Below are 57,671 nucleotides of genomic sequence, written 5' to 3'. Positions count from 1 at the left end.
CACCAGCGCGGTGACGTCGAACAGCCGCTTGTCGAGGATTCCGGCGGCGACATAGGGGAGGACGCTGTCCGGGTAGACGTAGGTGTCGTCGCCGACGGTCAGGGTGTGCACCACACCGGTGCTGTCCCGGGCCGGTGTCACCGAGGTGATGACCTGCCCGGTCGCCAGGGTGGTCAGGGTGACCCTGTCACCCGTGAGCAGGGTGATGGTGCGTGAACTCGTGCCGGGGGCGACGGCGGGGCCGTTCGCGGGTGCGGGGGCCGCGACCGCGCTGAAGGGGCCGGCGGGCGTCGCGGCGAGAGCGGCGAGAGCGGCGCCGACGGCTATCAGGCGCCGGAGCCGTGGAGTGGGGGATCGCACAGGTCTCCTCTGGGGAACTTCCGGGGGTGGCAGGGCTGGTGAGATTCTGGTGCGCTCCGTGCCCGGACATCCCTCTCGGCGGTGGCGGTTGCCCGTCAACGGCGTGCCCCCGACAGCCCGGATCCCCCTGGGCGGTACGGATGCTCACTTCGGGCCGCCCGTACGGTACTTCGCCACGCAATCTTCATGAGTGCCCATTGACTGCCGTAGGGCTTCTCTTTACGGTGATCATGGCCACGTCATTCGGAGGCCGATCCGACCCGGCCCGTACCGGCCGGCGAGCCGATGGGGTACGAGCCGATCGTCACGAAGGGGCGAAGTCGGTTGCTGGAGGCGCTGGAAGAACAAGAGCGGCTGCTCGACGGTTTCGGCCTGGGAGCCGAGGCGGAGCACGTCTACCTGGCACTGGTCACCCGCCCCGCCGCCCAGCTCGCGGAACTGGCCGCCGCGACCGGCCGTCCGCAGCACCAGGTGCGGGTGGGGCTGGCGGCCCTGGCGGAGCAGGGGCTCGTCCAGCCGGTGGGCGGCCGCTACCGCGCGCGCGAGCCGGAGCTGGCCTTCCGCAATCTCCTGGCCAGGCGCCAGCGGGAACTGGAGGAGGCCCGGACCAGCGTCCAGCGGCTGGCCGACGTCTATCGCCGGTCCGCGCCGGCCCGCGACACCACGGAGATCGTCCAGGTGGTCGCCGGACACCAGGCCCTGGCGGCCGCCGTCCAGGACGTCCAGGAGAGTGCCCGCAAGGAGGTGCGCGCCCTGGTCAAGCCGCCGGTCTTCGCGCTGTCCGCGGCGGACAACCTGCCCACCCAGCTCGCCCGGATGGCCGAGGGGCTGAGCTACCGGGTGGTGTACGAGCAGTCGGCCCTGTCCCAGGCACCGGACGAGAACCTGATCGAGTCGTCCCTGTGCAGTGGCGAGTTGATGCGGACGGCGCCGGCCGTGCCGGTCAAGCTCTTGCTGTCCGACGCCGGCCGGGCCCTGATCCCCCTGGACCCGGGCGGCGGGGAGGAGCGCTTCGGCCTCCTGATCCGACACCCCAGCCTGATCGCCGTGGTGGAGGCGCTGTTCGAGAGCGTCTGGGAGTCCGCGACACCGGTGCTCCCCCGGCCGGACGGAACCCCGGAGAGCGTGGGCGCCGGGACGGTGTCGGCCAGACCTTCGCCGAGTGATCTGCGGCTGCTGTCGCTGCTGGTGGCCGGTCTCCCCGACCGCGCGGTGGCCACCCACCTCGGGGTCAGCAAGCGGACGGTGGAGCGGCGGGTGCGACGGCTCCTGGACCGGGCGGGGGTGAGCACCCGGATCCAGCTGGGCCTCCACGCGGCCCGCGAGGGGTGGATCTGAGACGGAGTCCGGGCCGGCGGAGTCCCGTACCCCGGCCCCGAGAGCCCCGTACCCGTTGGTCTGTAGCATGACGAACCGTCGATCCGTTCGTCGAAGCGCAGGAGGAACGCGCTGGAGCTCCACTTCACCACCCTCGGACCGCTGAAGGCCTGGCGGGCCGGCCGCGAGCTGCGGATCAACCGGGCCCAGGACCGGGCCGTCCTCGCCGTCCTGCTCGCCCAGGCCGGCCGCCCCGTCCCGGTCGGCGAGATCATCGACGGGGTCTGGGGCGAGGAGGGCGACGAGGCACCGGACCGCGCCGGCGCCCTGCCCGGCAACGTGTACCGGCTCCGCAGCGCGCTGGACGCGGGCGGCCCGAGCATCCTGCGGCACGAGGCCAAGGGCTACCGGCTGGACGCCGACCCGGCGGGCATCGACCGCACGGCCTTCCTGACCGCGCTCGCCGACGCCGCCACCGCCCGCCGCAACTGGCAGCCGGAACGCGCCCGCACCCTGCTGTCCGACGCCCTGGACCTCTGGACGGGCCGGGCCCTGGACGACGTGCCGGGGCCCTTCGCCGCACACGAACGCCGCCTGCTGGCCGCCCGGCGGGACGAGGCGCGGCGCTCCCGCCTCGAACTCGACCTGGAACTGCGGGCGGACACCTGGACGCCCGCGCCGGCCCGCACCCCCGTCCGCCCGGTGCTGCGACCCTTCCAACTGCCGCCCGACCTGGGTGACTTCACTGGGCGCGGGGAGGAACTGGCCGCGGTCGCGAAGACCCTGACCGCACCGGACCGGACCGGCCCACCGCTCGTCACGGTGACCGGCCCCCGGGGAGCCGGCAAGAGCGCGTTCGCCGTCCACGCCGCCCACCTGGCCGGCGCCGCCTACCCGGACGGCCAGCTGTACGCGGATCTCCACGGCCGGGACGCCCCGACGGTGCCCGCCGTCCTGGCGGCGTTCGTCCGCGCGCTGGGCGTCGAGGAGCGGGCCGTGCCGCCGGACCCGGCCGACCGCCGCACGCTGTACCACCGGCTGCTGGCCGACCGGAGGGTCCTGGTCGTCCTCGACGGGGCCGCCACCGCCGACCGCGCCGGCCCGCTGCTGCCCGTGGCGCCCGGCTGCGCCGCCCTCGTCACCGCCGACGGCCCCGGCCCGCTGCCGCTCGGCGCCCCGGGCGAGCGCGTCGCATGTCACGCCGTCAGCCTCGGCCGGATGACCCCCGGTGAGGCACAGGCGCTGCTCGGCCGGGTGCTCGGCACCGACCGGCTGGCCCGCGAACCGACGGCCGCCCGGACGCTGGCCGCCGCCTGCGACCATCTGCCGGGTCCGCTGCGGGCCGCGGCGGACCGGCTGGTGCGCCGCCCCGCCTGGCCGGTCGCCGCGCTGGTCCCGCGGACCGGCGGGCCCGGCGGGACGTAAACGAACGCGTTGATCATCCGTCAATCGGCGGGTCACACAATCCCCTCAGCGGCCGCCGTCACCCGCCCGACCAGGCCGGCCGCCGTACCAGCACCGGGCGAGGGAAGAGGGACAAGCAGTTGAGCAGCACCGTCGCACGAATCACCCGCAGGCTCGCCGGCGTCGCCGCCGCCACGGCCCTGGCCGCGGCGAGCGTCCTGGCCGCCCAGGGCACCGCCCACGCCGCCTACGACGCGCCGACCGCCAGTATCTGGGACGACGAACAGCTCCCGAACGACGGCCGGCACATCGACAACCGGGGCCAGTACGGCACCGCGCGCCTCATCATGCAGTCCGACGGGAACCTCGTCACCTACTACGCGCCCGGCCACGACTGGTCACGCCAGTCCGCGACCTGGGCGTCCGGCACCGTCGGCTGCGGCGCCAAGGCGGTCATGCGCGCCGACGGCAACCTGGTCGTCCTCAACGCGTCCGGCGGCCTCTGCTGGGAGAGCGGCACCGGCGGGCACCCGCACGCCCGGCTGACCCTCTGGCGCAACGGCGACCTCCTGATCACCGACACCTGCAACCGCACCCTCTGGGAACGGCAGCCCGGGATCACCTATGTGCCGGGCCAGACCCGGGGCCCGCTCGCCGGCCCCGCCTCCACCGAGAGCCCCTACGTGGTCTTGCCCCCGCCCACCGGCTGCTCGGCGGCCTGACCGGCCGACGCCTTTCGGTCAGGGCTTGTCCGGCAATCCCCGCCGCGCGCGAACTGCCGGGCAAACCCTGACCGGTCCTCGGGCCGGCCGGGCCGAAGACGTGCGCCCGCCGTCTCCCCGCGCCGGCCCGGGAGCTCCGAGTCCACAGGGAGACCCGACATGGAGACCACCGCAGTCGAGCGAGCGGCCGGAGCCGGCCTTCGCTTCCGCCTCCTGGGCCCGCTGGCCGCCTGGCACGGCGACCGGCGCCTGGCGCTCGGGCGCCGGCAGCAACAGGCCTTTCTGGCCATGCTGCTCGGCCAACCGGGCCGGGTGCTCACGTCCGCCCGGCTCGGCGACGGCATCTTCGACGAGGACAGCCCGCCGAACCGGCCCAGGTCCGTCCTGGCCACCCACGCCTACCGGCTGCGCAGGGAGCTCAGGAACCACGGCGCCGAGCACCTGCTGGTGACGGTCGACGGCGGCTACCGCCTCGACGTGCCAGCCGAGGCACTCGACACCGGCACGTTCGACCTCCTCGTCGCCGGCGCCGACGACGCCCTCGCCGCCGGTGAGCGCCCGCGCGCCCGCGAACTGCTCACCCGCGCGCTCGCCCTGCACGAGGGGGAGCCGCTCGCCGGGCTGCCCGGCCGGCACGCCGCCGAGCTGCGCCGCCATCTGGCCGAGCGCCGGGTGGACGCGCTGGAGTCGAAGCTCGGCCTCGACGTCGACCTCGGGGACAGCCCGTCCTGCCTCGTCGACCTCGACCAGGCCGTCTTCGCCCACCCCTTCCGGGAACGGTTCCGGGCCCTGCTGATGCGGGAGTACCACCTGTCGGGCCGGCCGGCCGAGGCCCACGCCGTGTACGCCGACGCCCGGCGCTTCTACCGCGCCGAAGGGCTGGGCTGTCCGGAACTGGACGCGCTGCACGCCCGCGTCCTCCGCGCCGACCCCGCCCTCGGCACCCCGGGCCGGCCCGGAGTCCACGCGAGGCCCGACTCCCCTGACCAGCCGGCCGGTTCGGCGCGGCCGCCGGTACCCGACCAACTGCCCGCTGCCGTATCGGACTTCACCGGCCGACAGGCCGCCGTCGCGGAACTGACCGAGGTGCTCGCCGGCCCGGACCCGGGCGCCGTCGTCATCTCGGCGGTCAACGGGATAGGCGGGGTCGGCAAGACCAGCCTGGCCGTGCACGTCGCGCAGGCCCTGGGCGACCGCTTCCCCGACGGCCGGCTCCACATCGACCTGCGCGGCGCCCAGGCCGATCCGCTCGACCCCGCCGAGGCGCTCGGCGCCTTCCTGACCGCCCTGGGCGTGGAGGACCGCGAGATCCCCGCCGACCCGGTCGAGCGCGCCGCGCTCTACCGCACGACGGTCACCGGCCGCCGGCTGCTGCTCCTGCTCGACAACGCGGCCACCGCCGAGCAGATCGCGCCGCTGCTCCCGGGCTCGCGGACCTGCGCGGTGCTGGTCACCAGCCGCGCCTGGCTGACCGCGCTGCCGGGCGCCCGCCACCTCCACCTCGACGCGATGGAGCCGGCCGAGGCGCTCGACCTGCTCGCCGGCATCGCCGGCCGGGCCAGGACCGAGGCCGAGCCGGAGGCGGCACTGGCGATCGTCACCGCCTGCGGCCTGTTGCCCCTGGCCGTCCGGGTGGCCGGCTCCCGGCTGGCGGCCGACCCCGCGCAGACCCTGGGCGTGCTGGCCGCGAGCCTCGCCGACGAGCAGACCCGGCTCGCCCGACTCGCCTGCCACCAAACCGCCGTGGAGTCCGTTCTCGCGCTCTCCTACGCCCGGCTCAGCGCACCGCAGGCGCGCGCCATGCGGCTGCTCGCGCTGCCGGACGCCCCCGAGCTCTGCGTCGCCGCCGCCGGGGCGCTGCTCGGCAGCGGCCCCGAGGAGACCCGCGACCTCCTGGAGACGCTGGTCGACCTCAACCTGCTGCAGTCGCCCGCCGCCGACCGGTACGGCTTCCACGACCTGCTGAGGGTGTTCGCCCGGCAGCGGAGCGGCCATGAGGACACTCCCGCCTCGGTGACGGCGGCGTTCGCCCGGCTGCTGGACTTCGCCCTGGCCAGCGCCCGCAACGCCGAGGAGACCGCGCACCGGGTCGACCGCGCCCGGCGCAGCCTCATCGAGGCCACGACCACCGTGCCGGGGCAGGAGTTCGGCACGGTGGAGTCCGCCACCGCCTGGATGCGGTCCAGGACCGCCCTCCACCGCGCGGTGATCGACCGTGCCTGCCAGGACCCCGGCCTGCCGCTGGCCGAGACCGCCGACCTGCTGGACAAGATGGGCTCCGTCCTCTTCGGCCGCGGCTACATCGCGACGGTCGCCGACCTCGCCGGCCAGGTCGCCGCCGCCGCCCTGGCCCGCGGCGACCGCGCGGCCGAGGCACTGGCCCGCTCGGTCCGGGGCAGCATGCTCTGGCACGCCAACTCCTATGCGCGGGCGGGCGCGGAACTCCGCCGCTGCCTGGAGCTGTGCGACGGGCCGGACCGGCTGCGGCTGCGGGCCAACGTCCTCCAGCTGCTCGGCGCGAACGCCCGCGCCCTGCGGGAGTTCGGCGCGGCCATCGGCCCGCTGGAGGAGGCCGCGGCGGTCTTCCAGCGGCTGGACGACGGCACCGCCGAGGGGCTCGCGCTCGGCGAACTCGCCTTCAACCGGGCCCAGTGCGGGCACCTGGCCGAGGCGAGGGCCGCCGCCGAACGCTGTGCCGAACTGACGGGCGCGCAGGTCTCCATCTCCGAAGCGGTCGGCCGGTACTACCTCGCCCGGGTGCTGCACCTGTGCGGCGACCTGGCGCCCGCCCTCGACGCGGCGGAGCACGGGCTGGAGCGGTTCCGCTCCTTCGGCATGATCGGCTTCCAGGCCGCCACCGGCAGCCTGATCGCCCACATCCACCTCGCGGCCGGCCGGGAACGGGCCACCGTCCGGGCCGCGGAGGAGGCGCTCCCGCAGGCCCGCCAGGTCGGCGGCATGCTGGAGGGCACCCTGCTGCGGGTCCTCGGGCGGGCGCTGGCCGGGCTGCACCACACCGACCGGGCCAGGGCCTGCCTCACCCAGGCCCTGGGCCACTTCGAGCGGCTGGGCCTCGCCTCGGACGCGGCCGAGGTCCGGGAGATCCTGCGCGGCCTGGGGTGAAGGGCCTCCGCCGGCGTGCTCATCGAATGTCCATCACCGTCGTCGAGTCTTCTCGCGGTTGCCCGGTCACCCGGACGGGGCAGGCACAGGAAGGGACCGATCATGGTCGTTCAGGGAATCAGGAAGGCCGCCATGGTGCTGGCCGGCACGGCGCTGTTCGGCGGCATCGCCCTCGCGGGCGCGGGCACCGCCGCGGCGTCATCGGGCGGCGGCTGCGGCGGCCCCGCCTGGGAGCAGGCGTGCATCAGCGCGGGCGGCGGCCAGGTCACCGCGACGGCGGTCACCAACCTCGGCAGCAACAGCTGCACCGAGCAGATCATCCTCTGGGACTACACCACCCAGAGCCAGGCTCTCTCCACCTCGTTCCCCTGCCGCTCCGGCCAGTACAGCTACAGCTACACCCTCTCCAACCCGACCCCGGGCCACGACTACAAGGCCGAGGTTCGCCTCTACTGGCAGGGCGGCTCGGGCTACGACTACCAGCTCAGCCCCGACCTCTGGTACTGACCGTTTTCCACGGATGGCCGGTGACGCCGGCCTGAGGGGACGCCCCTGAGGGGCGGGTGGCCGCCGCCACCCGCCCCTTTCGTGATGTCGTCGCGCGGAGAGGTCAGCACTCCGAACGGTTTTCGAACGGCCTTCGGGGCACCCCGAAATGCGCCCTCAATGGAACAGGAAATCGATCTGGGGGAATGTTTCCGCCCATTCCTGCTGAATTTCCCCGCCACCTCCCATGAGCGGCCGTTGACGGAAGCGTGAACGCCACGGTGCGCGCGCCGGTGTGACCCGGCGTCAGGGGTTTCGTCGACGGTGGCTTCGCGCACCGCGCCGGTCGCCGCTTCCGTCCAGGTCAATGGCGGTTCCCGGCCGGCGCTCCGCACCCTCGCCGGACGGCCGCCCGCCCGCGTCGCCCCCCTCGGAGCGGGCCCTTGCGGCCGGGGCGGCGCACACGTCCGCTCCCCGGCGTACTCATGGGCGCACGGCTGAGCGGGGGGCGTGCGGGCCGTTGGAATGGCCGGGTCCGCGCCGTTGCGCGTAAACTCCAGCACCCCCATATTCGGATAGTCACATTGCAGTCGGGTTTCTCCGGCTCACTGTCACTGATCCGCCGACGACCCCTGCCATCCCGGGCCGTGACGGATGTCGGCTCCGCTGCCGACCCACTCGCGCACCCCGCTCCGAGGAGGGTTTCCGTTGGACAACCGGTACGAGGCCTACGCCTTTGCCGACCCGCTCTTCTACGACTCGCCCCGGCGCTGGGGCGCGCACGAGGAGTTCGCCGCCGTCGGACGGCCGCTGCCCACCGGGTGGGAACGCGGCGATCTGGAGCTCTGGACCGTGGTGCGGCCGGTGGACGTCCAACTGCCCTTCCAGGGCTGGAAGATCCATGTGTCGTCGTGCCTCGAAACCGCCGAGGAGGTGCTGGAGGAGGTCCACGCGTACTGCCTGCGGGAGCGCATCACGTTCAAGTTCCTGCGCGGCCTGCCCATCCTCCAGGTGCAGAACTCCAAATACGCGGCGCGCGGCGCCAGCGGGAAGTTCTGCACGCTCTACCCGGTGGACGACGCCGAGCTGGAGCGATGTCTCGACGGCCTCGGCCGGCTGCTGGCCGGACGCCGGGGGCCGTACATCCTCAGCGACCTCCGCTGGGGTGAGGGGCCGCTCTACCTGAGGTACGGCGGGTTCGCGGAGCGCTACTGCCGCAACGACACCGGGGAACGGGTGCTCGCCCTCGCCGGCCCGGACGGACGGCTGGTGCCCGACGTCCGCGGCGCCGGGTTCGCCGTCCCCGCCTGGGCTCCGGTGCCCGCCTGCATCGCACCGGCCGTGGCGGAACGGGCGGCGCAGCAGGACACCGGGCTCCCGTACACCGTGGAGCGCGTCCTGCACTTCTCCAACGCGGGGGGCGTCTACCTGGCCCGGGACGGGGCCGACGGGCCGCAGGTGGTGCTGAAGGAGGCCCGGCCGTACGCCGGCCTGGACCAGCGCGGGGTCGACGCCGTGACCAGGCTGCGCAACGAGCACGACATCCTGCTCCGGCTGGCGGGCGTCCCCGGTGTCCCCGCGCAGCACGGGCTGCTGACGGCCTGGGAACACGAGTTCCTGGTCCAGGAGTTCGTCGAGGGCCGGTCCCTCAGCGAGTGGCTGACCGCCCGCTACCCGCTGATCCACCCGGACGCCGACAAGGCCTCGGTCGCCGAGTACACCCGCGAGGCGCTCGGGATCGTGGACCGGATCGAAGAGGCCCTGGCGGCGATCCACGCCCGCGGGGTGGTCTTCGGCGACCTCCACCCGCGCAACCTGATCATCCGGCCGGACGGCGACCTCTGCTTCATCGACTTCGAACTCGCCAGCACCGTCGAGGACTTCGTCCGCCCGGCGCTGGGCGCGGCCGGCTTCACCGCGCCGCCGGGACACACCGGGACGCAGATCGACCGGTACGGGCTGGCCGCGATCCGGCTCTGGCTCTTCCTGCCGCTGGCGCAGCTGCTCGCCCTCGACCCGGGCAAGGCCGGCGAACTCGCCGACGCCATCGAGCGCCGCTTCCCGGTGCCCCCCGGCTACACCGACGAGATCCGCCGGCTGCTCGGCTCCGCCCCGTCCGACGGCCGCACCGGCCGGCCCGAGCTGGGCGGGCACCGGGCCGAGGCCAGGGCGCTGCTCGCCGCGCCGGAGGCCGACTGGCCGGGGATCAGGGACTCGCTGGCCGCCGGTATCGTGGCGATGGCCACCCCCGAGCGCGCGGACCGGCTGTTCCCCGGCGACGTCGCCCAGTTCACCCACGGCGGCCTGGGCCTCGCCCACGGCGCGGCCGGTGTCCTCTACGCCCTGCACGCCACCGGTGCCGGGGTCGACCCCGAGCACGTCCGGTGGCTGGCCCGCGCCGCCCGGACCCGCCCGGCCACGGCCGGCCTGTACTCCGGCACCCACGGTGTGGCCTACGTCCTGGACCTGCTCGGCGAGCGGGAAGCGGCCCTCGGGCTGCTGCGGCGCCTCACCGAGGCCTCGGCGGACGAACCCGGCCCCGGCCTGGCCGGCGGGGCGCCCGGCATCGCCCTGACGCTCCTGCACTTCGCCGGTGCCACCGGTGAACCGCGGCTGCTGGACGAGGCGCTGGCCCTCGCCAGGGCCTCGGCCGACGCCCTTGAGAAGACCGGCCGCGGCGACCCCCGCCGCCGGGCGGGCCTGCTGGCCGGCGCCTCCGGCACCGCGCTCGCCCTGGTCCGCCTGTACGAGCGGACCGGTGAGACCGCCCTGCTCGACCAGGCCGAGACCCTGCTGGAGCTCGACCTCGACCGGTGCGCGAGCATCGCCGACGGCACCCTCCAGGTCGTCGACGGCCGCCGGGTGCTGCCGTACCTCGAGACCGGCAGCGCCGGCATCGGCCTCGCGCTGGACGCCCTGCTGGCCCACCGCCCCGACAGCCCCTCGGCCGACCGGGAACGGCCGATCCGCCGGGCCGCCGAACCCGAATTCGTCATCCAGCCGGGCCTGTTCAACGGGCGGGCGGGGCTGCTCGGCTACCTGGCCGTCACCCGGCAGCGCGCCGACGAAGCGGAGGCGACAGCCCTGCTGGGCCGCCAGCGGGCGCTGCTGACCCTGCATCAGGTCCCCTATCGGGGCCGGCTCGCCTTCCCCGGCGACCAGCTGCTGCGGCTCTCGGCGGACCTCGCCACCGGCTCCGCCGGGGTGCTGCTGGCCCTGGGCACGGCGCTGGCCGGGACGCCCTTCCTCCCCTGGACCGGCGGGCCGGGCGCCACCCCGCCGACCACCACCACCCCCGGCTGACGGGCCCCTCGCGGCCTGTCCGCCCCGGGCGCGGGCCCCGCGCCCCCCACCGACTCCCGGCCGCCGGCCGGGCGATCAACCCCGAAGTGAAGGAGACCAGTCATGGCGATCCTCGACCTCCAGACCATGGAACTGCCCGAGACCGAGGCGGCCCCGATCGACGACGCCCTCGCGAACACCAGCTCGCTGAGCGTGCTCAACTGCGGTGCCAGCACCGTCAGCACCCTGCTCTGTCTCTGAGTCGTACCGCCGCCCGGTAGGGCGGGCAGCACGGCGGAGCCGGCCGGGCCGTCACCACGGGCCCGGCCGGCCACCGGGCCGGAGCGGCACCCAGCCGTTCCGGCCCGGTCCGCGCGGTCGTCGGTGCCGCCGCTTGTCTGTTCGTGCGCAGCCGGTGCCGGTACCGCCGCCCGTCCGCCCGCGCGACACCGCCGAACCAGCAGAGAGGTTGCCCGTGGCCGACCGGACCCCCCGCACCGACCGCCGCGCGCCGGGCCGGGTACGGCTGCGCCGCGAACTCACCGCCGAGCCCGGCCGACTCGTCTGCGCACTCCTGCTCGCCCTGGCCGCCACCGCCGCCGCCCTGGCCCTCCCGCTGCTGGTCCGGAAGATCATCACCGACTTCTCCGGCCACCGGCCGCTCGGCGCCGACGTGCTGATGATGTGCGTGGCCGCCGTCGCCGGAGCCCTCACCCAGGCGCTGTCGGGCTTCCTGCTGGCCCGGATCGGCGAGCGGATGACGTACCGCCTGCGGATCCGCCTCATGGAGCACACGCTGCGGCTGCCGCTGGCCGTGGTCCGGGCCCAGGGCACCGGGGAGCTCGCCGCCCGGATCACCTCGGACGCGCTGCTGCTGCGCCAGGTGGTCGAGGTGGCCACCCAGCTTCCGCTGGCCGCACTGACCGTCGCCTCGACGCTGCTCGTGATGGTCTGGATCGACTGGGTCCTCACCCTGGCCACGGTCGTCGCCCTCGCCGTGCTGACCGTCCTGGTCCTGCTGATCCTGCGCCGGATGAAGGCCAACGTGACCGGTCAGCAGGACGCGGTCGGCCGGATCGCCCAGCGCTTCACGGCCGACCTGGAGGCGCTCACCACCATCAAGGCGTACCGGGCCGAACCGGTGGCAGCCAGGGCCCTGGCGGCGGACGCCGAGCGGCTGCGGGCCGTCTCCCTGGAGGGCGCCCGCCTCGGCGCCCTGATCCCGGCGGTGCTGACGCTCGGCAACCAGCTGGCGATGATCGCCGTGATCCTCACCGGCGGCGCCCGGCTGGCGGCCGGGGACCTCCAGGTGGCGGCGTTCGCCGCGTTCCTGCTCTACCTCCTCCAGACCGTCCCCTCGGTGAGCACCCTGGCCACCGGCTTCGGCCGGCTCCAGGCCGGGCTGGCCGCCCGGGACCGCTGCAACGAACTGCTGTGCCTCGCCCCGGAGACCGATCCCCGGGACCCCGGACCGGCCGCCCCCACCCCGCTGCCGGACGCGCCGTCCGTGGTCTTCCGTGCCGTCTCCTACACCCACACCGGGTCGGGTGACGCCGCGCTGCGCGGGATCTCCTTCACCACCGCCCGGACCGGACTGACCGCCGTCGTGGGCCCCTCGGGAGCCGGCAAGAGCACCACGCTCTCACTCATCGACCGTTTCATCCGGCCCTCCGCGGGCTCGATCACCGTCCTGGGCCACGACGCCCGGCACTGGCCGCTGGACGCGCTGCGCGCCCGCATCGCCTACGTCGACCAGGCGTTCACCCTGCTGGAGGCCACCGTCCGGGAGAACCTGCAACTCGGCCGGGCCCGGCCCGTCGACGAGGGCGACCTGGTGGCCGCACTGGACGCCGTCGGGCTCACCGAGGACATCGCCCGCCTCCCGCAGGGCCTCGACACCCTGCTGGGCCGCGAGTCGGATCTGTCGGGGGGTCAGCGCCAGCGGATGGCGCTGGCCCGCGCGCTGCTCTCCGAGGCCGACATCGTCCTGCTGGACGAGCCCACCAGCCAGCTGGACGGGCTCAACGAGCAGCGCTTCCGCGCCATCGTGGCGGAACTGGCGAAGACCCGCGCGGTGATCGTGGTCGCCCACCGCCTCTCCACCGTCCAGCACGCCCACCACGTGATCATGATGAGCCGCGGCACCGTGATCGACGCCGGCGGCCACGCCACCCTCCTGGCCCGCTGCACCCCGTATCGGGACCTGGTCGCCAGCCAGTCCGCCCCGGAGGCTACTGCTGGTGCCGGCCCCGCGCTCGCATAGCTACGGCAAAGACAAGTAGCTCTCCGGAGTCTCCGTGACGTTACGCAACACAGCGCGGGCGTGCCGTTCCGGCTTGGTGGGCCGCTCCATCAGCAGGGCGGTGGCCTCGGTGAGGCTGACCTCGCCCCGGAGGAACTGGACGACGGCCTCGGTGATGGGCATCTCCACGCCGTGGCGGCGGGCGAGGCGGAGGATCGCCTCGGACGTTTTGACGCCCTCGGAGGTCTGGCTGATCGCGGCAGCCGCCCCGGTGACGGACTGTCCGCGGCCGAGGTGTTCGCCGAAGGAGCGGTTGCGCGACAGCGGGGAGGAGCAGGTGGCGACCAGATCGCCCATGCCGGCCAGACCGGAGAAGGTGCGCGGGTCGGCGCCGAGCGTGGCGCCGAGCCGGGAGGTCTCCGCCAGGCCCCGGGTGATGAGCAGGGACTGCGCGTTGTCACCGAGCCCCATGCCGACCGCGATGCCGACCGCGAGGGCGATGACGTTCTTCGCCGCGCCGCCGAACTCGCAGCCGATGACGTCGGGGTTGGTGTAGGGGCGGAAGTACGGGGTGCGGCAGGCCGCCTGGAGGCGCTTGGCGACCTGTTCGTCGGCGCAGGCGACCACGCTCGCGGCGGGCTGCCGGTTGGCGATCTCCCGGGCCAGGTTGGGCCCGCTGACCACCGCGACGCGCTCCGGGCCGACGCCGGCGACCTCGGCGATGACCTCGCTCATCCGCATCCCGGAGTCGAGCTCGATGCCCTTCATGAGGCTGACCAGCACGGTGCCCGGGCCGAGCAGCGGCACCCAGGTGGCGAGGTTGGCGCGCATGGCCTGCGCCGGCACCGACACGACCACGTAGTCGGCGCCGGCCAGGGCGTGCTCGACGTCGGTGGTGGCCCTCAACTGTTTGGGCAGGTCGATGCCCGGCAGGTAGACGGGGTTCTGGTGGCGCTCGTTGATCGCGTCGGCGATCTCGGCGCGCCGGGCGTGGAGGGTCACGTCGGTGCCGGCGTCGGCGAGCACGGACGCGAACACGGTGCCCCAGGAGCCCGCCGAGAGCACTGCCGCCGTCGTCACCATCCTTTCCGCGTGGTGAAGGCGACGAAGTCGGCCCAGGCGGTGGGGGAGAAGGCGAGTTGTGGGCCGGTCTGGTCCTTGGAGTCCCGGACGTGGACGGTGGCGGGGGTGACGGCGACCTCGATGCACTCGCCACCGCCGGTGCTGCTGTGGCTGGACTTGAACCAGGTCAGTTCGGTGCTCATTGATCCTCCACCTACGTGTTGATGAACCGTGCCAGTTCCTCGGAGGGGGCGTGAGTTTGTGTGGGCCTGGAGGTTACTGCTGGTGCTGGGCGGTGAAGGCGATGAAGTCGGCCCAGGCGGTGGGGGAGAAGGTGAGCTGTGGGCCGGTCTGGTCCTTGGAGTCCCGGACGTGGATGATCACGGGAGTGACGGCGACCTCGACGCAGGCACCGCCCTCGCTTCCGCTGTGGCTGGACTTGAACCAGGTCGGTTCGGTGCTCATTGATCCTCCACCAACGTGTTGATGAACCGTGCCGACTCCTCCGGGGTGAGGGCCTGCCGAAGGATCATTTCATGTCGCTGGCTGAGCAGGTGGACCTTGTCGCGGTCAGAGTGAAGCAGCCCCATCGCCTGGCCCTCCTCGTACGCGAGCCGCTCGTGCTCGGGGGAATCCAGAAGGATGAACGGTCCCTCCAACCCGGGGTGTACGCCCTTCGAGGGAATGACCTGGACGGTCACGTTGCGTGGTTCCCCGGCGCTCAGGAGATGTCTCAGCTGTCGGATGTGTGCCTCCTCCGTGCTGAGAGGGCGACGCAGGACAGTCTCCTCGATCAGGAAGTTGAAGGCCTTGGTCTGCGTCTTCAGCACCAGTTGACGTTCCAACCGGGCGGCCACGCGAGCCTCGACCGTCTCGTCGTCCAGCGGAGGCCAGCGTGCGTTGATGATGGTCCTGGCGGTCTCCTCGGTTTGGAGCAGACCAGGAATCAGCTGGTTCTCGTACCAGTTGACGACCACCGCCTCGGCCTCGTACCGCATGTAGTCCTCGGCGAACGACGGGTACTTTTCCGGCTTCAGGTACTCCTCTCCCGCCGCCAGGATGCCCTTCGCTCCGCACATCTGGTCGGCGATGTCGAGCAGATGTCTCGACGGGCGTCTGCGGCCGGCCTCCATCGAGCGGAGGCTCTCGACGACGTACCCGGCCTCCTTGGCCAAGTCCTCGCGGCTGACTCCGGCGTGGGTGCGCCAGAGCTTGATCTGGTTGCCGCAGTACCGCCACGACATGGGAGGCGGCGTGGTGGAAGATTCGCTCATCGCTGACCCCCCGGGTCCTCGTACTGGCCTGGCACCCGAGGCTACTTCGGCGTCGGCCTGGAAGGGGTGCGGATTTGGCCGAAACCCCCTGTGCGGGTGATTTCCGAGCTCGTGCTGACACGATCCGACGGTGTGGCAGAGGCTGAGGCAGGCGGGCTGGGGCGCGCCCGGCCTGTCCGAAGGCCGTTGCCCCTGGCTTGAGGTGACCTTCTGTGGGGCGGATGGCGACGGCCATCCGCCCCACAGAGGGGGCGAGTCCGTGCGGCCCCGGAGATTACTGCTGGTGCCGGGCGGTGAAGGCGACGAAGTCGGCCCAGGCGGCGGGGGAGAAGGCGAGTTGGGTGCCGGTCCGGTCCTTGGAGTCCCGGATGTGGATGGTCGCGGGGGTGACGGCGACCTCGACGCAGTCGCCGCCCTCGGTCCCGCTGTGGCTGGACTTGAACCAGGTCAGTTCGGTGGTCATTGTTCCTCCATCAACGTGTCGATGTGAACAGTCTTCCGCTTCAGGCGTTGTCGAACCCGGCGGCAGTATCGGCCGCCCTCCCCTCCCTGCGGCTATCAGGAGGGCGCTCCGGTGGGGGACACGCCCGCCGCACCGTCCGGGCCCAGCAGGTGTGCCAGTCCGTCGGCCAGGCCGCCGCGCCAGCAGGCGTAGTCGTGGCCGCCGTTGAACTCGCGGTACTCCAGTGCGTAGCCGCGGGCGGTCAGCACGTCCCGCAGGTGGCGGTTCTGGGGGAGCAGCATCCACTCCTGGAGGCCGACCTCGACGTAGAACCGGGCCGGGCGGCGATCACCCGCCGCGAACTGGCGGGTCAGCCACTCGCTGCCCTCGTCGAACTCGGTGCCGTCCGGCCACCAGAAGGAGCCGGACTGGGAGAGCGCGTTGCCGAACCGTTCGGGGCGGCGGAAGGCGGCGAAGGCGGCGGTGAGGCCGCCCGCGCTCTGGCCGGCGATCACGGTGGCGTCCGGGGACGAGGTGGTTCCGTACAACTCGGTGGCCCACGGCAGCACCTGGTCGGCGAGGAGGTCCACGAAGTCCGGGTTGCAGCTCAGGTCGGCGGGGCGGCCGGGGCCCATGGTGTGGACCAGCAGGGCGACGGTCGGCGGGATGCGGCCGTCGGCGGTGAGGTTGTCGAAGGTGTCGCCGACGGACAGCATCTCGCCCCACATCTCGCCGTCCAGCAGCACGGTGACGGGGTAGGGCCCGTGGGCCGGGTCGTGTCCGGCCGGGAGGTGGACGTCCACCCGGCGGCCGGCCGCCTCGGCGGTGACCGTCCGCCCGCGCGGGACGCCGTCGCGCCGTTGAGCGTACGGCTGCGCGGGTGCGTCCGGCAGGCTGAGCACCGACGACGGGTGGCGGCCGTCCCGGGCGGGAAGCAGCGGACCCCGGGCGAGCGGGTCGGGCCGGGCGCCGTCGAGGACACGGAGCCAGTCGGCGCGCGTGGTGCCGGGGGTGGTGCCGCGGACCGGGTAGAACTGGTAGGAGGCCCGGTGGTCGGCGCGCAGCCGGTAGGTGAGCGCCCAGTGCCCTTCGGGCTGACGCGCCATCAGGTGCGGGGTGAGGTCGCCCGCGTGGCGGTCCTTGTCGGTGACGGTGTGGACCAGGGCGAGGACGCCGTCGGAGGGGGTGTCCGGGTCGTCGCGGTGGACGAAGGTGACGAGCCGGTACGCCGGGTCGTCCGGGTCGGGCCCGATCAGCGGGGAGCCTTCGGTGGCCAGCCGGGCGAGGAAGTCGCCACCGGGTGCGGTCGGTTCACTCTGCATGCGGTAACTCCAAAGGGGCTAGGCGGGGTTGCCCTTGCGGCCGAGCAGGACCCAGAGCAGGAACGGGCCGCCGAGGACGGTGGTGACGATGCCGACGGGGATCTCCACGCCGTCGATCAGTACCCGGCCGAGGGTGTCGGCGAGGACGATCAGGACGGCGCCGACCAGGGCCGAGCCGAGTACCGGGACGCGGGACGGCCCGGCGAGTCGCCCGGCGATCACGGGCGCGGCGAGGGCGACGAAGCCGACCGGTCCGCAGACGCCGACGGCGAGTCCGGCCAGCGCGACCGCCAGCAGCAGGCAGACCAGGCGCACCCGGCCCGGGTCGACGCCGAGCGAGGAGGCGACGTTGTCGTCGAAGCGCAGCACGGCGAGCCGGCGGGCGACGACCAGGGCGAGCGGTACCAGCACCGCGAGCCCGATCAGCACCGGTGTGGCCACCGCGTAGTCCCGGCCGTTGAGGCTGCCGGAGGTCCAGACGTACAGCGATCCGGCCGAGTTGAGCGAGCGGCGGGCCATCGCCACCTGGATGACGGCGGAGGCGAGCGCCGACATGGCGAGGCCGACGACCAGCACCCGGTAGCCGCGCGCGCCGAGCCCGCCGGAGACCAGGGTGACCACCAGGACGGCGACGAGCGCGCCGAGCGGGCCGGCCCACCAGGCGCCGAAGGTGCCGGAGGCGGTGACCGAGACGGAGATGAGCACGGCGGCGGTGGCGCCGTCGTTGACACCGAGCAGTTCGGGGGTGGCGAGGCGGTTGCGGGCGAGCGTCTGGGTGAGGCAGCCGGCCAGGCCGAGGGCGGCCCCGGCGGCGATGCCGGCGACGATCCGGCCGAGCCGGAACTTCTGCACCAGCAGGACGTCCAGCCGGTCGCCGTAGCCGAAGACGGCCTGGAAGGTGGGGCCGAGACCGAGTTCGCTCTGCCCGGCGTGCGCGGCGACGACCACGGCGGCGAGGAGGGCGGTGGCCAGACCGGCCGCGGCGAGCAGCGCCCGGCGGGGGAGCAGCAGTGAGAGCGCGCCGCGCCGCAGCACCAGGTCGGGCTTCTCGGTGGCGCTCTCCTCGCGTGCGGTGCCGGATTCGCCGGGCGCGGTGTCGGTCATGCCGAGCGCGGCCATCCGGCGGGAGCGCACGATGGCGATCAGCGTCGGTGCGCCGATCAGCGCGACGATCACCGAGACCGGGGCCTCGAACGGCCGGGCCACCACCCGCGCCAGGACGTCGGCGCCGGTCAGCACGGCCGCGCCGACCAGGCCCGCGAACAGGGTGAGCCGGCCGACCCGGGGCCCGGCGACGGCGCGGGCGAGGAACCCGGCGAGCAGGCCGAGGAAGGAGATCGGGCCGGCCAGGGCCACCGCGGAGGCGGTGAGCAGGGTGACGGCCACGGCGACGGCCGCGCGGGTCGCGTTGGGCCGGTGGCCGAGGCCGCGCGCGAGGTCGTCGCCGAGGGCGAGCGCGGCCAGCGGCCGGGTGGTGAGCAGGGCGACCAGGAAGCCGGCGCCGAGTACCGGGGCGAGCTGACGCAGCATCGTCCAGCCCTCCACGCCGGCCAGCGAGCCGAGCACCCAGACCCGGTACCGGTCGTACGCCTCGGGGGAGTTGACGATCAGGACGCCGGTGAGCCCGCCGAAGGTGGCGCCGACGGCGGAGCCGCCGAGCACCAGGCGCATCGGGGAGCCGCCGCCCCGGCCGCCCGCGATGAGCAGCACGACGGCGCTGGCGAGGACGGCGCCGCCGAAGGCGAAGGCCAGGTAGCCGTAGGAGGTCTGCACACCGAGGACGGCGATGCCGAGGACGACGCCGAGCGAGGCGCCCGCGTTGACGCCGAGCAGTCCGGTCTCGGCGAGCGGATTGCGGGTGACGGACTGGAGTTGGGCGCCGGCGACGCCGAGCGCGGCGCCGACCAGCAGCGCGGTGAGGGTGCGCGGGAGGCGCAGGTCGCCGACGACCAGGGCGAGACGGCTGTCGCTGCGGGCGCCGTGCCGGCCGAGCAGGTAGTCGAGCACCTGGCCGGGGCCGACCTCGCCCGCGCCGACCGAGAGCGAGAGCGCGGTCAGGGTGAGCAGGGCGACGACGACGGCCCCGGCCGCCGCGGCGGCGGGCCAATGGCGGTGGTCGCGGCCGGGCTTGGGGGCGGGGGCGTCGGGGCCGGTGCGGGCCGCGTCGGCGGTACCCACTTGCGACAATGTCATAAGGTAAGGCTAACCTAATGGATGTTCCGTCCCGGGGGTGCCCGGCGTCGACCGCCGACCTCACCCGGCTGTCGCCCCGAGGCCCCCGGGACACCTCTCAACTTCCGCACCACCGCTGCCCGGAGGCACCCATGCCGACTGCCCAGAGCCCGCTCCACCCCGCCCGCCGCCGGGCGGTCCAGGCGCTGGCCGCCACCGGGGCGGTCGCGCTCCTGCTCACCGGCTGCGGCTCGTCGGGCTCCTCCGACAAGGCCTCGGCCTCCTCGTCCGGCACCCCGGCGGCCGACGCCGCGGGCGGTTCGGGCGCCGCCGGCGGCAAGCGCACCGTCAAGGACGCCACCGGCACCGCCGTCGAGATCCCCGCCGACCCGCAGCGGATCGTCACCCTCACCCAGGAGGACCTGGACGCGGTGCTCGCCCTCGGCGTCAAGCCGGTCGGCATCACCAACGGCCAGGGCCTCAACGAGCCGCCCGCCTACCTCAAGGACAAGGTCCAGGGCATCACCGTGGTCGGCAACCTGCTCCAGCCCGTCATGGACAAGGTGATCGCCGCCAAGCCCGACCTGATCCTGGCCGGCGACATGCAGGACGAGCAGATGCTCAAGCAGCTGCGCCAGATCACCCCCGCCACGGTCGTCACCATGGCCCCCACCGACGACTGGAAGCTCTCCTTCCGCGGCATCGGCAACGCCGTCAACAAGCTGGACCAGGCCAACAAGGTCATCGCCGACTACGACGCCAAGGCCGCCAAGGCCGGCGGCGAACTGGGCGCCAACAAGGGGGCCGCGGTCTCCATCGTCCGCTGGAACCCCACCGGCCCCAGCTGGATGGAGAAGAAGCAGTTCGCCAGCGGCGTCGCCCTCGACATGGGCCTGACCCGCCCGAAGGCGCAGGACAAGGACGGCAACGCGCACACCCCGGCGCTCAGCCTGGAGAAGATCAACGAGATCGACGGCGACTGGCTGTTCCTCTCCACCCTCACCGACGACGGCAAGGCCGCGCTGAAGGACGTCCAGTCCAAGCCCGCCTACCAGGAGTTGGGCGCGGTGAAGAACAACCACACCGTCACCGTGGACGGTTCGGTCTGGTCCACCCGCGGCGGCCCGCTCGCCGCCGACGTCGTCATCGGCGACATCACCAAGGCGCTCACCGCCTCCTGAGCCGCCACCCGGCCCGACCGAAGGAACTGGCAGATGGAATTGGCGGTCCAGGGGCTCGCGGCCGGCTACGGCGCGGGGCGCCCGGTGCTCAGCGGCGTCGACCTCACCGTGCCCGCCGGGCAGGTGGTGGCCATCGTCGGCCCGAACGGGTGCGGCAAGTCCACCCTGCTGCGCTCGATCGCCCGGCTGCACCGGCCGGACGCCGGGCGGGTGCTGGTCGGCGGCGAGGACATCTGGCGGCTGCGCCCCCGGCAGGCCGCGCACCGGGTGGCGCTGCTCCCGCAGAGCCCGCAGGCGCCGGAGGCGGTCACCGTCGCCGGGCTGGTCCGCTACGGCCGCCACCCGCACCAGGGCCTGTTCCGGCAGTGGTCGGCGGACGACGAACGGCTGACCGCCGAGGCGCTCCGGGCCACCGGCGTCGAGGCGTTCGCCGACCGCCGGCTGGACCGCCTCTCCGGTGGCCAGCGGCAGCGCTGCTGGCTGGCCATGGTGCTGGCGCAGGACGCCCCGGTCGTCCTGCTGGACGAGCCCACCAGCGCGCTCGACCTCGGGCACGCGGTCGAAGTACTGGAACTGGTACGGCAGGTGGCGGCCGACGGGCGGACCGTCGTCATGGTGCTGCACGACCTCGCGGCGGCCGCCCGCTACGCCGACCTGGTGGTCGCCCTGCGCGACGGCGCCGTGGTCGCCTGCGGGCCGCCCCGCGAGGTGGTGGACGCGCCGCTGGTCCGGGCGCTGTACGACATCGACAGCGATGTGCTGCCCGCCCCCGGCGACGGCGCGCCGGTGATCGTCCCCCGCGCGGGGACACGGGCGGTCGCGGGCTGAGCGGAGCGCGGCGGGGCCCGGTCCGGTTTGCACCGGACCGGGCCGGTCGTGCGTACGGCGGGTCTGGTGCTGGTAAGGGTCGTTGATCGAGTGATCGGTGTTCCTTCGATCCGCCGAGGAAGCCGTTCCCTGCGAGGATGCGTCTCGTGCCTTATTTCACCTCGTATGACGGAACCAGGTTGTTCTACTCGGTTGCCGGGAGCGGCCCAGTGCTGGTCTGCCTGGCGGGCGGACCGGGGGCAGACGTCCGCGATCTCGGCCATCTTGGAGGTCTGGATCGCCACCGCACTCTGGTACTGCTGGATGCCCGTGCCGCCGGGCGGTCCGAGGTCCCTGCGGACCGTGACAGTTGTGCCTTCACCGAGCAGGGCCGGGACGTGGAAGAACTGCGCCGACACCTGGGCATGGAGCGTGTGGACTTGCTCGCCCACTCTGCCGGCACCCTGACAGCTCAGGAGTTTGCGGCCCGCCATCCGGAGCGGTTGGGGAGGCTGGTACTGGTCACGCCTGCTGGCCTGGTCGCCCGGGAGGTGGACGAGGCTGAGGTGGCTGCCATTCGGGAGCGGCGTGCCGGCGAGCCGGGAAGTGCTGAGGCGCTGGCAGTTGGGGCGTTGCCGTGGAGCTATGGTGCCTGGTCGGAGGCGACGCGGAGGCACCACGAGGCCGAGGCCGACTATCCGCAGCCGCCTTCGTGGCTGCGCGAGACCTTCTATGTGAGCCCTGTCTCCGCAGCGGCTGCCGCAGCTGAAGTTGCCCGCCGTGCTGCTGTGCTCAGCCCGGTGCTGGTGGTTGCCGGTGCCGAGGACGGCGTGACGGGCACCGCGCCGACACGGCTCGTCGCGTCCTGCTACCCGGCGGCCCGGTTGGAGGTGCTGTCCGGGTGCGGGCACTGGCCCTGGGTCGACACGCCGGCGGAGTTCTGCGACCTGGTGGCCGGATTCCTGGGTAGCCGGCAGGACGTCGAGGCTGGCGGGCATACCGCTGAACAGGTGGTTGCCATTCCTGACGTCTGATCCGTCGACGAGGCGTCGGTTGCCATCGACTGTGGTTGCCGGGGGCGTAGTGCTTCCAGGGTCCTCCGGCTTCCGCAGCGATCCTCGGCATTTGGTCTTCAACAAGCCAACGTCCATTGAAGACTGCCGGGCAGGCCGCCGGAAGGGCCCCAGGGCCTTCAAAAACTCCTTCAGAAACCCGGGTGGTTCAACAAACCGCGACCACCGTTTTCTGACCGGATTCCGGGCGTGAGCAGGCCACTTGAAGACGCCCAGTTCGAACTCCTGGTCGCTGAGCCTGCGTCCACACCGAGACCCGCATCGGATGCGCGCGGGTGTCCACCGGCGGACAGAAGCTCGACCGCCAGCTCGACGCCCTCAACGCGGCCGGCTGGTGTTCCACGTCTTCGCCGCCCTCGCCGAGTTCATCCGCGAGCTGATCGTCTCCGGCACCCGCGAGGGCCTGGCCGCCGCCCGCGCCCGCGGCGAGGTCGGCCGGGCCCGGGACCGCTCAGGCCGGGCGGGCGGCGCGCGGGCGCAGGAAGACCGCGATGAGGACCGCCGCCACGACCGTCACCGCGACGTCCACCCCGATCGCCAGGCGGAGTCCGTCGAGGACGGCCACCGGGTCCTGGGAGCTTCCGGTGCGGGCGACGGCGACGGCGCTGATCACCGGGATGCCGAGGGCGAAGGCGACCTGCTGGGTCATCGTGGTCAGACCGGTGGCCAGGCCCTGCTCGTGGTCCGGCAGCCCCGAGGTGGCCGTGACGGTGTAGGCGACGATGCCGTAGACGTGCCCGAAGAAGCCGATCGCGCTGCTGGCGATGACCAGGACGATGCCCGTGCGGTCGGTGCCGAGCAGGAGCAGGACGGCGTTGGACGCGGCCTGGACGACCAGCCCGGCGACCAGGCTGTTGCGGGCGCCGACCCGGCCGAGCAGACGCGGGCCGAGCACGCCGGCGAGCGCGGCGGTGACGCCCGGGACGCCGAAGACCAGGCCGGTGACGAGCGCGGAGTAGCCCAGGACGGTCTGCAGATAGATGGTCAGCAGGAAGACGATCGCCGTCTCCATGGCGAACACCACCAGCCCGCCCAGGTTGCCCCAGCCGACCGTGCGCTTGGTGAGCACCCGCAGCGAGGCGAGCGGCTCGGCGGCGCGGTTCTCGACGAGCGTGAAGACGACCAGCAGGACGGCGCCCACGGCCAGGCCGGTGAGGGCGGCGCTGTCGCCCCAGCCCGCGTGCCCGGCCCGGGTGATGCCGTAGACGAGGAAGAGCAGCCCGCCGGTGACGGTGACGGCGCCGGGGATGTCCAGCCGGCCGGTGGCGCGGTCGCGGTCGGCGGGGATCAGCGCCGGGGCCGCGACCAGCAGCACCACCGCGACCGGGGCGTTCACCAGGAAGGCCCAGCGCCAGGAGAGCAGGTCCGTCAGCACGCCGCCGAACAGGGCGCCCACCGCGAACCCGGCGGACATCAGCGCGCCGTTGAGGCCCAGCGCGCGCCGCCGCAGCGGGCCCTCGGGGAAGGACGTGGTCAGCAGCGAGAGGGCGGCGGGGGTCGCGATGGCGGTGGCCAGGCCCTGGAGCACCCGGCCGGTGAGCAGCACGGCGGAGTTCCCGGCCAGACCGCCCACCAGCGAGCCGGCCGCCAGCAGGGCGAGGCCGGTGACGAAGAGCCGACGGCGGCCGAGCAGGTCGGCGACGCGGCCGAACAGCAGGGTGAACCCGGCGGCCGGGAGGGCGAAGGCGGTGGCGACCCACTGGAGGGCGCCGAGCGAGAGGCCGACCCCCCGGCCGATGTCGGGCAGGGCGACGTTCAGGATGGAGAAGTCCACGGCGAGCATGAACTGGGCGCCCAGCAGCAGCGCCAGGATCAGGCGCCGGCGGGTGGGCAGCCGGTCCGGTGCGGACGGCTCCGCCGGGGTCGAGGAGGGGGCGGCGGTCTTGGAGGGGGCGGGCACGGGCTGCCTTTCGTCGCAGTCGTCGCAGTCGTCGCGGGGGGTGTCGATGGCGTCGTCGCCGGTATCGCGTTCGTCGCCGCGGCGGCCCGGGCCGGACCACCGCACGGAGCAGTCTCGAAGACCGCGACCGGGTTACCCAGACCTCGATATTTGGTACTACTGGCCGGGACAGGCTAAGAACCAGCCGGTCGAGGACACTGGACACCATGGATTCCCAGACCGCCCAGACCGAACTCGGTGAATTCCTCCGCTCCCGGCGCGCCCGGCTGCAACCGCAGGACGCGGGGCTGGTCGCCTACGGCACGCGGCGGCGGGTGCCGGGGCTGCGCCGGGAGGAGCTGGCGCAGCTCGCGGGGGTGAGCATCCAGTACTACACGCGGCTGGAGCAGGGGCAGAGCCGGAGCGCCTCCGAGGCCGTCCTGGAGGCGCTCGCCGACGCGCTGCGGCTGGACGAGGCCGAACGCGCGCACCTGCACGTGCTGGCGCGGCCGTCCGGGGCGGCGAGCCGCCGTTCCGCGCCGGAGCGGCTGGGCCCGGGCCTGCGGCAGTTGCTGGACGCGATACCGGACGTGCCGGCGCTCGTCCTGGGGCGGCGCACCGATGTGCTCGCGTGGAACCGGCTCGGGCACGCGCTGTTCGCCGGGCATCTGGACCAGGCCGCCCCGGACCGGCCCGCCGACCGGCCGAACCTCGCCGCGATGGTGTTCCTCGACCCGCACACGCGGGAGCTGTTCGTGGACTGGGCGGACAAGACCCGGGAGGCGGTGGCGCATCTGCGGGTCGCCGCCGCGCGCTACCCCGACGACCCCAAACTGACCTCGCTGCTGGGTGAACTCGCCGTCCGCAGCCCGGAGTTCTCCACTCTGTGGGCGGCCCATCAGGTGCGTGAGTGCCCGTATCTGGAGCGCGAGTACCACCATCCGCTGGTGGGCCGGATGACGCTCTCGCAGCAGCCGTTGCAGCTGCCGAACGCCCCGCAGCAGCGGGTGATGGTCTACACGGCGGAGCCCGGTTCCCCGTCGGAGGCGGCGCTGCGGCTGCTGGCCTCGCTGGCGGGCGGGGCGGCCGGGGCGGGCGCGGGGGCCGGGGCGGCTACGGCGCGCCCTTCGGTGCCCGACCGGCGCGCTTAAGGCCTGGCACGGTCGGGACCACCCAATAGATCACCCGTTCGAGTGGTTTGGGTCGGGCCGCCGACCAGGGCGGGCCCCCGGCAGACGTGTTGTCAGTGTGTCCCGTTACGTTCCTCCCATCACTGACCAGCTGGGAGGAGAGCGGACGTGGCATGGGTGGAAGCGGGATCGGGCGGCTATCAAGTCGCGCTCGACGCGGAGGGCAGGGTGGTGTGCCGCAACGCGGCCGGCCGCCAGTTGAAGTCGGTCCCGTCGAAGCTCGGTGACGACCCGGTGGTGACCGGCCTCAAGCAGCTCACCGAGTGGCTGGCCGCGCACCGGCGGCGCTGTCTGGAGGACGTCGAGCGCTGGATGGTGCGCTCGCTGCCCGTCCCCGCCGCCGTGATCACGGCCGTCTGGGCCGACGAGGCCTGGCAGGACGTGCTGCGCGACCTGGTGGTCACCGGCCCGGACGGCGCGGTCGCCGGCTTCCTGCGCGGCGCCGACGCCGAGCGCGGCCTCGGCCTGGTCGACCTGGACGGGGACACCGTGCGCCTCACCGACGGCGAGATCCGGATACCCCACCCCGTCCTCCTGGAGGACCTGGCCGAGCTGCGCGAGTTCGCCGTCGAACTCGGCGTCTCCCAGCAGGTCCAGCAGCTCTACCGGGAGGTCTGGCACCGCCCGGCCGCGCCCGGCACCGGGGCCACCGAGGTCACCGACTACGCCGGCGGCCGCTACAAGGAGCTGCGCGAGCTGCTCGGCCGCTGCACCCGGCTCGGCTACCGGGTGCGCGGCGGCCACGCCGTGCTGCCCGTCGTCGAGGCGGGCGTCGCCCTGGAGGCCCGGGTCTGGGTCGGCGACTACTACGAGTACGACGAGTGCGAGACCGGAGCACTCAGCTGGACGGGCCCGGACGGCAAGGTGCTGGCGCTCGCGGAGGTCGGACCGGTCGCCTGGTCCGAGGGAATGCGGATGGCCGCCGCACTGCACGCCGGCCGCACGGTCGAAGGGGAGGAAGCCGCATGAGCACCACCGGACCGAACGAGAAGCTGCTGGACGCCGGAGCGGTGCTCCCGGCCGGCACCCTGCCCGGCGCCGGGCAGCCCGACAGCGTCGCGGACGTGCTCACCGCCCGCGCCTACACCCACCCGGTGCTCGGCGAGCGCCGGATCGTCCGGCTGGTGCCCGGCGCGCTCGGCCCGGCCGAGGACCTCGCGGTGGACTTCCTCGGGCTCAAGCCCACCGGGGAGCCCGCCGAGGTCGGCCAGGTCCGCCAGGAGGCACTCGGCTTCCCCGCCTGGGCACTGGTCCACGACCCGGCCAACGGCCACCACGCACTCGCCCTGGTCAAGGAGATGGAGCGGCTCGCCCGGCAGGCCAAGTCCAAGCCGGGCAACGCCAAGGACGGCTTCGAGGCGCTCGCCGTGCGCCTCGGCCGCACCGTGCCGCACTTCCTGCCCACCTACTGCGAGGAGGTCGGCCGGATCTTCCTCGCACAGGGCAACCAGACCTACGCCGGCACCTTCTTCGGCAAGGCCCGCGAGGCCGAGCGCACCCACGGCCTGGCGATCGACGAGGAGCGGCTGCGCGCCGTCTTCCTGGAGTTCGCGCTGGCCGGCGCGCTCACCGTCAAGGCGCTGCGCCAGTACGTCAAGGAGCTGAGCGTCCGGCTCGACCCGCTGACCGCCTGGCAGCGCTTCCGCCAGCTCTGCGCCGAGCGCTCGGCGGCCGGCATGGCACCCTATGCCGGGGTGGCCGAGGACGCCCGCGCCCTGATCCGCGCGGCCGGGCTCGACCGCGCCGAGCACGAGCAGGCGCTGCTCGCCGAGCTGCTCGCCTCACCCGCCGTCAACCGGGCGCCGGGCGCGTTCTGGAAGTCCTGGCACAGCGTCGTCGTCGAGCTCGGCCGGCGCGACGAGACCGTCCGCGCCCGCCTGCTGGAGCTCCTGCCCGACCCGGAGGGCTCCTCGGACCGGACCACCCAGGACGCCGCCTGGCTCGCCGTCCTCGCCGAGAGCGGCGCCGAGCAACTGCTCACCGGGCCCCGGGCGGAGGAGGCCGCACCCGCCGCCTGGCTCCAGCGCTGGTGCGGCCACCTCGGCCGCAGCTGGCGCACCAGCGGTTCCAGCGCCGCCACGGTGGCCCTCGCCGGGCGGATGGCCGAGCGACTGCGCGCCGACGACGTCCCGGTGGACCTCTTCACCGGCATCCGGAACAGCAGCACCCTGCTCGACCTGCTCGACCTGCTGCTCGCCGAGGGAGTCCCGGTCGCCGACCCGGCCGACGACCACACCTTCGACCTCACCGACTGGGTCGGCGACGCCGGCCCCGACAGCGCCACCCTCGCCGCCGTCGCCGCCGACCCCCGGTTCCGGCCCGCCCTGCGCGCCGCCGTCCCCCGGGCCTGGGACGCCGCCGTCCGCAAGGGCCTGCCCGCACTCCCGGTGCTGCGCGAGCTGTTCGTCGAATGGTCCGACGAGCGCGCCGACACACTCCTCGCCGCCCGTGGCCTGGCCGGCGCCGCCGACCTCCTGCAGCAGCTGATCCTCAGCCGCACCGCCATCCGCCAGGAGAACCCGGCCGCCGCCGAACGGATCGCCGGCCTCGACGCCACCGGTCTGCTCGCCCGCGCCCTGCGCACCGGCATCCTCGACGAACTCGGCTGGCCCGCCCTGGAGGAGGCGCTCGGCCGGCTCGGCCTCCCGCAGCGCGAGGCGCCCGGCTCACCCGTCGACACGACGTTCCGCAAGGGCCTGATCATCGAGGAGGCGTGGCCCGCCCTGATCCTGGCCCGCAAGGACCAGGTCCTGGTGGTCGGCCCGCAGGGCATCCTGCTGGAACACACCCTGCGCATCCCCGACAAGCTGGAGCGCTGGCAGGAGCCCCGGCTTCGCTACGCCGACGGCGAGCTCCTGGTCGCCTGGTACCGCGAGGGCAAGCAGCACGCCTACTGGTCCGGCCGACCCACCGAGATCTTCGCGCTCGGCGGCGAGACCATCGTCCGCTACTACGGCAGCGGCGACACCCCCGGCGTCCCCTCGCTCGCGCTGCCCGGCGGCGGCCGGACGTCCGGCGAGCGCCCGCTGCACGCCGGGGACACCCGGGTACCCGCCGAGCACCGGGTGATCGGTGACGGCACCGGCCACTGGACGCTGCGCTCCGGCCGGAACGGATCCGCCTTCACCGAGTTCGACCCGGCCACCGGCACCCTCGGCCGCGCCGCCGAGCCGCCCCGGATCGCCGCCACCGCGGCCGCCGGCCGGCTCCAGCCCGGCTTCACCCGGCTGCTGCCGCTCCAGCCCGGCCTGGAGGCCACCCCGCTCGGCACCGACGGCACGGTGCTCGGCAGCTGGGCCCGCGTCGACGGGGCCCGGGTCACCACCGTCACCGCCGACGGGCAGACCCTCGTCCTGACCGGGCAGGGCAAGCACGCCCAGCGCTACCCGGTCGGCCGGCTCGGCCTCCCCGGCGCGGCCCACCCGATGATCACCGAGAGCCGCGGCGGCATCCTCGCCCTCGTCCTGCCCGACGCGGACGGGGCCGGGGACGCCGGTAGCGATCGCACCGCCGAGGTCAGCGCCTGCCGGGCCGGCGACCTGCACGCCGCCGGCACCGCCCTCGTCCCCCCGGTCGACCACTGGCACGCCCTGCGGCCCCGCGACGAGGACGGCTCCCGCGTCCTGCGCGCCGTCACCGCCGAACAGGCCGCCCGGCTGATCGACGCCGCCTGGCCGACGGACACCGAGCCCGTGGCCGAGGAGGAGCAGCGATGGCTCACCGTCCAGGGCGTGCGGCGCCTGCTCGCCAACGGCAAGGCCCGCAACCGGGTACCCGTTCAGGCCGTCGGTGACGCCCTGCCCGGCATCGGCCACCCGCTGCTGCTGGCCGGCGTCGCCGGGCTCGCCCGGTTCGCCGCCAACCTGCTCGACCAGGCCGCCCGGTTCGTCCCGCAGCCCGAGGCCGAGGCCCGCCCCAAGGCCGGCACCGCCCGGCCGGGCACGGCCTACCGGCCCGAGCACGGCAGCGACCACGACCTGCGTGAAGCCGTCGGCATCCTGCTGCCCCACCTCGGCGGCCTCGGCCACTCCTGGGACGGCGGCGAGCAGTGGCGGGTCCTCAACAACCTGCGCACCGTCACCGCCGTCCTGGCCGACCCGCCGGCCGCCGGCCCCGAGGGCTGGTCCGACCCGCTGAAGGTGACACTGCACGGCGACGAAGACCACCACGGCTGGCTCCACCTGCTCGGCCGGCTCGACACCCTCGCGTTCGCCGCGGCCGCCCCGCTCACCGGGTCGGCGGAGCGGTCCACGCTCGCCCTGCTGCTCGGCGAGCTCACCGCGGGCCCGCTCGCCGACCGCGGCGCCACCCTGCGCGAGATCACCCTCACCGAGCCGCTCCACGACCACGCCCACCAGCTCACCCACGGGGACCAGCAGCACCACCGGCGCGCCGGGCAGGTGCTGCGGCACGGCGACCGCACCGTGATCATCCTCGGCTGCCGCCACCACCGCGACGGCCGGGTGTACTGGCTCGCCGTCGACCACGACCCGAGCGGCGCCTTCGGCCCGGTCGCCCACTTCACCACCGCCGAGGAGCGCACCACCGAGGAGACCCTCACCGCCGACTGGACGGCCGAGTTCACCGCGCTGCTCGCCCTGCACGGCGGCTTCGCCCGGGAGGCCGCCCCCGCCGCCGCGTTCGGCGAACTCACCGGCATCGGCAGCACCCGCGCCACGCTGCTGCTCAGCCCCACCGACACCCTGTTCCGGTGGTACGGCAACGCGCTGCCCGCCGACCGGCTCAAGGAGTACGGACTCAAGTCCACCGAGGCCAAGGCCGCCCGCGACTGGCTGCGCGACCGCGACCACGAGGCCCTGGCCGCCGTCTGGGCCGCCCTGCTGCCCGCCGACCCGAAGACCCTCTGGACCGAGGGCCCCGATGTCACCGCCGGTGCCGAGCAGTGGACGCAGCGGTTCGGACGGCTCGTCACCCTCCCCGAGGACGCCCAGGCCACCGTCAGCGGTGTCGGTGTCCAGCAGATCGAGGCGATGCTCAACCCCGACCGGACGGCCTGGCTCAGCGGCACCACCGGATTCCGGCTGGCCGCAGGCAAGGACGACGGCACCCAGCAGCTCCTCGCCGACGACCAGGCAGCGGCGCCGACCAAACACGACCTGCGCGGCGCCGTCGCCGCCCTGCGCTGGCTCGCCTACCACCTCCCGTACGACAGCCCGCTGCGCTCGCTGCTGCCCCGGGCCGCCGAGGCCCTGCGTGCGCGCCTCGCCGACCCGCACCTGCTGCTGGACAACGAGCTCGAGTACACCGTCAAGGGCGAGCGGCTGACCCCGGTCCTGCGCACCAGGTACGGTCTGCCGGCCGAGGGCGGCGCGGACGCCGACGGGCTGGTCCGCTGCGGCGAGGCCCTGGTTCTCGCCCCCGGCTACGGGGGCAAGGAACGGGCCTGGCTGCGCCCCGCCGGGCTCACCGGTGCCGACGACCCGCTGCTCGAACTGCTCGACGGGCTCTCCTACCCGCACGTGTTCAGCGCTCAGCGGCTCGCTCTGGAAGCCGTCCTGAGCGGCGAGCTGGAGCGGCTGGTGGCGGCCCCGGAGCCCCAGGAGTCACCGGAGTCCCAGGCCTCCCCGGCGGAGACCGGCTGGGCGCAGAACCCGCAGTTCAGCGTCCCCGGCCTGGTCGCCGAGGTGGTCGCCGCGCACGGCCTCGGCGAGGACGCCGCCGTGCTCTACCTCCAGTTGCTCGCCCTGCCCGACCCGACCGACCGCAACGTCGCCCGCTGGACGGGCTGGAAGCCCGCCCGGCTGAAGAAGGCCCGTGCCGAACTCGCCGCCACCAGCCTGGTGCTGGAGGCCAAGCGGGCCCGGGCCGGCCGCAGCCTGTTCCTGCCCGGCGGCTGGCAGGAGGCCAAGTCCCCCGGCCTGCCCGCCGAGACCTGGAAGGCCGGCCTGTACGAACTGCCCACCCACCACGCCGTCCTGCCGTACCTGCCGGTTCCCGAGCTGTTCGCCCGGGCCTGGCAGCGGATCGGCACGGGGGACGTCCCCGGCTACGAAGAGCTCCAGACCAGCAAGCGCAGGAAGGCCGCCCGCCGATGAGTACCACCGTGACCGACCCCGTCGCCGGCTCCCCGGCCGTCCCCGGGGCCGCCCCCGCCGCCCGGCAGATCGTTCCGCCGGAGGAGAAGTACGCGGCCGAACTGGAGTTCCTGGCCGCCCACGACGCCGGCCCGCGCCCGCCCGGCTGGCGGCTCACCCCGCGCGCCGTGGTCACCTTCGTGATGGGCAGCGACGGCCAGAAGCTCAAGGCCGGACGGAAGAGCCTGGCCATCGAGCAGAAGTTCGTCGGCGAGCGGGCACTCGTCGAGCGCTGTGTCGTCACCCTCGCCGGCGAGCGCGGCCTGCTGCTCGTCGGCGAGCCCGGCACCGCCAAGTCGATGCTCTCCGAGCTGCTCGCCGCCGCGGTCTGCGGCACCAGCGCGCTCACCGTCCAGGGCACCGCCGGTACCACCGAGGACCAGCTCAAGTACGGCTGGAACTACGCCCTGCTGCTCGCCAAGGGCCCCAGCCGGGACGCCCTGGTGCCCTCCCCGGTGCTCACCGCGATGACCACCGGAGCCGTCGCCCGGGTCGAGGAGGTCACCCGCTGCCTGCCCGAGGTGCAGGACGCCCTGGTCTCCCTGCTCTCCGAGCGCCGGATCGCCGTCCCCGAGCTGGCCGGCACCCCGGACGGGCAGCTGCACGCCGCGGCCGGCTTCACCCTGATCGCCACCGCCAACCTGCGCGACAAGGGCGTCAGCGAGATGTCCGCCGCCCTCAAGCGCCGGTTCAACTTCGAGACGGTCGGCCCGATCGGCAGCCTCGCGGCCGAGGTCGAGCTGGTCCGTCGCCAGTCCACCGCCGCCGTCGCCCGGGCCGGCGCCGCCTACGCGGTGGACGACGCGGTCCTGGAGGCACTCGTCACCGCCTTCCGGGACCTGCGCACCGGCCGCTCCACCGAGGGCTGGGACGTCGAACGCCCGTCCACCGTGATGAGCACCGCCGAGGCCGTCTCGGTGGCCACCGCCCTCGGCGTCGGCGCCGCCTACCTCCCCGACACCGGGGACGTGCTCGGCCGGCTGCCCGGCCAGCTGATCGGCGTCGTCCGCAAGGACGACCCGGCCGACGCGGCCCGCCTGCTCGGCTACTGGGACGGCCCGGTCCGCCGCAGGGCCGAGCAGGGCGCCGCCACCTGGCGCACCCTCTGGGACCTGCGCTCGGCACTGGAGGCGTGAGGCGATGAGCAGCGCGGACATCCCCGACATCCCCGACATCCCCGCTGGCGCGGAGCCCCAGGACTCGCGAGACCCGCGCGAGGTCGTCGAGGCGGAGGCGGCCCGGCTGGCCGCCTCCGGCACCGGCGGGCCGGGGCCCTATCTGATCGGCGTGCGGCACCACGCGCCGTCGCTCAGTGCGGTGGTGCCCGCGCTGCTCGACGCCGTCCGGCCCGAGGCGGTGCTGGTCGAACTGCCCGCCGAGTTCCAGCCCTGGCTCGGCTGGCTGGCCGACGAGTCCACCCAGGCGCCCGTCGCCCTCGCCGCCGCCCCCGGCGGGCCCGAGGACGGCGCGGGCCCGGGGGAGGGCACCTCGGACCGTACCCCCGGGCTCGCCTTCTACCCGTTCGCGGACTTCTCGCCGGAGCTGGCGGCCCTGCGCTGGGCCCGTCGCAACGGTGTCGAGGCGATCGCCTGCGACCTGCCGCTCGCGCACCGGTCCGAGGGCCGGTCCGTGGGCCGTCCCGCCGGTCCGAGCCCCGACGGACCGGCCGCCGACACCGGTCCGGGCGTGGCCGACGCGCTGCGCCACCGGCTCACCGGGCGGGACGACGACGAGGACCTCTGGGACCGCCTGGTCGAGACCGCGGCCCCCGGCTCCACCCCGGAGGCCGTCCGGCGTGCCGCCCTGCTGGTCGGCTGGGCGATGCGCCGCGACGCCGAGCAGGGCGACGGCGTCGACCGGTACGACCTGCGGCGCGAGGCCTGGATGCGGGCGCGCATCCGGGCGGCCGCCGCGGACGGGCGCCGGGTGGCCGCCGTGGTCGGCGCCTTCCACGCGCCCGCGCTGCTCGACCCGTCGGCGGACACCGTCGGCGAGGCGTCCGGCGAGGCGTCCGACGGGGTGCCCGGGCCGGACGGCGGCCACGTCGTCTCGCTGATCCCCTACACCTACCCGCTGCTCGACGCCCGCTCCGGCTACCCGGCGGGCATCCGCGACCCCGAGTGGCAGCACACCGTCCTCGACGCGGGCGGGGACGCGGACCGGCTCGCCGACGCCCTCACCGGCACCGCCGTCCGGATCTGCGCCGCCCTGCGCACCCAGGACCACCCGTCGGGCCCGGCCGACGCCCGCGAGATCGTCCGGCTCGCCGGGGACCTCGCCCGGCTGCGCGGGCTCGCCGCCCCCGGCCGCGGCGAACTCGTCGAGGCCGTCCAGACCGTGCTCGCCCAGGGCGAACCCCTCGGCCGCGGCCGGGCCGTCGCCCGCGCGCTGGAACGCGTCCTGGTCGGCACCCGCACCGGGCGGCCCGCGCCCGCCGCCCCGCGCAGCGGCCTCGCCCCCGCAGTCGAGGTCCTGCTCGCCGACCTCGGCCTCCCCGGCCCCGCCGACTCCGGCGAGGCCGCCCCGCGCGAACTGCGCCTCGACCCGCTGCGCTCCCCCCTCGACCGCCGCCGAGAACTGCTCCTGCACCGCCTCGCCGCCTGCGGAGTCCCGTACGGCGAGCCGGTCGCCGGCACCGGCGCCGGCGGCACCGAGACCCTCGGCACCCGCTGGCAGGTCCGGTGGACCCCGGCCGTCGCCGCGATGCTGACGGTGGCGGGCACCCGCGGCGTCACCCCGGCCCAGGCCGCCGAGGGAGCCCTGCGCGAGCGGCTCCGCCGTGAGCGGCAGGCGGACGGCCCGACGGCCCGCGAGGTCGTCCAGGGCCTCGCCGACGCCGCCGCCTGCGGCCTGCCCGCGCTGGCCGACACCCGGCTCGCCCAGCTCACCGCCGTCCTCCCGGAGAGCGGGACGCTGCCCGAACTCCTCGACGGCCTCGCCCTCCTCGACCGCCTCACCGCCGGTCACATCCCGGGCCTCGCCGCCCCGGCGCCGCCGGGCGACGCGCAGGCGGCCGGGCCCGCCGAGGGCGCGCCGGGGACGGGCGCGGACCCGGGACCGCTCGCCGCCCCGGGCGTTCGTCCTGAGCCGGGTGCGCCCGCTTCACCCGTTTCGCCCGACGGTTCGGCGGGTGCCAGTGACCGCGCCGCCGCGCTGGCCGCCGCCGGCGGGCTGCTGACCGTCGCCGCCGTACGCCAGCTGGAAGGGCTGGGCGGCTCCGACGACCCCGCCGACGCGCGGGCCCTGGTGGAGCTGGCCCGTCGGGCCGACCAGTCCGGCGGCCTGCGACTCGGTCATGCGCTGGCCGAACTCGCCGTCGGGGGAAGCCCGTTGGTGCGGGGTGCGGCCGGTTCGGTGCGGGTGCTGCTCGGACAGGAACGGCCCACCGCCTTCGGCGACCGCGTCGCCTCCTGGGTGGACGGTGCCACCGAACCGGCCGCCCGGCACGTGCTCGGGCGGGCGCTGGTCGGGCTGCTCACCGCGGCGGAGGGGCTGTTCGCCTCCGCGCCCGAGGTGCTGGAACCGGTGCTGGAGCGCGTCACCAGCCTGCCCGACAGCGGGTTCCTGGACCGGCTGCCCGCCCTGCGGGGCGGCTTCGACACCCTCAGTCCGGCCGCCCGCGACCGGCTGCTGACCCTGGTCGAGGAGCGGCTCGGCACCCGGCTCCAGGCCCTGCCCGACACCGTCGCGCCCGCGCTGCTGGCCCGTTGGGCCCGCGCCGACCTGGCCGCCCGCACCGCCCTGGGCCGACGCGGCCTGTTTCCTCCGGCCGTCCCCGGGCCCTCCCCGGCGGCGGCCGGACCTGCCACACCGCCCCGGGCGGCGGGTCAGGCCACCTCGGGCCCGGCCGCGTCCGGCCACGACATCGCCGCCGACCCCGCCACCCATGCCCTCGCGCCCGCCGAGCGCTGGCGGCTGCTGCTCGGACGGCCCGGGAGCGGCGGCCTCGGCGGGCGGTCGGCCCGCCTCGCCACCGCACTCGACGAGCTGTACGGCACCGGCCGGGGCGAGGGTTCCGGCCCCGGGCTGGACGGGCGTGGCGGCGCCGGTGGCAGCCGGGGCGGCCGCGAGGCCCCGTACCCCGGGGTCCGGGAGTGGTCCGAGGAACTGGCCACGCTGTTCGGGCCCGGCATCCGCGAGGAGGTGCTCGCCGCGGCCGTCGCGCACGGCCGGACCGACGCGCTGGACGCGATCGACCCGGCCGCCGTCCGCCCGTCCGTCGACCTGCTCCGCACCGTCCTGGAGCACGCCGGGGGCCTGCCGGAGGCCCGGATCGCGAGGCTGCGCCCGCTGGTGCGGCGCCTGGTCGACGAGCTGACCCGGGAGCTGGCGACCAGGCTGCGCCCCGCCCTGACCGGGATCAGCGTGCCGCGCCCGAGCCGCCGGCCGGGCGGCGGCCTGGACCTGGACCGGACGATCCGGGCCAACCTCGCCACCGCCCGTCCGGCCCGGCCGGGCGTACCGGGCGGCGGCACGGTGATCGTCCCCGAGCGGCCGGTGTTCCGGACCAGGGCCCGCAAGGCAGCCGACTGGCGGCTGATCCTGGTCGTGGACGTCTCCGGGTCGATGGAGTCGTCCACGGTCTGGGCGGCGCTGACGGCCTCGATCCTGGCCGGGGTGCCGTCGCTGAGCACCCACTTCGTGGCCTTCTCCACCGAGATCGTCGACCTCACCGAGCGGGTCGAGGATCCGCTGAGCCTGCTCCTGGAGGTCCGGATCGGCGGGGGGACCAGCATCGCGACCGGGCTGAAGTACGCACGGGAGCTGGTGACGGTGCCGTCCCGCACACTCGTCGCGGTGATCAGCGACTTCGAGGAGGGCGGCCCGATCGGCGGGCTGCTCGCCCAGACCAGGGCCCTCGTCGACTCCGGCTGCCAGCTGCTCGGCTGCGCCGCGCTGGACGACACGGGGACGGCCCGCTATTCGAAGGCGGTCGCGAGCCAACTCGTCGCGGCCGGAATGCCCGTGGCGGCGCTCAGCCCGCTGGAACTGGCCCGCTGGGTGGGGGAGAAGGTCCGATGACGGAGCAGCAGAGCACGACGGAGCAGCAGGGCGTCACGGAACGGCAGGCCTGGCCCGCCGTGCGGCCGGAGGTGGTCGCCGAGGTGGTGGCCGGGCTGTCGGCCCGCCTGCAGAAGCGGTTGGACGGTGCGGCGGAGAAGCTGGCCGACCGGCCGGTGGAGCACTCCGGTGACGAGTGGCGGATCGCGGTGGACGAGGAGACGTCACTCGTCCTGCACGCGCCGGGAGGGGTGGTCGCCGACGCGGCCGACGTCCGCTGCGGCTGTCTGCTGGCACCCGCCTGTGTCCACCGCGCGGCGGCGGTCACGGTCTGCCGCCTGGCCGACCCCTCGACCGACCCCTCGGCCGAGACCGGTTCGGGGGAGACCGGTCCGGGCCCGGCCGAGGGGCCGGAGCGCGCGCCCGGGGAAGCCGCCGGAGACGCCCCGGGCCCGGAGGCCCCCCTCACCGCGCCCGAGCGGGCCGCCGTCCGCCACCTCCACCGGGCGGCGGCCGCCGTGCTGGCGGCCGGGGTGAGCGGGGCGGGCGCCGTCCTGCAGGCGGAGCTGCTGCGGGCCGCCCACCGGGCCCGGATCGCCGGGCTGTACCGGCCGGCCGCCGCCGCGGTGGCCGTGGTGACGCGGGTCCGCGCGGCCCGCTCGGGCGAGCCGGACCACCGGCTCGCCGACCTGGTCGCGGGCCTGCGCGAGGTGCTGGAGCTCACCGCCGCCCTGGTGGCCGGGGCGGGCCGGGTCGACGAACTGCGCGGCACCGCCCGCCAGGTGTACGGCGAGGTGGGCGGCCTGCGGCTGTACGGGCTGTTCGTCGAGCCGGTGCTGACGGCCACTCACGCGGGTGTGCTCAGTTGGGCGGTGGACGCGACCGGTCGGCTGAGCACCCTCGCGGAGATCATGCCGCACGACGACGCGACGACGGCCGCCCCGCACGCCGTCGGGGCCGGGAACCGGGCGGTGCGGCTGGGGGACGCCTCGCTCGGCCACCGGGAGTTCAGCCGCTCCGGGCTGGCGGTCCAGGGGGCGACCAGGTCGGCCGCCGGACGGCTGGGCGCGGGCGCCTCCGTCCGGGCGGTCCGCGCGGCGGGGGCGGCGTGGACGGCGGAGCCGTCGGCCGCGCTCTGGGCCGAGCCGCCGGCCGCGCAGGTGGAGCGGGCCCTGTCGGCGGCGGCGCTGCCGTACGAGAGCCGGCCGGCCGGGAGCGACCTGCTGTTCCTGGACGTGACGCTGCTGGGCGCCGCCCCGTACGGACCGGGCGGCGGGGCGCAGTTGCTCGCCGACTGCGACGGGCTGGTGATCGCCCTGCGCGCGGCACACGACCACCCGGGCCTGGCCTACCGGGGCAATCTGGCCCTGCTGGCCACGGCCCCGGGCCTGCGCCTGCGGGTGATCGGACGGCTGGAGCGCGCGGCCCGTCCGGAGCTGCGGCTGCTGGCGATCGGCGTGCCGCCCGGCGAGCCGGGGCCGCAGCCGCCCGTGCTGGCCCTGCCCGCCGACCGGGCGGGCCGGGTCAACCTCGGCCTGGAGCGGATGCAGACCGCCGACCTCACCCCGGCAGCCCCGCCTGCCGCCGCCCCGCCCGCCACGGCTGCCACGGCTGCCACGGTCGCCGCCCCGGAGGACCCGGCCCCGGACGCCCCCGTGCACCTGCTCACCCGCCGGGTCGAGCAGGCCGTCACCGGCGGGCGGCTCGGGCTGGCGTTCGGCGCGGGGTCGGCGGGCACCGACCAGGCACAGCTGCGGTCGGCGGGCCTGGCCACGGGGGCGGCCCTGCTGGACGGGCTGCGCGCGGCGGCGGGGGACCAGCCCCGGGATGTCTTCGGCCGGGTCGTGGCGGATGACCACGACGCGTTCACCGGTGCCTGGCTGGCGGCGGCCTGTTACGGCGAGGAACTGGCCTCGGCGCTCTGCGCGGGCGCCTGGGTCCCGGACCAGGGCCGGCACGAGGGGGCCGAGGCCGAGGCGCCGGCAAAAGTATTTGCAAAAGCAGGTAATCCGCGCTAAATGGCATACTTGGCGGACAGGAAGCGTTCAGAGGCCGTAGGACGGCCGGGGCCGGGAGACGGAACCGGACGACGGAACCTGGACCGGGAACAGACGGGAACAGAGAGGCGAGCCATGGGTATCCACGACGATGCCGCCGAGATCCGCGCCTGCGGCTGGCGTACGCTCGCCGCGCTGCACGGTCTGATCGACGCCGCGCTGGAGAAGGCGCTCCAGGCGGAGCACCAGCTCTCGGTGGTCGAGTACACCGTGCTGGAGGCGCTCTCCCGGCAGGACGGCTGGCACATGCGGATGCAGCAGCTGGCCCGCGCGGCCGCGCTGAGCAGCAGCGCGACCACCCGCCTGGTGACCAGGCTGGAGGACCGCGGCCTGCTCAGCCGCTACCTCTGCATGGACGACCGGCGCGGCATCTACACCGAGCTGACCCCGCAGGGCCGCCAACTGCTGGCAGCCGCCCGCCCGGTCCACGAGGCCACACTGGAGGCCACTTTGGCCAAGGCCACCGAGATCCCGGAGCTGGCCCCGCTGGTCCGTGCCCTGGGCGAACTGGAGCCCGCCGCCCGGGCCGCCCCGACCGCGGTCTGATCGTCCCGGGGGCTGTCCCGGCCGGGGGGCAGCCCAGATCGTGGTCGGGGCGGTCCTCAGCGCCGCCCGGCGAGGGCGTCCCGGTGCACCCGGTCGAGGAGGGCGAGCAGCAACTCCTTGCTGGAGGCACGCTCGCGGACGTCGCAGAGCACGACCGGCACGGTCGCGTCCAGGTCGAGGGCGCGGCGGACGTCCTCGGGTGCGCAGTCGCGGCGGCCGTGGAAGCAGTTGACCCCTATGGCGAACGGGATGCCGCGCTGCTCGAAGAAGTCCACGGCGGCGAAGCTGGATTCGAGCCGCCGGGTGTCGGCCAGCACGATCGCGCCGAGCGCGCCCAGGGCGAGGTCGTCCCACATGAACCAGAACCGGAACTGGCCCGGCGTGCCGAAGAGATAGAGCACCAGGTCCTCGCGGATGGTGATCCGGCCGAAGTCCATCGCCACGGTGGTGGTGGACTTGCCCTGGACACCGTCGAGGCTGTCGACCCCGATGCTGGCGCGGGTCATCCGCTCCTCGGTCTGCAGCGGTTCGATCTCGCTGACCGAGCCGACCATGGTGGTCTTGCCGACGCCGAAGCCACCGGCGACAAGGATCTTGACCGCGCCCGGCACCAGGCTCTGGGACGTCAATTCGGGTCTCCTGAAAGAGAACTGAAGGTAAGAAGAGAACGGCCACCGGCATGCGGCGACGGTCGTGAGGGGCCGAGCAGGGCGGGGCCGCCGGTCAGAGCCGGCGGACGCCCTCGATCACGGCCTGGATCAGCGAGAGGTCCGGCGCCTCGGCGAGCTGGACCGGCGCCCGGGTGAGGATCAGCCGCGCCTCGGCCAGATCGTCCAGCAGCACCTTGACGACGCTCACCGGCAGGTCGAGGCTGGCCGCGATCTCGGCCACGGCCAGCGGGCGTTCGCGGCACAGGTCGATGATCGCGGCCGGCTCCGGCGTCAGCCGGGCGGTGTCCGTGAGCGGGTCCGCGGTGACCACCAGGGTGATCAGTGCGAAGCCGTCACGGACCGGGCCGGTCCGCCCGTTGGTGATGGCGTAGGGGCGGACCAGATGGCCGGCGTCCTTGTCGAAGAACCAGGCCTCCTCGGCGCCGGCGGTCACGCACCGCCGCCCGCGCCGACCTGGCCGGCGTCGCTGCGCGGCGCCGCGGTGAGGTACTGGCCGACCTGCTTGACCAGCACGTTGATCTCGTACGCCATCAGGCCCGCGTCGACCAGTTCGCTGGTGAGGACGGCGAGCCGGGCACCCTGCCCGGCGGTGGTGACGAACAGGAACAGCTGGTCCATCTCGATCACCGTCTGCCGGACCCGGCCGCCGTTGAAGCGGTGGCCGGCGCCGCGGGCGAGGCTCTGCAGGCCGGAGGCGACGGCCGACAGGTGTTCGGCATCGGCGCGGTCCAGGCCCTGGGAGAGGCCGACCAGCAGGCCGTCCTCGGAGAGGACGATGGCGTGCCGGGTCTCGGGTACCCGGGCCACCAGCTGGTCCAGCAGCCAGTTGAGGTCGCGCGGGGTTTCGGTGTGCTGCGTCATCACTGCTCGTCCTTAGCTGCGGAAGGTGCGGCCGGTGCGGGGGGAGCGGCCGGTGCGTCCGAGTCGGGGGCCGCCGCGCGGGCGGTTCGGGTGCCGCGCTGGATGGCGGCCATGGTGGCGCGGGACCGCTGCGGGGAGAGGTCCTCGGCCGAGCCGCCGGGAGCCGGGGCCGGGGTGCCGTACGGACCGGCCGTTGGTGCGGCCGGGGCGACGGCCGGCGGCGGCGGCATGGCGCCGGGCGCGTTGGCCTCGCGCAGCTGCTCGGCGAGGCTGGCGTTGCGCACCCGCTGCGGCAGGATGCGCGGGGTACGCAGCTCGCCGTCCGGGCCGTGCTCCACGGGGGCCTCCGGGGCGCGCCGGTGGCTGGGCGTGCGACGGTCGGCGGGGTGGCTCGTCGGCAGGTCGTCGTGCCGGCCGTCCGGCGGAGGGCCGCCGGGGAGGCCGGCCGCCGGCTCGTCGGTCAGGCCGTCGTACGGCCGGGGCAGCACGGGCCGGGGCACGACCACGGCGCCGGGCAGCCCGGGGATCGGGGAGCCCACCGGCAGACCGCCGTTGGCGGGCTCCCCGTCGGCCCGTCCGCTGTCGATGGGGTACTGGGCCAGAAGTTCTCCGATGATCACACTGCTGTCGCCGTCACCGGACGCCTGACGCGGTGCCCGACCCGGCGCATGGCCGGACGCATGACCGGGTGCATGACCGGACTCCCGACCCGACGCATGAGCGGGCACCTGCCCGGGAGCCTGGCCCGGCTGGTTCGGGCCGGCGCCCGGCGCCGCGCCCGGCCCGTTGCCCAGCAGCCCGCCGAGTACCCCGGCCAGCGCGCCCGACAGTTCGGCGTGGGCCTCCTCCGCCGACCCGCCGTCCACGGCCTCCTCCGGCACCGGCGTCCGGGTGACCCGGGCGCCGGTCGGCAGGCCGGGCACCGACGCCGACTGCTCCGCCTGCTCCAGCAGGACGGCGGGCACGAGCACCACGGCCCGGGTGCCGCCGTAGGGGGAGGGGCGCAGCGTGACCTGGATGTCGTGCCGGGCGGCGAGCCGCGCCACCACGAAGAGGCCGAGCCGCAGGTCGTCGCCGAGCGCGGAGACGTCCAGCTCGGGCGGGTTGGCCAGGTAGTCGTTGAGCCGCTCGTACTCCTCCTCGCTCATGCCGAGGCCGCGGTCCTCGACCTCGACGGCCAGGCCCTTGGGGACCTCCTGCGCGGAGACCTGCACCTGGGTGTACGGCGGGGAGAAGGTGGTGCCGTTCTCGATCAGCTCGGCGATCAGGTGGATGACGTCGGCGACGGCCTGCCCGCTGAGCGAGGCGCGCGGCACGCCCTGGACGACCACCCGGGCGTAGTTCTCGGTCTCCGAGACGGCGCTGCGCAGCACGTTGACCATCGGCACGGCGTTGCGCCAGCGCCGGGCGGGCAGGGCGCCGCCGAGGATGACCAGGTTCTCGGCGTTGCGGCGCATCCGGGTCGCCAGGTGGTCGACCGCGAACAGCTCGCGCAGCAGCTCCGGTTCCTCGTGCTCGCGCTCCAGCGCGTCCAGCATGCTGATCTGGCGGTGGATCAGGATCTGGGTGCGGCGGGCGATGTTGAGGAAGACCTTCTTCGTCCCCTCGCGGCCCTGGGCCTGGTGGACGATGGCGGCGACGGCGGCCTGCCGGACGGCGGCGAGGCCGTCGGCGGTCTGCTGGACCTCGTCGCCGGAGCGTCGGGGCGGGGCCCAGGCGGGCGGCGACGGGACGGACTCGCCGGCCTGGAGCCGGCCGACCACCTCGGGGATCTCGTGCCGGGCCAGTGCGAGGGTGTCGGTGCGCAGGTCCGCCAGCCGGCCGGACAGGGCCAGGGCGACCCGTACGCCGTGGACCAGGCTCCAGAGCAGGACGACGGCGACGGCCGCGCTGACGGCCAGCAGGGGCGTGCGGTGTCCGGCGCCGCGCAGCAGGAAGGCCGCATAGCCCCAGGCGGCGGCCAGGCCCAGGCAGGGGACCAGCGCGAGGGCGAGGAGCGAGCTGCGGAGGGAGCCGGACCGGCCGGCGCGGTGGCCCGTGCGGGGGGCCGATATGCCTGGCATCTGATTCCTTGTTGCAGGGCCGAACGGTGGGGTGGCCCGTGCGCGGTCCGGCCGGGGCTTCAGGGCGCCACGGCCGGGGTTGCCGGACGGACTGACGCGGTGTCACCGTCCGTGCGGGGTGCAGCACGGCCCGCCGACTGCAGGAACGCTACCAGCCCCAGGTGCCCTGATCGCAACATCAACTGACGATATGTGAACGGGTGGTGACGGGGCCGGATGCCCCTCCGGAGACCGCCGGATGGCGGATCGTCACAGGTCAGAAAGGGTTTCGGGAGCGCCGACGGCTTTCCGGAGGCCGCGGCCGGTCTCCGGAAAGCCGCCAGGAACAGGTCAATCGCCGGTGCGTCGCCGGCGCGACCCCCGTACGTCGACGCCGACGCCCGGCCGGACCGGGCCCGTTCAGCCCGCCAGCGGCATGTGCAGCACGGAGGCCTCCAGCTCCATCGTGCGCTCGGCGTCGCTCTCCACCTCCGCCTCGTGCTGGGCCAGTTCGGTCCAGGCCCAGCTGGCCGGGCCGGACAGCTCGGCCGACCACTGCTTGCCGTAGGTGCCCGCGGCGACCTGGCCGAGCCGCAGCCGCTGGACGTCCGAGGTGCCGGCCGGCGGGTAGACGTGGGTGGCGTCGCGCAGGTAGCGCTCGATGTGGAACTCGGCCTGGAGACCCCGGGCGGCGTGGATCTCCATCGCGTTGCGTGCGGAGTCCAGCGCGTACTCGGTGTTGATCAGCTTGGCGTTCATCAGCTCGGCGTCGCAGGCCTTGCCGTGGTCCAGCAGGTGCGAGGCGTGGTACGCGGAGAGCTTGGCGGTCATCAGCCGGGACTGCATCTCGCCCAGCTTCAGTGCGATGTTGGGCAGTTGGGAGAGCGGCTTGCCGTAGAGCGCGCGCCCCTCGGCGAAGCGCACCGTGTCCTCGACGATCGCCCGGTGGATGCCGAGCGCGACGGCGGCCAGGTTCAGCCGCCCGTACAGCGTGGAGGAGGAGTAGGCGACGTCCAGGCCCTGGCTCTCCTCGCCCAGCCGGTTGGCGGCGGGGATCCGGCAGTCCTCGAAGACGAGTTCGCCGAAGCTGAAGCCGTGCAGTCCGCTCTGCGAGCCGAGGGTGCCGGGCCGGAAACCCGGGCGGTCGCTCTCCACCAGGAACGCGGAGAGCCCCCGGCTGCCCTCGCCGGTGCGCAGCACCACGCCGTGCACGTCGCCGATGTGCGAGTTGCCGACGAACCACTTGCGGCCGTTGAGCACGTACTCGTCGCCCTCGCGCCGCGCGGTGCCGGACATGCCGAGCACATGGCCGCCCGACTCGGGCTCGGTGACGGCGATGGTCGGCAGCGACTCCCCGGAGGCGAACCGCGGCAGCCAGTGGCGCCGTTGGGCGTCGGAGCCGTAGTGGATGACCTTGGCGACTCCGAGCTGCGAGGCCTGTGCCATCGCGCCCATCGCGCCGCTGACCCGGGAGAGCTCCTCGACGATCACGGTTTTGGCGAGGTGGCCGAGACCGAGTCCGCCGAACTCGCGCGGAATGGTGACGCCGATCCAGCCGCGGCGGGCGATCTCCCGGGAGAGCTCGAACTCCACTCCGCGGTCGGCTTCCATTCTGGCCACCTGCGGACGTACTTCCTTCTCCGCGAACTCCCGGACCTCGGCTCGGAGGCTCTCGTGCCGCTCGTCGGTGAAGTAGTCCATAGCCATGGGTGGGTCCTCTCGGTCAGCGGGTGGTTGTGCCTCCGTCCGTGCTGCCGATTCCGCTCGTCCGCCAATGGACGTGGGGGCGGGGTGCTGGCGGCCGGGTGTCCTGTTGCAGCCGGGCGCGTGCGGAAGTTCGGGCGGCATCCGGGGGACGCCATCCGTGTTTTCGGCAGGGCTCATTGTCGTATGGGGACCCGGGTGCCTCCACAGTTGACCTTCGATTGGCGTGAATCGTTTCAACCGAACACCGGGAGGATTGGAACGCAGGGGGGCGGGGAAATGGTCCTTCTTCACTTCGCGACCTGCCCAAGCCGCCGTCCACATGCGGCTTTGACTGTTCATCAGCACGGCTGAACCGGAGAGCCGGGAGCGCGGATCGTGTCGGATGTCTGATTACATGTGCGCCATGACTGATGTGATGAGCACTCAAGGCCAGTTCCCGGGTGCCGCCGGTGAGTCCGAGCGGACCCGCAGGCTGCGCAGCCTGGGTCTCAACGAACCGACCGCGGACGAGGCCTTCGACCGCTTCGCTCACCTGGCCGCCAGCATCACCCGCGCCCCAATCGCGATGGTCAACTTCATCAACGACGAGCGCCAGATGTTCCGTGGGCTCTACATTCCGCCAAGTTCGGCCGAGGTCGCACCCGAAGGATCCTCCTGGGCCGACCGAGGCATCGCCTTCGACCTGCCGACCCGTCAGATGCCGATGAGCCACGGCTTCTGCCCCCACGTCGTCGCCCAGCGCTCCCCCCTCGCGCTGGACGACATCCTCGCCTACCCCCGGTTCGCCGGAAACCCGGTCGTGGACGAGCTGGGCGTGCGCGCCTACCTCGGCGCCCCGCTCGTCGACGACACCAACACCGTCATCGGCACCGTCTGCGTGCTCGACCACGAACCCCGCCAGTGGGGCCGCGAGCGGCTGCGCGACATCCAGCACCTCGCCGAGGCCCTGCTCTCCGAGATCCGGCTGCGCGACAACCTGCTCGCCCAGCAGCAGGAGATGTTCGCGGCCTTCGACGGCTCACCGTTCCCGATCATCCTCACCGACGGCCCCGGCCAGGAGATCCGCTACGCCAACGCCCAGCACGCCGACACCTTCGGCGCCCCCGCGGCGTACGGCTCGGTCGGCCAGGCCTACCCGCAGCTCGGCGCGGCCGGCCTGCAGCAGGCCGTCGCCGAGGCCTACCGCACCGGACGGACCACCGTCCTGAACGACGTCCGGATCCAGTCCGCCCGGCCGGACGCCCAGCGGGGCCAGCAGATCTTCAGCTTCACCTGCACCCCGCTGCGGGCCGCGCGCACCGGCCAGGTCAACGGTGTCCTCACCGTGGGCATGGACGTCACCGCGCAGTCCCGCACGGAGGAGGAGCTGGGCACGCTCGCCGCGCTGCTGGTCGACCGGCTCCAGCAGAACGGCGCCACCACCGGCCGTCCGGGCGTCGCCGCCGGGGAGACCGGACTCGTCCTGCCGGGCTGAGCCCTGACCGACCACCGTGGCGACGGACCGGCGACCACCCGGCCGACCACCGCCGCTCCCACCGCAGTTACCGCCGACACCGTGGCGGGGCGCCTCTCACCCCCGAGGAGAGGCTCCCCGCCACTTCGCCGTCCGGGCGGGGGCCGTGTTTTCCGGCCACACTGCCCCCGGTCACGCCGCTGTCCTGCCACGCCGCCGCCCCGGCATCCCGCCGCCCGGCCGGCCTGCCGCCGGGCCCGCCGGTTCACCCGACCGGGCCCAGGCGGGTGAACCGGCGGAGCAGGCAGCCCCGGGCACGCCCCGCGCGCGGCCCGCCGATGGTAGGCATGGGCCGCATGGAGTGGTTCGCCGCACCCGAGTACTGGCTCAGCAGGCTGCTCCTGCAACGGATGCTGGCCGCCCTCTACCTGATCGGCTTCCTGGGCGCCGCCGCCCAGTTCCGGGCCCTGATCGGCGCGGACGGCATGCTGCCGGTGCCGCGCTTCACCGCCCGGGTGCCGTTCCGGCAGGCGCCCGGCCTCTTCCACCTCCACTACAGCGACCGCTTCTTCGCCGCCGTCTCCTGGACCGGAGCCGCCCTCGCCGCCGCCCTGGCCGGCGGACTGGGGGACGCCGTCCCGCTCTGGGCGACGGTGCCGCTCTGGGCGGTGCTCTGGCTGCTCTACCTGTCGATCGTCAACGTCGGACAGACCTGGTACTCCTTCGGCTGGGAGTCCCTGCTGCTGGAGGCCGGCTTCCTCGGCGCCTTCCTCGGCAACGAGGACACCGCCCCGCCCCTCCCGGTGCTCTGGCTGATGCGCTGGCTGCTCTTCCGGGTCGAGTTCGGCGCAGGCCTGATCAAACTGCGCGGCGACCGCTGCTGGCGCGACCTCACCTGCCTCCGGTACCACCACGAGACCCAGCCGATGCCCGGCCCGTTCAGCTGGTTCTTCCACCACCTGCCGGCCCCGCTGCACCGCGTCGAGGCCGCCGCCAACCACCTCACCCAGCTCGTCGTCCCGGTCGGCCTCTTCCTCCCGCAGCCGATCGCCACCTACGCGGCCTGCCTCGTCGTCCTCACCCAGCTGTGGCTGGTCGCCTCCGGCAACTTCGCCTGGCTCAACTGGCTGACCATCACCCTCGCCCTCGCCGCCGTCGACCCGCACCGGCTCGGCCTCCCGGCCCGGCCCGGCCCGTACGGCACCGCACCCGGCTGGTACGAGGGGCTGGTGGTCGCGCTGACCGCCGCCGTCGCGGTCCTCAGCTACTGGCCGGTGCGGAACATGGTCTCCCGCCGCCAGATCATGAACCGCTCCTTCAACCGCCTGCACCTGGTCAACACCTACGGCGCCTTCGGCAGCATCAACCGGATCCGCCAGGAGGTGGTGGTCGAGGGCACCGACGAACCGGTCGTCACCCGGCACACGGTGTGGCAGGAGTACGGCTTCAAGGGCAAACCCGGCGACGTGCGCCGCCTCCCACGCCAGTACGCCCCCTACCACCTCCGGCTGGACTGGCTGATGTGGTTCGCCGGGATCTCGCCCGCCTACGCCCGGCCCTGGTTCCTGCCGTTCGTCGCCCGCCTGCTGGTCAACGACCCCGCCACGCTGCGCCTGCTGCGCCACAACCCCTTCCCCGGCGCCCCACCGACCCACGTCCGGGCGACCCTGTATCTCTACCGGTTCACCGATTGGCGCGAACTGCGCGAAACCGGCGCGTGGTGGCACCGGACGGCGCTGCACGAATACCTCGCGCCCGTCAGCCTGGGCATCCTCACCCGTTCCGGCTACCGCCCGCCGCTCGGACGGCGGATCCGCACCGTGCCGGTGGACCGGTTGCGGCGGCCGGGCGGCCACCCGCCCGGCCCAGCGCCGCACCACCCGCCCGGCCCTCCCGAGTAGCGGCCACGCGGGCGGTATGGCACGCCACACCCGACCGTGGGGCGGTGGGTGCGTGCAAGGCTCGAACGGGCACCCGTATTCTGGGCCTCCACAACCGGCGGCCCGACCGCGCGCCCCCAGCCCCTCCCGCCGGGGCCCCGTGCGCACCCGGTCCGCCTCCCCTCGCCGCCAGCCCCGCCGCAGTCGCCCAGAACCGGACCTCACATGACAGTGCTTCACTCGCGCAACGCCGACGCCGCCGACGACGCAGCCGCCAAGGACGCCACGGACCCGGAGCAGGCCCGCGGCCAGGAGGCCACGGCAGAGCCCGACCTCCGCGAGGACCTCGGCCGGTACGCCGAGCTCGGCGCCTTCAGCCTCACCGCCGACACCCACGCCTGGTACGCGGCCGTCGACACCGTCGCCACCCCGGAGGACGCCCGCGCCGCCTCCACCTCCCTCGCCGAACTGCGCGGCCGCGACCTCCAGCAGACCTGGGAGGCCGTCACCGCGCTCGCCGCCGAAGCCAAGCTCGAGGAGCCGGACACCGTGGCCAAGGCCGCGCTGCTCGTCGAACTCCTCCAGCGCGTCCACCGCACCTCCACCGTCCTCGTCGGCGCCGCCTACGAGGCCGACCTCGACGCCCTCGCCGCCGCCACCGCCGACGGCACCTGGCGCCGCGAGCGCGGCGTCAAGCTCTCCTGGCTGCGCGCCCGCGCCCTGCGCAAGCAGGCCACCGCCCTGGCCGCCGGCCCCCGCCGCCCCAGCCGCGAGGACCTGCACGAGGCGCTCGCCTCCGCCGAGGTCGAGCGCCGCGCCTGGGCCGTCCTCGCCTCCGAGGGCACCCTGCCGGTCCCGCCCGCCGACGGCGCGCTGGTCGAGCGCACCGCCCAGGCCTTCGAGGCCATCAACAGCGGCCTGGGCGGCCTCGCCCGCCTGCTGCCCGACCACGACCTGGACGGGCTGTCGTTCACCGACCTCATCGACCTGGTCGACCGCCTCGCCGCGGACGAGGGCACCCTCTACCGCCTCCCGACCCTCCGCACCCTGCGCACCACCCTGGAGGAGGCCGGGCTCACCGAACTCCTCACCGAACTCGCCGCCGCCCACGCCGACCGCCGCGCCGCCGAGGCCGCGTACAACGCCCGCCAGGCCCTGGCCGGCGGCCAGCGGGACGGGCTGGCCACGGCCGCGGAGACGGGCACGGAGCCGGAGGCTGCGGCCGAGGTCGAGGCCGAAGCCGAGACGGAGATCAAGGTCGAAGCCGAGGCCGGGGCCGAGGTCGCGACGGAGGCCGCAGCCGAGGCCGAGACGGACGCCGACACCGAGGCCGAGACGGACGCTGCTCCGGCGACGGACGAGCCGGCGGCTGAGCTGAAGGCCGAGCCGACGGCCGAGGAGCCCGCCGAGTCCCAGGTCCGGGTGGTCACTCTTCCGGCCCCCTCGCCCGCCGCCGACGACCTGGTACTGCCCGCGTCGGCCACTCCGGCCGAGCCCGAGCCCGAGGCCGTGGTGGCTGAGGTGCCCGAGGCCGTTGAGTCGGTTGTCGAGCCGGTGGCTGAGGTCGAGCTGGCTGAGCCCGAGGCCGAGGCGGTTGCGGCTGAGGCCGCTGAGCCGGTTGTTGTTGAGGTGGCGGAGGTCGCTGGGTCGGCTGCCGAGCCGGTGGCTGAGGTCGTCGAGCCGGTTGCGGCTGAGGTGGCGGAGGTTGAGGCCGGGGCCTCGGTTGACGTCGTGGAGGCGGAGCCGGTCGTCGAGGCCGTTGTGTCCGAGGCCGTTGAGTCGGTTGTCGAGCCGGTGGCTGAGGTCGAGCTGGCTGAGCCCGAGGCCGTTGTGGCTGAGGTGGCGGAGGTTGCTGAGTCGACTGCCGAGCCGGTGGCTGAGGTCGAGTCGGCTGAGCCCGAGGCCGTGGTGACTGAGGTCGAGGCCGTCGTGCCCGAGGCCGTTGAGTCGGTTGTCGAGCCGGTGGCTGAGGTCGAGCTGGCTGAGCCCGAGGGCGTTGTGGCTGAGGTTGTCGAGCCGGTCGTGGCTGAGGTTGTCGAGCCGGTCGTGGCTGAGGTTGAGGCGGGCGCTTCGGTTGACGTCGTCGAGGCGGAGCCGGTGGTTGGGGTTGAGGCTGCCGAGTCGGTGGTGGTGGCCGAAGTCCAGGCCGTTGCGGCTGAGGTTGTCGAGCCGGTTGTTGTTGAGGTGGCTGAGGTTGAGGCCGGCGCTTCGGTTGACGTCGTCGAGGCGGAGCCGGTCGTCGAACCCGAGGCGGTCGAGGCCGAGGCCGTCGTGCCCGAGGCTGCTGAGCCGGCTGCCGAGCCGGTGGCTGAGGTCGAGTCGGCTGCCCCCGCCGTTGAGGTCGAGGCCGAGCCCGCCGCCGCTGAGCCCGAGCCTGCGGCCACCGGTCGGCCGGCGAAGCCGGACTTCACGCCGGGCCGCCCGGTGACCGCCTACTCGGCGGAGGAACTGCTGGCCGTCGTCCGGTGGCTGGACGGCGATGGCGTCGACCGCAGCGACGAGGAGTTGCTGCGGGCGGCGATGAAGGAGCTGGGCTTCGCCCGCCTGGGGCCGCGGATCAAGGAGGCGCTGGGGACCGCGGTCGCCGCCGCCAGGGGCTGACCGCAGGCCCCGTCGAATCCTGGGTGGCACCGCCGGTTAGTCCGGCGGTGCCACCTTTCGCGTTCTCGTCGTCCGGCCGGCCCCCGCCCGGGGTCCGGTGGTACCACTCCTGCGGGGGCGCCGATGAGCTGACTGGCAGCCACGGGTGAGACAGCGGGTAGTCGCCTGGATACATATTGCTGCCATGACAAGAAGACACAGCGGCCCGTCGCGGCTCCACGCCCGTACGGTCCGCCTCGCGACGGCAGCGGTGACGCTGGGAATGATCGGCGTCGGCCTCACCGGTCAGCTCGCACCGGCCGCGGCCGCCCCCCGACAAGCGGTCGCCGCCGTCCCCGAACGGGTCAGGGCGACCGGGACGCCGCTGGTTCAGGAGACCTTCACCGGGGCCACCGCCGACGCGGACTTCACGGCCGTCGGCTCCGCCTGCCTGACCGGTGCCCCCGCCGCCGCCGCGCCCGGGCCGGGCAACCATCCGCTCGGCGGGTGCCCGGCTGCCGAGACCGGGCCGGTGCCGCCCCTCAACGCGGCGCCGTTCGGCTATCTCCGGGTCACCGACTCCAGCAACGACCAGAGCGGTGCCGTCCTCTACAACCAGGCGCTCCCCGCCGGAAACGGCCTGGACGTCACCTTCGACCAGTGGCAGTACGGCAGCACCACGCCCAACACCCCGGCCGACGGCATCTCCTTCTTCCTGGTGGACGGCGATGAGTCCCTCACCCACCCGGGGGCTTTCGGCGGCAGCCTCGGCTATGCCCAGAAGCTGCCCAACGACGACCCGAACCTCGCCTTCCTGCCCGGCGTCGACCGCGGCTACCTGGGGGTCGGGCTCGACGTCCTGGGCAACTACTTCGGCGACTGGGAGCAGCGCGGCAACGGCTGCGCCCAGCGCTCGCCGGCCGGTACGCAGTTCCGGGTGCCCGCGCCGGGCGCCAACATGGTCACCGTCCGCGGGCCGGGGGACGGTCTGCTCGGGTACTGCTTCCTGACGGCGACGACGAGCAACTTCACCACCACCGGTCCGTGGCCGTCCACGCTGCCGGGCCTGCTGCAGGGCCCGCTGACCACGCTGCCGCCGGGCGTCACGCCCCAGGACGCGCAGACCGCGCTGGAGCCCTCCCGGCGTCGGGTGAACGTCCATCTGACGCCCGCCCCGCACCCGGTCCTGACGGTCGGCATCGACTTCAACGACGGGACCGGCCCGCACCAGGTGCTGTCCACGCCGGCTCCGGAGCCGGTGCCCGCCACGTACAAGTTCGGGTTCGCGGGGTCGACGGGCGCCTTCACCGACGTCCACCTGATCCGCAACGTGGCGATCACCACCGAGCAGCCGCTGCCCACCCTGAGCCTGGTCAAGACCCCGCACGAGCCGCTGCCCGGGCTGCTGGTGCCGGGTACCCCCGTCCCGTACGACTTCGTGGTCACCAACGCGGGTGCCTCCCCGGTGACCAACCTGGCCGTCAACGACCCGCTGGTCACCCCCGTCACCTGCCCGGTCAGCACGCTGGCGGCCGGTGAGACCGTCACCTGTACGGGGACGTACACCATCACGGCCGAGGACGTGGCCCGCGGCTTCGTCACCAACACGGCCCAGGCCACCGCCACCTTCAACGGCACCCCGATCACCTCGCCGCCCTCCTCGGCCACCGTGCCCATCGTCACTCCGCCGGGCATCACGGTGGAGAAGCACGTCGACGCCCCCGAGCCGTTCGCCGTCGGGGAGACCGTGCCCTACTCCTACCTGGTGACCAACACCGGCGGTGTTCAGCTGGACGCCGTCACGGTGACCGACGACAGGGTCACCGGGATCGTCTGCGCCGCCACCGTGCTGGCACCGGCGGGCAGCCCCGGGGCCGGCACCACCTGTCACGGCACGTATGTGGTGACCGAGGCGGACGCGGCGGCCGGCCAGGTCACCAACCACGCCTTCGCCACCGGCACCGCCAACGGCACCACGGTCACCTCCCCGACCGTCGACGCCACGATCACGATCAGAGGGGCGTCGCGGCTGAAGCTGAAGAAGCACGCCGACACCAAGGGCCCGGTCCGGCCCGGCGAAACGATCCACTACACCTACACCGTGACCAACACCGGCACCACCGAACTCCAGGGCCTCACGGTCACCGACGACCGCGTCCAGCAGGTCACCTGCGATCTGACCAACCTCGCCGCGGGCCAGAGCACCACCTGCCACGGCACGTACCAGGTCACCGAGGCCGACGCGAAGGCCGGCAAGGTCACCAACCGCGCCCGGGCGACCGCTCTGGACCCGCAGGGCGGGACGGTGGAGAGTCCGCCGGCGGAGGTCACCGTCACCGTCACCCCCTGCCCGGCCGATCACGACCACAAGGGCGGGCACCCGGGTTGCCCGAGCCACCCCGGTCACCCCGGTCACCCCGGTCACGACCGGCCGAACGCCGTCCCGCCCGCTGATGGCGGCCACCCCGGCGGTCCGGGCGCCGGCCACGCCGAGGGCTCCGTCCTCCCCAGTACCGGCAGCGGTCCGGAGACCGCCGTCGCGGGCCTGGCCGGGAGCGGCCTGATCGTCCTGGGCTGCGCCCTGTGGCGCCGGTCCCGCCGACGCGCTGCCGTCACCGAGCGCTCGGCCCCGCGGGACAGCTGACCGCGGGACGGCTCGTCCTCGGGCCGACGTCATGTCCGAGGCCGCAGGACGCCGGCCCGCAGCACCGCGGCGGCCCCACCGTGCTTCATCGCCGGTGGGGCCGCCGGTCTGTTGCGGGGCCGCCGTTGTCGCCGCTCGTGGCCGCGGGCCCCGTACCGCGGCTCAGTCGGTCTTGGTCCAGGGGGCGCTGGACATCAGGGCCTTGACGTTGGCGACGTAGCCGGGGTTGGGGATGACCAGGCTGCCGCCGGTCTCGCCGGTGACCGGGTCGGTGACGGTGTTGTAGTGCACGTTGCCCGCGCCCGCGTTGTACGCGGCGATGACCAGGTCGAGCAGCGGCGTCTTGCCGGTGACCGGGTCGGGGGAGAGGTCGTACTTCCCGCCGAAGGAGGAGTCGCCGTAGTAGGCGACCAGCCAGTCGAGCAGCTGGGTGCCCAGCTGGACGTTCCCGGCGAGGGTCTTCGGGTCGGAGGCCGTCCCGAACTTGCTGTTCATCCAGCTCACCGTGGCGGGCATGATCTGCATGGTGCCGATGCCGCCGTCACAGGCGAGGATGCCGGACTGCCAGCCGCTCTCCTGCCAGGCGATCGCCCTGACCAGGTTGGCGGGCAGTGCCGGGAGCCTGTCGGTGCCGCCGTTGCTGAGGTTCAGCACTCGGGGCTGGCCGGCGGCGGCGGTGAGCGCCGCGGCCACGGCCTCCTTCGGCTCGTCGGGCTGGGGCTTGCTCGGCTTGCAACTGCTCTGCAGCGGCGGGACGTGCGGGGTCGCGGGCGCGGGCGGCGGCGGGGGTGCGACCGGTCCGGGCTTGGCCGTCGGCGCGGGCGCGGCCGCGACGGGGGCGGGGGCCTTCTCCGCGACCGGGGCGGAGGGCTTGGCGCTGTTCGGCTTGGCGCCGTTCGGCGTCGCGCTGCTCGTTGTCGCGCTGGGCTTGGCCGACCTGCTCGTGCTCGGCGACGGGCTGCCGGTCGGGCTCGGGCCGGTACTCGCGGTCGGCGTGTCGGAGGGGGTGGCCGTCGGGGCCGCGGACGGCGAGATCTCCGTGGTGGTGGCGGCCGGTGTGCTCGGTGGCCCCCCGGCCTCGTCGGTGACCTTCTTGCTGCCGCAGCCCGTCAGCAGCGCCGTCGACACCGCCGCAGCCGACACCATCACCAGTACCCGACGCGAAGCACCCAGGTGCATGCGATCCAACCCCCCAGTCGTCACCGGCCGGCCCGGTGAGAGGCGGTCATCTTACGGCGAGCAGATCATCGGACTGATAGGCGGGTTCGGCCCGTTCACCGGCCCGGCGGGAAGCCCGGGGTGAAAATCGTTTGCCGGGAGGCGACCGCGCGATGAGACTCGGCCGGACGAGCCGTGCCGGCCGACGCGCGGCCGAGAGCCAGGGAGTTCTCCAGTGCCCGACCTTCTGCGTCCCCGTGCCCTGGCCCCGGGGGACCTCGTCGCGGTGGCCGCGCCCGCCGGACCGCTGGAGGCCGAGGCGGTGCCCCTGCTCGACCGCGGTGTGGCCACCCTTGAGGCGATGGGCTTCCGGGTCCGCCGGAGCACGCTGACGGCCGTCGACCGCCGCCGGTGGTGGGCCTCGGCGCCGCCCGTCGAGCAGGCCGGGGAACTCAACGGCCTGCTCCGGGATCCGGAGGTCCGGGCGATCGTGGCGCACACCGGCGGACAGGCGACGGTGGGCTACCTGGACCTGCTGGACCTCGACGCCGTCCGGGCGGACCCCAAGCCGATCCTCGGCTGCAGCGACCTCTCCCTCCTCCTGCTCGCCCTCCACGCGCGCACCGGGCTGGCCGGCATCCACGCGGACATGGCCACCTACGGCCTCGGCGGCTCCTGGCACCGCCCAGGGCCCGCAGGACACCGCGACCACCGGGCCGAACTCACCGGGACCTACGCCCGGTTGCTGACCGGCACCGAACCGCTGGGCACCCTGACCGCGCTCTCCCCCTGGGAGTGCTGGCGGCCCGGCCGGGCGTCTGGGCCACTGGTCGGCGGCCTGCTCGGCCGGCTGGTGACGCTCCAGGCGACGCCGTTCGCCCTGCCTCCCGAGCGCTTCGACGGCGCGGTGCTGTTCTGGGAGGAGGTGGACCGCCCGCTGTCGGGGGTCTGGCACGACCTCCAGGCCCTGCGGCTCTCCGGAATTCTGGACCGGGTCGCCGCGATGGTCGTCGGCGTGCCGCACCAGGTCCCGGCCGCCGGCTGCGGGGACAGCCGGCCCACCCTGAGGGACGTGGTCCTCGACGTCGTCGGCGACCGGGAGCTGCCGGTGCTCGGCGGGGTCGACTTCGGGCACGCCGGCCCCAACCTCCCGCTCCCGCTGGGTATCAGGGCCACCGTCGACGCCACCGCCCGGACGCTGGCCCTGGACGAGCCGGCCGTCGTCCGGGCCTGAGCACCGGCGCTCAGGCCGGTGCCGCCCCGGGCAGCGCCCGCGCCAGCTGGGCCGCCAGCACCCCCGGCGCCTCGGCCAGCGACGGGCCGTACCAGGTCAGATGGCGGCCGCTGACCAGGGCCGCCGGGACACCGGGGAACGCCTCGGGGCCGTCGGTGGCGGTGAAGTGATAGGGCTCGTCGGGGAGCACGACCAACTCCGGCTTCGACGCGAGGAGTTCGGGCAGCGGGACGGCCGGGTAGCGGTCCGGGTGGTCGGCGTGGATCAGCTGGACGCCGAGGCGGCGGAGCAGGTCACCGGCGAAGGTGTCGCGGCCGAGCACCATCCAGGGGCGGCGCCAGACGGGGGTGACGGCACGGAGCGGGACCGGCCGGGGGAGGACGGTGGCCCAGGCGGCCTCGGCGTCGTCGAGCCAGGACGGGCGCGGGAGGCCGCAGGCGGCGGTGAGGAGCCGGTGGAGCGAGCGGAAGGCCCCGTCGAGGGTGCGGATGTCGGTGACCCAGACCGGGAGACCGGCCGCGCGCAGGGCGTCGAGGTCGGGCCGGCGGTTCTCCTCGTCATTGGCGAGGACGAGGTCGGGGGCGAGCGCCGCGATCCGGTCGACGTCGGGGTTCTTGGTGCCGCCGACGCGGGTGACGGCGAGACCGACGGGGTGCGAGCACCAGTCGGTGGCGCCGACCAGCAGCCCGGGCGCGGTGACGGCGACGGCCTCGGTGAGCGACGGGACCAGCGAGACGACCCGCCGGACAGGGTGGGGGCCGACTCGAACGGGCATACCGAGATCGTCCGCCGGAGCGAAGAGGTCGGAGGGGAAGAAGTGGGTGGAGCGAGCCGAGGGAGCCGGGGGAGAGGCCATCCCATCACCGTAGACCGTGCCGTTTCGCACGGTGCGGCGCTGCGCCGGAAAGTCCCGGGAACCGAGCGGGCACAAGGGCCGACTACCTGGTCCGGGTTCGTAGGACGGGCCCGAGCACGACCATTGACCAGGAGAGTTGTCATGCGCCCTCGCGTGTTCTGCGGTATCGCGGCCGCCGTAGCCCTGTTCGCCACGGCCTGCGGAAGCGGTGGTGGGGGGAGCGACGCCGCGAGCGGGGCCGGCGGCCAGGCGGCGGCCGCGGGGGCGTATCCGGTGAAGGTGGCGGACTGCGCGGGCAAGGAGACCGTCGTCAAGGAGGCCCCCCGGAAGATCGTCACCAGCAATGCCGCAGGCCTGGAGATGCTGCTGCAACTCGGCGTCGGCGACCGGGTGATCGGTACCGGGTTCCCGCCGGGGAAGGGCAGCCTCCCGGCGGCCCTGGCCGACCAGGGCGCAAAGGTCCCGGTCCTGGGGGACACGGTGATCGCCAAGGAGAAGCTGCTGGGCTCCGGCGCCGACCTCTACGTCGACACCTTCGGGTCGATGCCGATGATGGGCGGCGCGGGCGCCGGGCCGAGCGAGGAGGAGTTCACGGCGGCGGGCATCAAGCACGTCGTCCTCCTCTCCACCGCCTGCGCCGGCACGCCGAAGGCCGCCAAGGGCCCGCGCACCGACCTCGCCGAGGTGGAGAACGACATCCGCCGGCTCGGCGCCGTGACCGGGACCGCCGCCCGGGCCGAGGAGTTGGTGGCCGGGATGGAGAAGCAGATCGGCGAGGTGCGGACCGCGACCGCCGGCGTCCCCGACGACCAGCGGCCCGGCTACTTCCTCTTCGACTTCGACGGCGGCGTCAAGCAGCCCGTCGCCGTCTGCGGCCGGCAGGTCGCCAACGCGGTGATCACCCTGGCCGGCGCGCGCAACGTCTTCGCCGACTGCGACGCCGACTTCAAGCAGGTCTCCTGGGAGGACGTGGTGGCCAAGAACCCGGACTGGATCCAGCTCGCGGTGCGCAACCGGGGCAGCGAGGAGGACAACCGCAAGGCCTTCGCCGACGCGGAGGCCTTCCTGCGAGGCTTCCCCGCCACCCAGGGGCTGAAGGCGGTCAAGGACGGCCGCTTCCTGCGGATCGGCTCCGAGGTCACCACCATCGCCGGGGTACGCGACGCCGACACCGTCCGGCAGATCGCCGCCACCGTCCATCCGACCCTCGTCAAGAACGGGCAGTAGCAGGTGACCACGGCCGCCCTGACCGAGAAGAGGAGCCGGGCGCGGACCCTGCGGGCCGGTCCGCTGGCCGCCGGGCTCGCCGTCGCGCTGGTCCTCGCGCTGACCGCCGCGGTGTCCTTCGGGTCGGTGGACATCCCGCCCGGCGAGGTCTGGTCGGTGGTCGCCCACCGGCTCACCGGACGCGCGCCCGAGGCCGGCACCCGGGACCTCATCGTCTGGCAACTGCGCGTCCCCCGTGCCCTGTTGGCGGCGATGGTCGGGGCGGGCCTGGGCCTGGTCGGCACCGCCGTCCAGGCCCTGGTCCGCAACCCGCTCGCCGAC

Annotated in this window: 41 protein-coding genes and 1 pseudogene (2 of these 42 only partly in view); 26 read left to right on the top strand and 16 right to left on the bottom strand. The window is 74.5% G+C overall.

Translation table 11 applies throughout. The features are described 5' to 3' along the window. Positions 1-360: the beginning of a S8 family serine peptidase gene (locus tag ACIP82_RS02250; RefSeq protein ID WP_400649918.1), read on the bottom strand. Its footprint begins 3,339 nt before the window's first position; only the first 360 of its 3,699 coding nucleotides appear in the window; its start codon is at positions 358-360; its stop codon lies off the left edge, out of view. Between the two features lie 324 nt (positions 361-684). Here ACIP82_RS02250 and ACIP82_RS02245 point away from each other — a divergent pair, with 324 nt between their 5' ends. The 8 genes from ACIP82_RS02245 (at position 685) to ACIP82_RS02210 (ending at position 12,957) form a co-directional block, all read left to right on the top strand. Beyond that, a complete protein-coding gene (locus tag ACIP82_RS02245) occupies positions 685-1,698 on the top strand; it encodes a helix-turn-helix domain-containing protein (protein ID WP_400649915.1) in 1,014 nt (337 codons plus the stop codon). Positions 1,699-1,779: 81 nt separating this feature from the next. Beyond that, positions 1,780-3,102 carry a BTAD domain-containing putative transcriptional regulator gene (locus tag ACIP82_RS02240; RefSeq protein WP_400650332.1) on the top strand — a complete coding sequence of 441 codons (1,323 nt, stop codon included), beginning with the start codon at positions 1,780-1,782 and terminating at the stop codon, positions 3,100-3,102. A 119-nt stretch (positions 3,103-3,221) separates the two neighbouring features. After that, positions 3,222-3,803 (top strand): hypothetical protein, encoded by a 582-nt coding sequence (locus tag ACIP82_RS02235; protein ID WP_400649912.1) that lies wholly within the window; start codon positions 3,222-3,224, stop codon positions 3,801-3,803. Between the two features lie 159 nt (positions 3,804-3,962). Next, complete coding sequence (locus tag ACIP82_RS02230) at positions 3,963-6,926, top strand: AfsR/SARP family transcriptional regulator (RefSeq protein ID WP_400649909.1); 2,964 nt, start codon at positions 3,963-3,965, stop codon at positions 6,924-6,926. A gap of 102 nt (positions 6,927-7,028) precedes the next feature. Then, entirely contained in the window at positions 7,029-7,433 is a 405-nt protein-coding gene (locus ACIP82_RS02225) for a hypothetical protein (protein WP_363604489.1), read from the top strand. 687 nt (positions 7,434-8,120) lie between these two features. Then, positions 8,121-10,715, top strand: coding sequence for a class III lanthionine synthetase LanKC (lanKC, locus tag ACIP82_RS02220; RefSeq protein ID WP_400649907.1), 2,595 nt, complete (start codon positions 8,121-8,123; stop codon positions 10,713-10,715). 102 nt (positions 10,716-10,817) lie between these two features. Then, positions 10,818-10,955, top strand: coding sequence for a SapB/AmfS family lanthipeptide (locus ACIP82_RS02215; protein WP_363604491.1), 138 nt, complete (start codon positions 10,818-10,820; stop codon positions 10,953-10,955). Between the two features lie 214 nt (positions 10,956-11,169). Continuing rightward, on the top strand, positions 11,170-12,957 hold the full coding sequence (locus tag ACIP82_RS02210; protein WP_400649904.1) for an ABC transporter ATP-binding protein: 1,788 nt from the start codon (positions 11,170-11,172) through the stop codon (positions 12,955-12,957). Here the strand turns inward: ACIP82_RS02210 and ACIP82_RS02205 are convergent, their stop codons facing one another. The 7 genes from ACIP82_RS02205 to fhuB form a co-directional block, all read right to left on the bottom strand. After that, the gene (locus tag ACIP82_RS02205) at positions 12,958-14,019 is read right to left on the bottom strand and encodes an NAD(P)H-dependent glycerol-3-phosphate dehydrogenase (protein ID WP_400649903.1); all 1,062 of its coding nucleotides are present in this window, start codon (positions 14,017-14,019) and stop codon (positions 12,958-12,960) included. It abuts the gene before it with no gap. Next, on the bottom strand, positions 14,013-14,201 hold the full coding sequence (locus tag ACIP82_RS02200; protein WP_400649901.1) for a DUF397 domain-containing protein: 189 nt from the start codon (positions 14,199-14,201) through the stop codon (positions 14,013-14,015). The genes ACIP82_RS02205 and ACIP82_RS02200 overlap by 7 nt, the downstream gene beginning before the upstream one ends. A 73-nt stretch (positions 14,202-14,274) precedes the next feature. Beyond that, positions 14,275-14,463, bottom strand: a complete 189-nt coding sequence (locus tag ACIP82_RS02195; RefSeq protein WP_400649898.1) for a DUF397 domain-containing protein — start codon at positions 14,461-14,463, stop codon at positions 14,275-14,277. Beyond that, a complete protein-coding gene (locus ACIP82_RS02190) occupies positions 14,460-15,272 on the bottom strand; it encodes a Scr1 family TA system antitoxin-like transcriptional regulator (RefSeq protein WP_400649895.1) in 813 nt (270 codons plus the stop codon). Before ACIP82_RS02190 ends, ACIP82_RS02195 begins: the two co-directional genes overlap by 4 nt. Before the next feature lie 274 nt (positions 15,273-15,546). Beyond that, entirely contained in the window at positions 15,547-15,735 is a 189-nt protein-coding gene (locus ACIP82_RS02185; RefSeq protein ID WP_400649892.1) for a DUF397 domain-containing protein, read from the bottom strand. A 95-nt stretch (positions 15,736-15,830) separates the two neighbouring features. Continuing rightward, on the bottom strand, positions 15,831-17,036 hold the full coding sequence (gene fes, locus ACIP82_RS02180) for an enterochelin esterase (protein WP_400649889.1): 1,206 nt from the start codon (positions 17,034-17,036) through the stop codon (positions 15,831-15,833). 18 nt (positions 17,037-17,054) lie between these two features. Beyond that, positions 17,055-19,229 (bottom strand): Fe(3+)-hydroxamate ABC transporter permease FhuB, encoded by a 2,175-nt coding sequence (gene fhuB / locus ACIP82_RS02175; RefSeq protein WP_400649886.1) that lies wholly within the window; start codon positions 19,227-19,229, stop codon positions 17,055-17,057. Between the two features lie 131 nt (positions 19,230-19,360). Between fhuB and ACIP82_RS02170 the strand changes: the two genes are divergently transcribed. The 4 genes and pseudogenes from ACIP82_RS02170 to ACIP82_RS02155 all read left to right on the top strand — a co-directional run. Beyond that, complete coding sequence (locus tag ACIP82_RS02170) at positions 19,361-20,389, top strand: ABC transporter substrate-binding protein (RefSeq protein ID WP_400649883.1); 1,029 nt, start codon at positions 19,361-19,363, stop codon at positions 20,387-20,389. A 33-nt stretch (positions 20,390-20,422) separates the two neighbouring features. Further along, on the top strand, positions 20,423-21,217 hold the full coding sequence (locus tag ACIP82_RS02165; RefSeq protein ID WP_363604507.1) for an ABC transporter ATP-binding protein: 795 nt from the start codon (positions 20,423-20,425) through the stop codon (positions 21,215-21,217). Positions 21,218-21,363: 146 nt separating this feature from the next. After that, entirely contained in the window at positions 21,364-22,230 is an 867-nt protein-coding gene (locus ACIP82_RS02160) for an alpha/beta fold hydrolase (protein WP_400649880.1), read from the top strand. A gap of 304 nt (positions 22,231-22,534) precedes the next feature. After that, positions 22,535-22,645 (top strand): annotated as a pseudogene (locus ACIP82_RS02155) (hypothetical protein); the annotation flags it as partial. A 75-nt stretch (positions 22,646-22,720) separates the two neighbouring features. Here ACIP82_RS02155 and ACIP82_RS02150 read toward each other — a convergent pair. Continuing rightward, entirely contained in the window at positions 22,721-24,169 is a 1,449-nt protein-coding gene (locus ACIP82_RS02150; RefSeq protein ID WP_400650329.1) for an MFS transporter, read from the bottom strand. A 206-nt stretch (positions 24,170-24,375) separates the two neighbouring features. Here ACIP82_RS02150 and ACIP82_RS02145 point away from each other — a divergent pair, with 206 nt between their 5' ends. From ACIP82_RS02145 to ACIP82_RS02115, 7 genes are all read left to right on the top strand, one after another. Beyond that, entirely contained in the window at positions 24,376-25,299 is a 924-nt protein-coding gene (locus ACIP82_RS02145; protein ID WP_400649877.1) for a helix-turn-helix transcriptional regulator, read from the top strand. Positions 25,300-25,446: 147 nt separating this feature from the next. Then, entirely contained in the window at positions 25,447-26,307 is an 861-nt protein-coding gene (locus ACIP82_RS02140; RefSeq protein WP_363604512.1) for a DUF4132 domain-containing protein, read from the top strand. Further along, on the top strand, positions 26,304-31,394 hold the full coding sequence (locus tag ACIP82_RS02135) for a hypothetical protein (RefSeq protein ID WP_400649874.1): 5,091 nt from the start codon (positions 26,304-26,306) through the stop codon (positions 31,392-31,394). Before ACIP82_RS02140 ends, ACIP82_RS02135 begins: the two co-directional genes overlap by 4 nt. Beyond that, positions 31,391-32,569, top strand: a complete 1,179-nt coding sequence (locus ACIP82_RS02130; RefSeq protein WP_363604515.1) for an AAA family ATPase — start codon at positions 31,391-31,393, stop codon at positions 32,567-32,569. The genes ACIP82_RS02135 and ACIP82_RS02130 overlap by 4 nt, the downstream gene beginning before the upstream one ends. A 4-nt stretch (positions 32,570-32,573) precedes the next feature. Continuing rightward, positions 32,574-36,455, top strand: a complete 3,882-nt coding sequence (locus ACIP82_RS02125) for a DUF5682 family protein (RefSeq protein WP_400649872.1) — start codon at positions 32,574-32,576, stop codon at positions 36,453-36,455. Beyond that, positions 36,452-38,452 carry a hypothetical protein gene (locus tag ACIP82_RS02120; protein WP_400649869.1) on the top strand — a complete coding sequence of 667 codons (2,001 nt, stop codon included), beginning with the start codon at positions 36,452-36,454 and terminating at the stop codon, positions 38,450-38,452. Before ACIP82_RS02125 ends, ACIP82_RS02120 begins: the two co-directional genes overlap by 4 nt. A 114-nt stretch (positions 38,453-38,566) precedes the next feature. Next, positions 38,567-39,037, top strand: a complete 471-nt coding sequence (locus tag ACIP82_RS02115) for a MarR family transcriptional regulator (RefSeq protein ID WP_363604520.1) — start codon at positions 38,567-38,569, stop codon at positions 39,035-39,037. Positions 39,038-39,093: 56 nt separating this feature from the next. Here ACIP82_RS02115 and ACIP82_RS02110 read toward each other — a convergent pair whose 3' ends face one another. The 5 genes from ACIP82_RS02110 to ACIP82_RS02090 all read right to left on the bottom strand — a co-directional run bounded on the left by ACIP82_RS02110 (position 39,094) and on the right by ACIP82_RS02090 (position 44,312). Then, complete coding sequence (locus tag ACIP82_RS02110) at positions 39,094-39,666, bottom strand: ATP/GTP-binding protein (RefSeq protein WP_363604522.1); 573 nt, start codon at positions 39,664-39,666, stop codon at positions 39,094-39,096. Between the two features lie 94 nt (positions 39,667-39,760). Then, positions 39,761-40,141 carry a DUF742 domain-containing protein gene (locus ACIP82_RS02105; protein ID WP_363604523.1) on the bottom strand — a complete coding sequence of 127 codons (381 nt, stop codon included), beginning with the start codon at positions 40,139-40,141 and terminating at the stop codon, positions 39,761-39,763. Next, the gene (locus ACIP82_RS02100) at positions 40,138-40,569 is read right to left on the bottom strand and encodes a roadblock/LC7 domain-containing protein (protein ID WP_400649864.1); all 432 of its coding nucleotides are present in this window, start codon (positions 40,567-40,569) and stop codon (positions 40,138-40,140) included. Before ACIP82_RS02100 ends, ACIP82_RS02105 begins: the two co-directional genes overlap by 4 nt. Further along, a complete protein-coding gene (locus ACIP82_RS02095) occupies positions 40,569-42,632 on the bottom strand; it encodes a sensor histidine kinase (protein ID WP_400649861.1) in 2,064 nt (687 codons plus the stop codon). Before ACIP82_RS02095 ends, ACIP82_RS02100 begins: the two co-directional genes overlap by 1 nt. A 399-nt stretch (positions 42,633-43,031) precedes the next feature. Next, positions 43,032-44,312, bottom strand: coding sequence for an acyl-CoA dehydrogenase family protein (locus ACIP82_RS02090; protein WP_363604611.1), 1,281 nt, complete (start codon positions 44,310-44,312; stop codon positions 43,032-43,034). A 409-nt stretch (positions 44,313-44,721) separates the two neighbouring features. Between ACIP82_RS02090 and ACIP82_RS02085 the strand changes: the two genes are divergently transcribed. The 4 genes from ACIP82_RS02085 (at position 44,722) to ACIP82_RS02070 (ending at position 52,875) form a co-directional block, all read left to right on the top strand. After that, positions 44,722-45,792 carry a GAF domain-containing protein gene (locus ACIP82_RS02085; protein ID WP_400649860.1) on the top strand — a complete coding sequence of 357 codons (1,071 nt, stop codon included), beginning with the start codon at positions 44,722-44,724 and terminating at the stop codon, positions 45,790-45,792. Between the two features lie 335 nt (positions 45,793-46,127). Further along, entirely contained in the window at positions 46,128-47,672 is a 1,545-nt protein-coding gene (locus tag ACIP82_RS02080) for a lipase maturation factor family protein (RefSeq protein ID WP_400650324.1), read from the top strand. 204 nt (positions 47,673-47,876) lie between these two features. Beyond that, positions 47,877-50,252, top strand: coding sequence for a hypothetical protein (locus tag ACIP82_RS02075; protein ID WP_400649857.1), 2,376 nt, complete (start codon positions 47,877-47,879; stop codon positions 50,250-50,252). Positions 50,253-50,436: 184 nt separating this feature from the next. Continuing rightward, a complete protein-coding gene (locus ACIP82_RS02070; RefSeq protein ID WP_400649855.1) occupies positions 50,437-52,875 on the top strand; it encodes a hypothetical protein in 2,439 nt (812 codons plus the stop codon). A gap of 162 nt (positions 52,876-53,037) precedes the next feature. Here ACIP82_RS02070 and ACIP82_RS02065 read toward each other — a convergent pair whose 3' ends face one another. After that, a complete protein-coding gene (locus tag ACIP82_RS02065) occupies positions 53,038-54,021 on the bottom strand; it encodes a transglycosylase SLT domain-containing protein (protein WP_400649854.1) in 984 nt (327 codons plus the stop codon). A 247-nt stretch (positions 54,022-54,268) separates the two neighbouring features. Between ACIP82_RS02065 and ACIP82_RS02060 the strand changes: the two genes are divergently transcribed. Then, positions 54,269-55,267 (top strand): LD-carboxypeptidase, encoded by a 999-nt coding sequence (locus tag ACIP82_RS02060; protein ID WP_400649852.1) that lies wholly within the window; start codon positions 54,269-54,271, stop codon positions 55,265-55,267. Between the two features lie 10 nt (positions 55,268-55,277). Here the strand turns inward: ACIP82_RS02060 and ACIP82_RS02055 are convergent, their stop codons facing one another. After that, positions 55,278-56,042 carry a helical backbone metal receptor gene (locus ACIP82_RS02055; RefSeq protein WP_400650321.1) on the bottom strand — a complete coding sequence of 255 codons (765 nt, stop codon included), beginning with the start codon at positions 56,040-56,042 and terminating at the stop codon, positions 55,278-55,280. Positions 56,043-56,264: 222 nt separating this feature from the next. On the opposite strand from ACIP82_RS02055, the gene ACIP82_RS02050 reads away from it, so the two are divergent. Together ACIP82_RS02050 and ACIP82_RS02045 are read left to right on the top strand one after the other, a co-directional pair. Further along, positions 56,265-57,350, top strand: a complete 1,086-nt coding sequence (locus tag ACIP82_RS02050) for an ABC transporter substrate-binding protein (protein WP_400649849.1) — start codon at positions 56,265-56,267, stop codon at positions 57,348-57,350. Positions 57,351-57,353: 3 nt separating this feature from the next. Continuing rightward, positions 57,354-57,671: the start of an iron ABC transporter permease gene (locus ACIP82_RS02045; RefSeq protein ID WP_363604539.1), read on the top strand. It continues 762 nt past the right edge of the window; the window shows 318 of its 1,080 coding nt (coding positions 1-318); its start codon is at positions 57,354-57,356; the stop codon falls past the right edge of the window.

The organism is Kitasatospora sp. NPDC088548 (assembly GCF_044753005.1).
Lineage (GTDB): Bacteria > Actinomycetota > Actinomycetes > Streptomycetales > Streptomycetaceae > Kitasatospora.
Note: the sequence above shows the minus strand (reverse complement) of the source record. Positions and strands in the feature narration are given on the sequence as shown.

Coding starts and splice junctions, on each gene's coding strand:
- ACIP82_RS02050 (WP_400649849.1), top strand. CDS start 56,265: ATGCGCCCTCGCGTGTTCTGCGGTATCGCGGCCGCCGTAGCCCTGTTC.
- ACIP82_RS02065 (WP_400649854.1), bottom strand. CDS start 54,021: ATGGTGTCGGCTGCGGCGGTGTCGACGGCGCTGCTGACGGGCTGCGGC.
- ACIP82_RS02100 (WP_400649864.1), bottom strand. CDS start 40,569: ATGACGCAGCACACCGAAACCCCGCGCGACCTCAACTGGCTGCTGGAC.
- ACIP82_RS02185 (WP_400649892.1), bottom strand. CDS start 15,735: ATGACCACCGAACTGACCTGGTTCAAGTCCAGCCACAGCGGGACCGAG.
- ACIP82_RS02090 (WP_363604611.1), bottom strand. CDS start 44,312: ATGGACTACTTCACCGACGAGCGGCACGAGAGCCTCCGAGCCGAGGTC.
- ACIP82_RS02130 (WP_363604515.1), top strand. CDS start 31,391: ATGAGTACCACCGTGACCGACCCCGTCGCCGGCTCCCCGGCCGTCCCC.
- fhuB (WP_400649886.1), bottom strand. CDS start 19,229: ATGACATTGTCGCAAGTGGGTACCGCCGACGCGGCCCGCACCGGCCCC.
- ACIP82_RS02120 (WP_400649869.1), top strand. CDS start 36,452: ATGACGGAGCAGCAGAGCACGACGGAGCAGCAGGGCGTCACGGAACGG.
- ACIP82_RS02070 (WP_400649855.1), top strand. CDS start 50,437: ATGACAAGAAGACACAGCGGCCCGTCGCGGCTCCACGCCCGTACGGTC.
- ACIP82_RS02200 (WP_400649901.1), bottom strand. CDS start 14,201: ATGAGCACCGAACTGACCTGGTTCAAGTCCAGCCACAGCAGCACCGGC.
- ACIP82_RS02080 (WP_400650324.1), top strand. CDS start 46,128: ATGGAGTGGTTCGCCGCACCCGAGTACTGGCTCAGCAGGCTGCTCCTG.
- ACIP82_RS02205 (WP_400649903.1), bottom strand. CDS start 14,019: ATGGTGACGACGGCGGCAGTGCTCTCGGCGGGCTCCTGGGGCACCGTG.
- ACIP82_RS02055 (WP_400650321.1), bottom strand. CDS start 56,042: ATGCCCGTTCGAGTCGGCCCCCACCCTGTCCGGCGGGTCGTCTCGCTG.
- ACIP82_RS02125 (WP_400649872.1), top strand. CDS start 32,574: ATGAGCAGCGCGGACATCCCCGACATCCCCGACATCCCCGCTGGCGCG.
- ACIP82_RS02135 (WP_400649874.1), top strand. CDS start 26,304: ATGAGCACCACCGGACCGAACGAGAAGCTGCTGGACGCCGGAGCGGTG.
- ACIP82_RS02165 (WP_363604507.1), top strand. CDS start 20,423: ATGGAATTGGCGGTCCAGGGGCTCGCGGCCGGCTACGGCGCGGGGCGC.
- ACIP82_RS02085 (WP_400649860.1), top strand. CDS start 44,722: ATGACTGATGTGATGAGCACTCAAGGCCAGTTCCCGGGTGCCGCCGGT.
- ACIP82_RS02195 (WP_400649898.1), bottom strand. CDS start 14,463: ATGAGCACCGAACCGACCTGGTTCAAGTCCAGCCACAGCGGAAGCGAG.
- ACIP82_RS02075 (WP_400649857.1), top strand. CDS start 47,877: ATGACAGTGCTTCACTCGCGCAACGCCGACGCCGCCGACGACGCAGCC.
- ACIP82_RS02115 (WP_363604520.1), top strand. CDS start 38,567: ATGGGTATCCACGACGATGCCGCCGAGATCCGCGCCTGCGGCTGGCGT.
- ACIP82_RS02230 (WP_400649909.1), top strand. CDS start 3,963: ATGGAGACCACCGCAGTCGAGCGAGCGGCCGGAGCCGGCCTTCGCTTC.
- ACIP82_RS02225 (WP_363604489.1), top strand. CDS start 7,029: ATGGTCGTTCAGGGAATCAGGAAGGCCGCCATGGTGCTGGCCGGCACG.
- fes (WP_400649889.1), bottom strand. CDS start 17,036: ATGCAGAGTGAACCGACCGCACCCGGTGGCGACTTCCTCGCCCGGCTG.
- ACIP82_RS02215 (WP_363604491.1), top strand. CDS start 10,818: ATGGCGATCCTCGACCTCCAGACCATGGAACTGCCCGAGACCGAGGCG.
- ACIP82_RS02145 (WP_400649877.1), top strand. CDS start 24,376: ATGGATTCCCAGACCGCCCAGACCGAACTCGGTGAATTCCTCCGCTCC.
- ACIP82_RS02095 (WP_400649861.1), bottom strand. CDS start 42,632: ATGCCAGGCATATCGGCCCCCCGCACGGGCCACCGCGCCGGCCGGTCC.
- ACIP82_RS02190 (WP_400649895.1), bottom strand. CDS start 15,272: ATGAGCGAATCTTCCACCACGCCGCCTCCCATGTCGTGGCGGTACTGC.
- ACIP82_RS02170 (WP_400649883.1), top strand. CDS start 19,361: ATGCCGACTGCCCAGAGCCCGCTCCACCCCGCCCGCCGCCGGGCGGTC.